The organism is Rhodoferax sp. ZS1R25, assembly GCF_056521335.1.
Genome location: NZ_JBWMAZ010000001.1, coordinates 1517918 through 1574802, shown reverse-complemented (window position 1 = coordinate 1574802; position 56885 = coordinate 1517918). Strand labels below are relative to the sequence as shown.

At 63.7% G+C, this 56885-nt stretch carries 52 protein-coding genes, 1 tRNA gene and 1 pseudogene (2 of these 54 running past the window's edge); 21 read left to right on the top strand and 33 right to left on the bottom strand.

The window, feature by feature from the left end; translation table 11 throughout:
* Together AC097R_RS07540 and AC097R_RS07535 are read left to right on the top strand one after the other, a co-directional pair.
* Positions 1–1268, top strand: the 3' portion of a protein-coding gene (locus AC097R_RS07540; protein WP_479597263.1) for a methyl-accepting chemotaxis protein. The gene continues 271 nt to the left of window position 1, outside the view; only the last 1268 of its 1539 coding nucleotides appear in the window; the start codon falls outside the window, past its left edge; its stop codon occupies positions 1266–1268.
* Between the two features lie 20 nt (positions 1269–1288).
* Positions 1289–1918 (top strand): FABP family protein, encoded by a 630-nt coding sequence (locus AC097R_RS07535; RefSeq protein ID WP_479597261.1) that lies wholly within the window; start codon positions 1289–1291, stop codon positions 1916–1918.
* A gap of 12 nt (positions 1919–1930) precedes the next feature.
* On the opposite strand, the gene AC097R_RS07530 is transcribed toward AC097R_RS07535, so the two are convergent.
* Complete coding sequence (locus AC097R_RS07530) at positions 1931–2521, bottom strand: hypothetical protein (RefSeq protein ID WP_479597259.1); 591 nt, start codon at positions 2519–2521, stop codon at positions 1931–1933.
* Positions 2522–2611: 90 nt separating this feature from the next.
* Here AC097R_RS07530 and AC097R_RS07525 point away from each other — a divergent pair, with 90 nt between their 5' ends.
* From AC097R_RS07525 to AC097R_RS07495, 7 genes are all read left to right on the top strand, one after another.
* A complete protein-coding gene (locus tag AC097R_RS07525; RefSeq protein ID WP_479597257.1) occupies positions 2612–2779 on the top strand; it encodes a hypothetical protein in 168 nt (55 codons plus the stop codon).
* A 166-nt stretch (positions 2780–2945) separates the two neighbouring features.
* On the top strand, positions 2946–4721 hold the full coding sequence (locus AC097R_RS07520; protein ID WP_479597255.1) for a hypothetical protein: 1776 nt from the start codon (positions 2946–2948) through the stop codon (positions 4719–4721).
* A gap of 118 nt (positions 4722–4839) precedes the next feature.
* The gene (locus AC097R_RS07515) at positions 4840–5154 is read left to right on the top strand and encodes a hypothetical protein (protein WP_479597253.1); all 315 of its coding nucleotides are present in this window, start codon (positions 4840–4842) and stop codon (positions 5152–5154) included.
* A gap of 142 nt (positions 5155–5296) precedes the next feature.
* On the top strand, positions 5297–5728 hold the full coding sequence (locus AC097R_RS07510) for a DUF3429 domain-containing protein (RefSeq protein ID WP_479597251.1): 432 nt from the start codon (positions 5297–5299) through the stop codon (positions 5726–5728).
* A 72-nt stretch (positions 5729–5800) separates the two neighbouring features.
* Positions 5801–6184, top strand: a complete 384-nt coding sequence (locus AC097R_RS07505; protein ID WP_479597249.1) for a MerR family transcriptional regulator — start codon at positions 5801–5803, stop codon at positions 6182–6184.
* Positions 6185–6216: 32 nt separating this feature from the next.
* A complete protein-coding gene (locus AC097R_RS07500) occupies positions 6217–7212 on the top strand; it encodes an aldo/keto reductase (RefSeq protein ID WP_479597247.1) in 996 nt (331 codons plus the stop codon).
* A gap of 55 nt (positions 7213–7267) precedes the next feature.
* On the top strand, positions 7268–8410 hold the full coding sequence (locus AC097R_RS07495) for a GGDEF domain-containing protein (RefSeq protein WP_479597245.1): 1143 nt from the start codon (positions 7268–7270) through the stop codon (positions 8408–8410).
* A 47-nt stretch (positions 8411–8457) separates the two neighbouring features.
* On the opposite strand, the gene AC097R_RS07490 is transcribed toward AC097R_RS07495, so the two are convergent.
* The 4 genes from AC097R_RS07490 to AC097R_RS07475 all read right to left on the bottom strand — a co-directional run bounded on the left by AC097R_RS07490 (position 8458) and on the right by AC097R_RS07475 (position 11403).
* Positions 8458–8545: transfer RNA gene (locus tag AC097R_RS07490), tRNA-Ser, on the bottom strand.
* A gap of 36 nt (positions 8546–8581) precedes the next feature.
* Positions 8582–9898, bottom strand: coding sequence for a serine--tRNA ligase (serS, locus tag AC097R_RS07485; RefSeq protein WP_479597242.1), 1317 nt, complete (start codon positions 9896–9898; stop codon positions 8582–8584).
* A gap of 93 nt (positions 9899–9991) precedes the next feature.
* Positions 9992–10933 carry a 4-hydroxy-3-methylbut-2-enyl diphosphate reductase gene (gene ispH / locus AC097R_RS07480; protein ID WP_479598107.1) on the bottom strand — a complete coding sequence of 314 codons (942 nt, stop codon included), beginning with the start codon at positions 10931–10933 and terminating at the stop codon, positions 9992–9994.
* A gap of 14 nt (positions 10934–10947) precedes the next feature.
* Positions 10948–11403 carry an FKBP-type peptidyl-prolyl cis-trans isomerase gene (locus tag AC097R_RS07475; RefSeq protein ID WP_479597240.1) on the bottom strand — a complete coding sequence of 152 codons (456 nt, stop codon included), beginning with the start codon at positions 11401–11403 and terminating at the stop codon, positions 10948–10950.
* 45 nt (positions 11404–11448) lie between these two features.
* On the opposite strand from AC097R_RS07475, the gene AC097R_RS07470 reads away from it, so the two are divergent.
* Genes AC097R_RS07470 through AC097R_RS07460 form a run of 3 tightly spaced genes read left to right on the top strand, consistent with a single transcriptional unit; the run spans position 11449 to position 14572 of the window.
* Positions 11449–13182 carry an ankyrin repeat domain-containing protein gene (locus tag AC097R_RS07470; protein WP_479597238.1) on the top strand — a complete coding sequence of 578 codons (1734 nt, stop codon included), beginning with the start codon at positions 11449–11451 and terminating at the stop codon, positions 13180–13182.
* Positions 13183–13198: 16 nt separating this feature from the next.
* Positions 13199–13918 carry a RadC family protein gene (gene radC, locus AC097R_RS07465; RefSeq protein ID WP_479597237.1) on the top strand — a complete coding sequence of 240 codons (720 nt, stop codon included), beginning with the start codon at positions 13199–13201 and terminating at the stop codon, positions 13916–13918.
* 9 nt (positions 13919–13927) lie between these two features.
* Positions 13928–14572, top strand: coding sequence for a Smr/MutS family protein (locus AC097R_RS07460; protein WP_479597235.1), 645 nt, complete (start codon positions 13928–13930; stop codon positions 14570–14572).
* A 6-nt stretch (positions 14573–14578) separates the two neighbouring features.
* Here the strand turns inward: AC097R_RS07460 and AC097R_RS07455 are convergent, their stop codons facing one another.
* The 15 genes from AC097R_RS07455 to AC097R_RS07385 all read right to left on the bottom strand — a co-directional run bounded on the left by AC097R_RS07455 (position 14579) and on the right by AC097R_RS07385 (position 31845).
* The gene (locus tag AC097R_RS07455; RefSeq protein ID WP_479597232.1) at positions 14579–14980 is read right to left on the bottom strand and encodes a group II truncated hemoglobin; all 402 of its coding nucleotides are present in this window, start codon (positions 14978–14980) and stop codon (positions 14579–14581) included.
* 74 nt (positions 14981–15054) lie between these two features.
* The gene (locus AC097R_RS07450; protein WP_479597230.1) at positions 15055–15477 is read right to left on the bottom strand and encodes a hypothetical protein; all 423 of its coding nucleotides are present in this window, start codon (positions 15475–15477) and stop codon (positions 15055–15057) included.
* Positions 15468–16034, bottom strand: a complete 567-nt coding sequence (locus tag AC097R_RS07445; RefSeq protein WP_479597229.1) for a type II toxin-antitoxin system MqsA family antitoxin — start codon at positions 16032–16034, stop codon at positions 15468–15470. The genes AC097R_RS07450 and AC097R_RS07445 overlap by 10 nt, the downstream gene beginning before the upstream one ends.
* A 14-nt stretch (positions 16035–16048) precedes the next feature.
* Positions 16049–16456, bottom strand: a complete 408-nt coding sequence (locus AC097R_RS07440; RefSeq protein ID WP_479597226.1) for a hypothetical protein — start codon at positions 16454–16456, stop codon at positions 16049–16051.
* A gap of 241 nt (positions 16457–16697) precedes the next feature.
* Entirely contained in the window at positions 16698–19217 is a 2520-nt protein-coding gene (locus tag AC097R_RS07435) for an ABC transporter permease (RefSeq protein WP_479597224.1), read from the bottom strand.
* Positions 19218–19279: 62 nt separating this feature from the next.
* On the bottom strand, positions 19280–20542 hold the full coding sequence (gene moeA / locus AC097R_RS07430) for a molybdopterin molybdotransferase MoeA (RefSeq protein WP_479597222.1): 1263 nt from the start codon (positions 20540–20542) through the stop codon (positions 19280–19282).
* Positions 20539–21228, bottom strand: coding sequence for a molybdenum cofactor guanylyltransferase MobA (gene mobA, locus AC097R_RS07425; RefSeq protein ID WP_479597219.1), 690 nt, complete (start codon positions 21226–21228; stop codon positions 20539–20541). Before mobA ends, moeA begins: the two co-directional genes overlap by 4 nt.
* Positions 21215–22042: an ABC transporter substrate-binding protein gene (locus tag AC097R_RS07420; RefSeq protein WP_479597216.1), complete on the bottom strand. Its 828-nt coding sequence runs from the start codon at positions 22040–22042 to the stop codon at positions 21215–21217. The genes mobA and AC097R_RS07420 overlap by 14 nt, the downstream gene beginning before the upstream one ends.
* Positions 22039–22746 (bottom strand): ATP-binding cassette domain-containing protein, encoded by a 708-nt coding sequence (locus AC097R_RS07415; protein ID WP_479597214.1) that lies wholly within the window; start codon positions 22744–22746, stop codon positions 22039–22041. Before AC097R_RS07415 ends, AC097R_RS07420 begins: the two co-directional genes overlap by 4 nt.
* A gap of 1 nt (position 22747) precedes the next feature.
* The gene (locus AC097R_RS07410) at positions 22748–23485 is read right to left on the bottom strand and encodes an ABC transporter permease (protein ID WP_479597212.1); all 738 of its coding nucleotides are present in this window, start codon (positions 23483–23485) and stop codon (positions 22748–22750) included.
* Positions 23482–24354 (bottom strand): formate dehydrogenase accessory sulfurtransferase FdhD, encoded by an 873-nt coding sequence (locus tag AC097R_RS07405; RefSeq protein WP_479597209.1) that lies wholly within the window; start codon positions 24352–24354, stop codon positions 23482–23484. The genes AC097R_RS07410 and AC097R_RS07405 overlap by 4 nt, the downstream gene beginning before the upstream one ends.
* Before the next feature lie 12 nt (positions 24355–24366).
* Positions 24367–27255, bottom strand: coding sequence for a formate dehydrogenase subunit alpha (gene fdhF, locus AC097R_RS07400; protein ID WP_479597207.1), 2889 nt, complete (start codon positions 27253–27255; stop codon positions 24367–24369).
* Positions 27256–29058: an NAD(P)H-dependent oxidoreductase subunit E gene (locus AC097R_RS07395; RefSeq protein ID WP_479597205.1), complete on the bottom strand. Its 1803-nt coding sequence runs from the start codon at positions 29056–29058 to the stop codon at positions 27256–27258.
* A gap of 24 nt (positions 29059–29082) precedes the next feature.
* On the bottom strand, positions 29083–30711 hold the full coding sequence (locus AC097R_RS07390; RefSeq protein WP_479597202.1) for an OFA family MFS transporter: 1629 nt from the start codon (positions 30709–30711) through the stop codon (positions 29083–29085).
* A 189-nt stretch (positions 30712–30900) separates the two neighbouring features.
* Positions 30901–31845 (bottom strand): LysR family transcriptional regulator, encoded by a 945-nt coding sequence (locus AC097R_RS07385; RefSeq protein ID WP_479597200.1) that lies wholly within the window; start codon positions 31843–31845, stop codon positions 30901–30903.
* 64 nt (positions 31846–31909) lie between these two features.
* Between AC097R_RS07385 and AC097R_RS07380 the strand changes: the two genes are divergently transcribed.
* On the top strand, positions 31910–32473 hold the full coding sequence (locus AC097R_RS07380; RefSeq protein WP_479597198.1) for a nitroreductase family protein: 564 nt from the start codon (positions 31910–31912) through the stop codon (positions 32471–32473).
* Between the two features lie 48 nt (positions 32474–32521).
* On the opposite strand, the gene apbC is transcribed toward AC097R_RS07380, so the two are convergent.
* The gene (gene apbC, locus AC097R_RS07375; RefSeq protein WP_479597196.1) at positions 32522–33613 is read right to left on the bottom strand and encodes an iron-sulfur cluster carrier protein ApbC; all 1092 of its coding nucleotides are present in this window, start codon (positions 33611–33613) and stop codon (positions 32522–32524) included.
* Between the two features lie 95 nt (positions 33614–33708).
* On the opposite strand from apbC, the gene AC097R_RS07370 reads away from it, so the two are divergent.
* On the top strand, positions 33709–35001 hold the full coding sequence (locus AC097R_RS07370) for a patatin-like phospholipase family protein (RefSeq protein WP_479597194.1): 1293 nt from the start codon (positions 33709–33711) through the stop codon (positions 34999–35001).
* Between the two features lie 4 nt (positions 35002–35005).
* Here the strand turns inward: AC097R_RS07370 and AC097R_RS07365 are convergent, their stop codons facing one another.
* The gene (locus AC097R_RS07365) at positions 35006–35941 is read right to left on the bottom strand and encodes a LysR family transcriptional regulator (protein ID WP_479597192.1); all 936 of its coding nucleotides are present in this window, start codon (positions 35939–35941) and stop codon (positions 35006–35008) included.
* Positions 35942–36058: 117 nt separating this feature from the next.
* Between AC097R_RS07365 and AC097R_RS07360 the strand changes: the two genes are divergently transcribed.
* Positions 36059–36670 (top strand): FMN-dependent NADH-azoreductase, encoded by a 612-nt coding sequence (locus tag AC097R_RS07360; protein WP_479597189.1) that lies wholly within the window; start codon positions 36059–36061, stop codon positions 36668–36670.
* A gap of 102 nt (positions 36671–36772) precedes the next feature.
* Here AC097R_RS07360 and AC097R_RS07355 read toward each other — a convergent pair whose 3' ends face one another.
* From AC097R_RS07355 to AC097R_RS07340, 4 genes are all read right to left on the bottom strand, one after another.
* The gene (locus tag AC097R_RS07355; protein WP_479597187.1) at positions 36773–37435 is read right to left on the bottom strand and encodes a response regulator; all 663 of its coding nucleotides are present in this window, start codon (positions 37433–37435) and stop codon (positions 36773–36775) included.
* An 8-nt stretch (positions 37436–37443) separates the two neighbouring features.
* Positions 37444–39654, bottom strand: a complete 2211-nt coding sequence (locus tag AC097R_RS07350; RefSeq protein WP_479597185.1) for a CHASE domain-containing protein — start codon at positions 39652–39654, stop codon at positions 37444–37446.
* 13 nt (positions 39655–39667) lie between these two features.
* On the bottom strand, positions 39668–40951 hold the full coding sequence (locus AC097R_RS07345; RefSeq protein WP_479597183.1) for an ABC transporter substrate-binding protein: 1284 nt from the start codon (positions 40949–40951) through the stop codon (positions 39668–39670).
* 142 nt (positions 40952–41093) lie between these two features.
* Positions 41094–41630 carry a PadR family transcriptional regulator gene (locus AC097R_RS07340; protein WP_479597180.1) on the bottom strand — a complete coding sequence of 179 codons (537 nt, stop codon included), beginning with the start codon at positions 41628–41630 and terminating at the stop codon, positions 41094–41096.
* A gap of 126 nt (positions 41631–41756) precedes the next feature.
* Between AC097R_RS07340 and AC097R_RS07335 the strand changes: the two are divergent.
* Both AC097R_RS07335 and AC097R_RS07330 read left to right on the top strand, forming a co-directional pair.
* Positions 41757–43775, top strand: a pseudogene (locus AC097R_RS07335) (oxidoreductase); the annotation flags it as partial.
* 582 nt (positions 43776–44357) lie between these two features.
* Positions 44358–45170: a crotonase/enoyl-CoA hydratase family protein gene (locus AC097R_RS07330; protein ID WP_479597178.1), complete on the top strand. Its 813-nt coding sequence runs from the start codon at positions 44358–44360 to the stop codon at positions 45168–45170.
* A gap of 231 nt (positions 45171–45401) precedes the next feature.
* Here AC097R_RS07330 and AC097R_RS07325 read toward each other — a convergent pair whose 3' ends face one another.
* Complete coding sequence (locus AC097R_RS07325) at positions 45402–45914, bottom strand: DUF3617 family protein (RefSeq protein ID WP_479597175.1); 513 nt, start codon at positions 45912–45914, stop codon at positions 45402–45404.
* A gap of 296 nt (positions 45915–46210) precedes the next feature.
* On the opposite strand from AC097R_RS07325, the gene metG reads away from it, so the two are divergent.
* Genes metG through nadB form a run of 3 tightly spaced genes read left to right on the top strand, consistent with a single transcriptional unit; the run spans position 46211 to position 50749 of the window.
* Positions 46211–48319: a methionine--tRNA ligase gene (metG, locus tag AC097R_RS07320; RefSeq protein ID WP_479597173.1), complete on the top strand. Its 2109-nt coding sequence runs from the start codon at positions 46211–46213 to the stop codon at positions 48317–48319.
* 30 nt (positions 48320–48349) lie between these two features.
* Complete coding sequence (locus tag AC097R_RS07315; RefSeq protein WP_479597170.1) at positions 48350–49108, top strand: YoaK family protein; 759 nt, start codon at positions 48350–48352, stop codon at positions 49106–49108.
* 30 nt (positions 49109–49138) lie between these two features.
* The gene (gene nadB / locus AC097R_RS07310; RefSeq protein ID WP_479597168.1) at positions 49139–50749 is read left to right on the top strand and encodes an L-aspartate oxidase; all 1611 of its coding nucleotides are present in this window, start codon (positions 49139–49141) and stop codon (positions 50747–50749) included.
* 4 nt (positions 50750–50753) lie between these two features.
* Here nadB and AC097R_RS07305 read toward each other — a convergent pair whose 3' ends face one another.
* The 6 genes from AC097R_RS07305 to nadC all read right to left on the bottom strand — a co-directional run bounded on the left by AC097R_RS07305 (position 50754) and on the right by nadC (position 56534).
* Positions 50754–51977: an FAD-dependent monooxygenase gene (locus AC097R_RS07305; protein ID WP_479597166.1), complete on the bottom strand. Its 1224-nt coding sequence runs from the start codon at positions 51975–51977 to the stop codon at positions 50754–50756.
* Between the two features lie 5 nt (positions 51978–51982).
* Positions 51983–53221 carry an EAL and HDOD domain-containing protein gene (locus AC097R_RS07300; protein WP_479597164.1) on the bottom strand — a complete coding sequence of 413 codons (1239 nt, stop codon included), beginning with the start codon at positions 53219–53221 and terminating at the stop codon, positions 51983–51985.
* A 67-nt stretch (positions 53222–53288) separates the two neighbouring features.
* On the bottom strand, positions 53289–53987 hold the full coding sequence (locus AC097R_RS07295) for a glutathione S-transferase N-terminal domain-containing protein (RefSeq protein WP_479597162.1): 699 nt from the start codon (positions 53985–53987) through the stop codon (positions 53289–53291).
* 119 nt (positions 53988–54106) lie between these two features.
* On the bottom strand, positions 54107–54547 hold the full coding sequence (locus AC097R_RS07290; protein ID WP_479597160.1) for a hypothetical protein: 441 nt from the start codon (positions 54545–54547) through the stop codon (positions 54107–54109).
* Positions 54548–54561: 14 nt separating this feature from the next.
* Positions 54562–55665 (bottom strand): quinolinate synthase NadA, encoded by a 1104-nt coding sequence (gene nadA, locus AC097R_RS07285; RefSeq protein ID WP_479597158.1) that lies wholly within the window; start codon positions 55663–55665, stop codon positions 54562–54564.
* The gene (gene nadC / locus AC097R_RS07280; protein WP_479597156.1) at positions 55665–56534 is read right to left on the bottom strand and encodes a carboxylating nicotinate-nucleotide diphosphorylase; all 870 of its coding nucleotides are present in this window, start codon (positions 56532–56534) and stop codon (positions 55665–55667) included. The genes nadA and nadC overlap by 1 nt, the downstream gene beginning before the upstream one ends.
* A gap of 119 nt (positions 56535–56653) precedes the next feature.
* Between nadC and AC097R_RS07275 the strand changes: the two genes are divergently transcribed.
* A protein-coding gene (locus AC097R_RS07275; protein ID WP_479597154.1) for a DUF2167 domain-containing protein crosses the window boundary here: on the top strand, positions 56654–56885 show its beginning. The gene runs 713 nt beyond the window's last position; 232 of the gene's 945 nt are visible here — the first part of the coding sequence; the start codon lies at positions 56654–56656; its stop codon lies beyond the right edge, outside the window.

The window sequence follows — 56885 nt, the reverse complement described above, 5'->3', positions numbered from 1 at the left end:
ACGGCGTCAAACGCGTGGTGCAAACCGTGGCGGGCACCGATGCCGAGCCTGCGCTGCGCACCAATGTGGATGCCGTGCTCAAGCTGGTGGAGACCTACGCCAAGCAGGCCGACGCGGCCCTCAACTTCGCCGCCATTGACCCCAACACCGGAATCGCCGCCATGGGTCGTGCCGACGCCACGTTCAAGGAACTGGTGAAAGCCTCAGGCGCGGTGACGGCCCAAATCGAAACCACATCGGACGCCACCATCGCGCAGTCGCAAAGCCAGGGGCGCACCATCAGCCTGGTACTGGCGGGCCTGGCCCTGCTGTCCGCCGGGCTGGCGGTATGGGTGTCGTGGCTCATGCAGAAAAAAATCGTCAGCGAGTTGGCCCGCGCAGCCTCAGTGGCGAATGAAGTGGCGCAAGGCAATCTGTCGGTGGACGCCAGCACCCAGCGCAGCGACGAAGTAGGCGACCTGATGCACGCGCTGGAGGCCATGACCCAGCAACTCAACCGCTCGATTGCCACGGTGCTGCAGTCGTCCGAGTCCATCCGCCTGTCCAGCGCCGAGATCGCCACCGGCAACCAGGACCTGAGCACCCGCACCGAGCAAACCGCCAGCAACCTGCAGCGCGCCTCCGCCTCCACCGGGCAGCTCACGGGCACCGTGCGCCAATCGGCCGAATCGGCCCAGCAGGCCAACCAGTTCGCCACCAGCGCGGCCGAGGTCGCGGCACGCGGCGGCGTGGTGGTGTCCCAGGTGGTCTCCACCATGGAAGAGATCAACATCAGCTCGCGCAAGATCGCGGACATCATCAGCGTCATCGACGGCATTGCCTTCCAGACCAACATCCTGGCGCTGAACGCCGCGGTGGAAGCCGCTCGTGCGGGTGAGCAAGGCCGTGGCTTTGCGGTGGTAGCGTCTGAGGTGCGCAGCCTGGCGGGCCGATCCGCTGCAGCTGCCAAGGAAATCAAGGGCCTGATCGACGCGTCAGTGGCCAAGGTCGAATCTGGCTCGGTGCTGGTCGCCAATGCGGGGCAGACCATGACGGAAATTGTGGGTTCGGTGCAGCGCGTGTCGGACATCATCAGCGCGATCTCTGCGGCCTCCAACCAACAAAGCAGCGACATTGGCGAGGTGAACACCGCGGTCTCTGAGCTGGACCAAATGACACAGCAAAATGCGGCCTTGGTGGAGCAATCCGCCGCCGCCGCGGAAAGCCTGCGTGAACAAGCCTTGCGCCTGGCCCAAGTCGTATCCACCTTCAAACTGGCGCAAGCCTGATTTCCCTTTTTTCATCCCACATGAGCGAATACTCCGCCGACATCTATACCGAACCTTTTCCTCAGGACGTCAACACCCTAGCCAACCTGGGCCCGCTGCGCGGCATGGCAGGCATCTGGGAAGGCATGCGCGGACTGGACGTGAAACCCAAGGCCGACGGCCCCCGCAAACAGGCGTTTTACGAACGCATTGAGCTGCAACCCATAGACCCTCAAACCAATGGCCCCCAGCTGCTGTATGGCCTGCGCTACCACACGCACATCACCAAGCCGGACCAGGTGAAGACCTACCACGACCAGGTGGGCTACTGGCTGTGGGAGCCGGCCACGGGCACCATCATCCACACGCTGACCATCCCGCGCGGCCAGATCGCCATGGCATCGGGCCAGGCTGCAGCGGACGCGACCGAATTTGAATTGGTGGCCACGCAGGGGCAGGAAACGTTTGGCATCTGCTCGGCACCGTTTTTGCAACACGCCTTCAAGACCACGGAGTTCCGCATCAAGGTGAGCATCCACGCCGATGGCACCTGGAGCTACGACGAAGACACGGTGCTGCAGATCCTGGGCCGTGACGAGCCCTTCCACCACACCGACCGCAACACCCTGCACAAGGTGGCCGAGCCTACGCCCAACCCACTGGCGCGATAGCGCTCGGGGGTCTTAGGGCGCCAACACGCGAATCTGCAGCAGGCGGCGCACGTCGGTGCTGCCTTCGCTGCTGTAGCTGCCCTGCTTGGGCGCGGCGTTGCCACTGGCGGCAATCGTGACCCATTGGCCCAACGGGGCCGTTACCGTGGTGCTGATTTGCTTGCGTGACTGGCGCGGCATGTCGGCATTGTTCTCAATGACCGCATCGGTTTGCACCATTTCCAGTTCTACCGTCGCATCCTTCTTGCCGCCCGGCCAGCGCGGTGTCACGGTCAGGGTCTGGCCCACGTCCAGCCAATGCAGAGACTGCGTCACCCCGGCGCCGGCGTTTTTGGAGGCCGCCTGTACCGACGACACCCACTGCATGGGCACCAGCTGGTTGGTGCGCAGCGTTCCCTTCTCGCCATTGCGCACCTGGATCTTTTGCGGCAACACTGGGGCGCTGGCCCCGGGCCCGGCGCGATAGCTCGTGCCTTCGTCCAGCCCCTCTTCCATCTGGCGCAGCTCTACGGTCAGGTCGCGCTTGGGAAGTTGGGCGAAGCTGACGCCGCACACCACAGCGGCCAGCACAAAGCCAATGAACCGGGGAAAGAAGCGTTCCATGCGGGCACCATCAAGACTGAACTAAACACCCACTATAGTGGGATGGGAGATCAACCGCCATGATTTCAAAACTCTACTGGTAATACCCCAATGAATGACCAACGCCAAGAAGTCCCCAAAGAGATCACGCCGCGCTTTGGCCGGCTCCTGGTGGCATGCGCGCTGTCCGTACTGTTCTGTGGCGTGCTGGTGTACTTCATGAGCGACGTGTTCGCAAACTGTTGTGACCTCTCCTGGCTGGACCGGCTCAATCACTAGCTTTGGGGCTGACAGCCCTCACGTCCGCATGCCCAATGTTGTTCTGCGCCACCTCCGGAGAGGCCCAAGCGCCTGCGTTCTGCTAGCCCTTTGCATGGCCAGTGCTTGGGCCCATGCAGGCCTGGCTGAGATGTCCGCAGGCAGGGTGTCCGAGCTGGCAACCCACATGTCGGACCAACCCCGAGGTTTGGGGCCCGTGTGTGCGAACCGCACCGCGTGGACGTCGCCCACCATCGCGGATCGAACCAACGATGTCAGACGGACTGCCGAGAAACTGCTGACCCAAGACTTTCCTGCATGGGACAACACGCTCTACCTGGAGTACAGCCGCACAGGCACACGGCCCAATGGCGAAAAGATGATGAACGCCCGCAAGGCTTGGCTGTACCCGCTGACACTGGCGGAGTGCGTCGAAGGCCAGGGCCGCTTCCTGCCAGCGATTGAACGCACCATCTCCGAGCTGGTCGACCAGCCAACCTGGACCTGGCCCGCCCACGACAGGACGCTGCGCAACCAGCGCGATCACAACTACGAGGTCGATTTGCTGGCGGCCGATACCGCCCATGATCTGGCGCAAGCGCTCTACATGCTGGGTGATTGGCTGACCCCAAGGTTGCGCCAACGCACCATGTCAGCACTGGAAGAGCGTGTCTTCACGCCACTACGCAAGAGCTTCGCAGGCGGTGGCAAAGACAACTATTGGCTTCATGCCGACCACAACTGGAACGCGGTGTGTCTGAAAGGAACGGTTGCCGCCGCGCTCACGGTGTTGGCGGACACGAAAGACCGGGCCCTGTTTGCGGCGGCGGGCGAATACTACATACGGCACTACGTGTCGGGCTTCAGCCCCGACGGTTACACCAGCGAAGGGCCAGGCTATTGGAACTACGGCTTCTCCCATTTCGCAGTCTTGCGCGACATGCTGGTGCAGGCCACTGACGCAAAGCTGGATCTGTTTGCCGACACCAAGGTTCGCAGCATGGCAATGTACGGGTACCAGATCGAAATGCTGCCCAACAACATCGCTGCGTTCGGCGACGCGTCCCCCAAAACCCGCATGGATGATTTCACCCGCGCCTACGCCAACGACGCCCTGCAATTGGGCCAGGTTCAACACCTCTCCACCGCAGGTGTCGCAAGTGGGCAGGCGGGCAATGACGCCCCGCTTGCCAAAGCCGCACTGCTGCTGTTTGGCAACCCTCACCTGGCCAACGGACTTGCCGGAACTGCCACAACAGGCATCGGCATGTACAGCTACTTTGATTCAGTGGGGGTGTTGGTGTCGCGCCCCGCATCAGGTGGCACGCTGGCGGTCTCCATCAAAGCGGGAGGGAATGGCAACCACAGCCACAACGACGTCGGCGCCTACACCATAGCGCTGGGCGCGGAACAACCGACGGGCGACGTGGGCAGCACACAGTATTCGGCCAAGACGTTCAGCAAAGACCGGTACACAATACCTGGCATCAACTCCTGGGGCCACCCGGTTCCCGTGGTGGCCGGCACCCTGCAACGTGAAGCGGACAAGATCAGGCCCAAGGTGATCTCCACGCGGTTTTCTGACGAGGCAGACGAGATCGTGATCAACATGGCCGACGCCTACGCCGTGCCCACCCTGCGCCTGCTGACACGAACCTTGGTTCATGACCGCACCGCGTCCGGCTCCGTCACGGTCACCGACCGTTTCGACCTTAGCACCCCCTCTACTTTCGAGGTCGCGCTCACAACCCTGGGGAATTGGAAACCCAACGCGGATGGATCGCTGGACCTGTGGCAGAAGAACGAGCATGTGATTGCCCGCATTGAAGCGTCCAGCCCGTGGACCGTGAAGGCCGAGGCCTCCAACGAAGAAGGCCTGAGCTTCACGCGCATTGGCATCTCCCTGGTGGGCCCGGCGAAGACGGGGTACATCAAGGTCCGCTTTGCGCAGGCCAAGCCCTAGCCAGCATGCATGCATGGGCATGGGCGCTTTACAAAGGTTTACCTGGGCTGGGTAAACCGCAGCGACGCGGGCGGGGTTAAGGACACATGGCAACTTCGCCATGCATCGAAAAGTGTCTATGTTGAAACAATCTCTCATCGCTACTGCCTTGGTCATCTCTGCATTGGGTGCATCCGCCCAAGCGCCCGCTGCAAAACCAGCAGCACCCGCAGCAACCGCCACGGCTGCTGCCCCCGCGGCCACCAAGACACCAGAAGCGACGAAAGAAACACCAGTAGCCGCTCCCAAGGTAACTGCAGAAACCAAGAGCGCCAAGCTGGAAGAAGCCAAAGCCAAGCGTGAAGCGAAAAAGGCAGAACGCGCAGCCAAGAAGGCCAAGCGTGCCGAAGCCCAGGCCGCCAAGGCCGCGGCACCCGCACCTGCCAAGCAGTAATCAAGTATTCCGGCGCTCACGCAGCGCTGAGTCCAAAGGCCATCCACGGGATGGCCTTTTTTATGAGGGATCGCAACTGCTACATTCCCCTCAGAAGCGCTCCACCCAGGTACACCCATTGGCATCCCCCATTCCACCTCCCGTGATTCGAACCATTGCCTGGCTGGGCTACGGTGGTTTGTTGCCCTTTGTGTTTTTGACCATCGCCACGGCGATCGACAAAAACAATGTGATTTTCTGGAGCCAGGGCCTGTTCTCCTATGGCTCGGTCATCCTCACCTTTGTGGGTGCTTTGCACTGGGGCTTCGCGCTGGCGATTCCCGGCATTCCCGACAAACAACGTGACGCGGTGTTGATCTGGAGCGTGGTCCCAGCCCTAGTGGCGTGGGTGGCGCTGATGTTTGACGGGGTTGCCACTGGCTATGTGCTGATCGCTGGGTTCGCCACCCATTACTGGCAGGACACGCGGCTGCACAACGACGGATTCTTACCCCCCTGGTATTTGCCACTGCGATTCCAAATCACGGTGGTGGCCTGCCTGTGCATGGGATTAGGGACCTACTGGGGGCGCTGATTCTCCGCGCCGAACTGCAAACTGCGAACCAGCACTTGACTTCGAGTGCACTCGAAGTTTTACAGTGGCGGCATGAACACATTTCTGAGCATTGCCGCAGCCTCCAAGGCCACCGGCCTATCCGCGCATACGCTGCGCTACTACGAACAGATTGGGTTGATTGCGCCTGTGGCCCGTAGCAGCGGCGCGCGGCGCTACAACGACGACGATATGCGCTGGCTGGAGTTTCTGGTGCGCCTGCGCTCCACCGGCATGCCCATGCGCGACATGCAGCGCTATGCCCAGCTGCTGCGCGAAGGCCAGGCGCCTGACAACGTGGCCGAGCGCCAAGCCATGCTGGAACAACACGCACTGCGCCTGGAAGAAGACCAGCGCGTGCTGGGCGAAACGCTCCAGTTCATCCGAAAAAAGATTCGCGGCTACCAAGCGATGCAGGCCTCTGCCCAACGGGCCTGAAACCCCATTTCCCAAACACACAGGAGGACCCTATGAAAACACGCGTACTCGGCCACAACGGCCCCACCCTCTCTGCCATCGGCCTGGGCTGCATGGGCATGAGCGAGTTCTACAGCAACCGCGACGACGCCGAATCCATCGCCACCCTGCACCACGCCCTGGACCAAGGCCTGAACTTTCTGGACACCGCGGACGTGTATGGCCCGCACACCAACGAACTGCTGATTGGCAAAGCCATTGCCGGCCGACGTGCGGACGTGTTCATCGCCACCAAATTTGGCATCCTGCGCGACCCGGCCAATGAGGCGCTGCGCGGTGTGAGCGGCCGGCCCGACTACGTGAAGGCCAGCTGCGATGCCAGCCTGAAGCGCCTGGGCGTGGAGCAAATCGATCTGTACTACCAACACCGTGTAGACAAAACGGTGCCGATTGAAGAAACCGTAGGGGCCATGGCGGATTTGGTTCAGGCCGGCAAGGTTCGCTACCTGGGCCTCTCTGAGGCATCGGCCGCCACCATCGACCGCGCGTGCCAGGTGCACCCCATTGCGGCACTGCAAAGCGAATACTCGCTGTGGACACGCGACCCGGAGGTGACCGGCACGCTGGCCGCCTGCCGCCGCAATGGCGTGAGTCTGGTGGCCTATTCGCCACTGGGGCGGGGCTTTTTGACGGGCGCGTTTGCCAAGCCGGAAGACATTCCTGCAGACGACTACCGCAGCCGTTTTTCTCCGCGCTTCCAAGGCGAGAACTTCAACCGCAACCTGGAACTGGTCGAAAAAATCAAACAGATGGCGCAAGCCAAAAGCACGTCGGCCGCCCAGCTGGCCCTGGCCTGGGTGCTGGCCCAGGGCGATGACATCATCCCCATCCCGGGTACCAAACGCCGGACCTACCTGGACGTGAACATCGCGGCCCTGGACTTGGTGCTCAGCGCGGCGGAACTGGCGGAGTTGAACGCGGTCTTCACCCCCGATGCCGCCGCCGGGCAGCGCTACCCGGAGTCGTTTATCGCGTCGGTGAACGTGTGAGCCAAAAGAGGACATAGGGGAACGCCACCTGAGATCTACAATGGTTCGCATACCCATGGACTCCATTGACCCACGCACAACCATTGTGCTCATCAGCACCATGAGCGGCCTGATGGCCTTGGTGTTGTATGCACTCAAGCGGAGCTACCCGCCATCCATTCGGGGCTTGGGTCAATGGTCCAAGGCGCTGCTCTTCATCGTTGTGGGCGGCGCGTTTGCGGCTTCCCGTGGCAAATTGCCCGAGCTCTTCACCACTGCGGTACCCAACTTCTTGCTGTGCTGGGGTGTTTACCGCCTCTACTCCGGGTCTCAAAGTTTTTTTGGCGTACGCCCCCGCCCGCTTCCGTGGCTGGCATTCATCGGTGGTGTGGTTCTTGTCACCATGTGGTTTACCTGGGGGAGCCCCAACTACCCTATGCGTCTGCGCATGGTTACCGTGGTCTTCGGCACTTTGTTTGGCCTGCATGCTTGGCTCATCTACCGGCAAGGCACGCTTACGTTTGCCCGGATCCTGGCCATTGGCACACTGGCCTTCATCACATTGATTCAAGTGGCCCGCCTGATCACCACCTTTGTGTTCCCCATGGGCAACGACGTTTTGGATCCCACCCCCCAACACGTCATTTTTATTGTCAGTTTCTCCTTCTCCATCTTGCTGTTGTCCATCAGCACTGTGCTGATGGCCGGAGACAGCCTCCGCGTGGAATTGGAGTACCTGGCCACCCGTGACTCCCTGACCAACGCACTGACTCGCCGCTACATCGACGAGGCTTGTTCCCACGAATTGGCGCGCAGCATTCGCAACGACAAGCCACTGGCCTTGTTGTTGATGGACTTGGACCATTTCAAACGCGTCAACGACACGCACGGGCACCAAGCCGGAGACGCGGTGCTCGTGGACTTTGTCCAAACTGTCCGCACGCTTTTGCGCAGTAAAGACTTACTGGGCCGTTTTGGGGGAGAAGAGTTTGTCGTGCTGCTGCCAGAGACGCCGTTGAGTGACGCATTGGTCGTGGCAGAGCGAATTCGTGCCGCCTGCGCCAATCCACCAGAGTCCACCAAAATCGCGTGCACGGTCAGCATCGGCGTCACCACCAACACGGACAGCGGCGATACCGTGGACTCCCTGATGGCCCGTGCAGATACGGCCCTGTACAGAGCCAAATCCAAAGGCCGCAATCAAGTGGTTATTGGCTGACCCAGAAAAAAACCCCGCACTGCAAAACAGTGCGGGGTTTTCCATTCTGGAGGAGAAGGAGGGATTCGAACCCTCGGTGCCTTACGACACGCCTGATTTCGAGTCAGGTACATTCGACCACTCTGCCACTTCTCCTGAATTCGCGTCGGTCAAAACGAAGGCGTGATTCTATCAGGCCCTCAGCACCTCTTTGCCGCCCAGGTAAGTGCGCAGCACTTCCGGCACGGTAATGCTGCCGTCGGCGTTCTGGTAGTTCTCCAGCACAGCCACCAGTGCACGGCCCACGGCCAGGCCGGAGCCGTTCAGGGTGTGGACCAGTTCGTTCTTGCCCTGGGCGTTCTTGAAGCGGGCCTGCAGGCGGCGTGCCTGGAAGGCCTCGCAGTTGGACACCGAGCTGATTTCACGGAAAGTGTTCTGCGCGGGCAGCCACACCTCCAGGTCATAGGTCTTGGTGGCGCCAAAGCCCATGTCGCCCGTGCACAGGCTCATCACACGGTAGGGCAGGCCCAGCTTCTGCAGGATGGCTTCGGCGTGGCCGGTCATGGCCTCCAGCGCTTCGTAGCTCTTTTCGGGGTGCACGATCTGCACCATTTCCACCTTGTCGAACTGGTGCTGGCGGATCAGGCCGCGCGTATCGCGCCCGGCGCTGCCGGCTTCAGAGCGGAAGCATGGGGTGTGCGCGGTGAGCTTGATCGGTAAATCGCTCTCGGCGGACACCACGTCACGCACAAAGTTGGTCAGCGGTACTTCGCTGGTGGGGATGAGGTACAGCGCGGTGTGGTCGGGCTGGGCTTCACCGTCCTGGCCGCCCTTTTTGGCAGCGAACAGGTCTTCCTCGAACTTGGGCAACTGGCCCGTGCCGCGCAGGCTGTCGCCGTTGACGATGTAGGGCGTATAGCACTCGGTGTAGCCGTGCTCTTCGGTCTGCACATCCAGCATGAGCTGGGCGAGCGCGCGGTGCAGGCGGGCGATGGGGCCCTTCATCACGGTGAAGCGCGAGCCCGTGAGCTTGACACCCATCTCAAAGTCCAGGCCCAGGGGAGCGCCCAGGTCCACGTGGTCTTTGATCTCGAAGTCGTAGGTCTTGGGCGTGCCCCAAGTGCGCACCACCACGTTGCCATGCTCGTCCTCGCCCACAGGCACGCTCTCGTGCGGCAGGTTGGGCACGGCCAGCAGCATTTTCTCCATCTCGGCCTGGATGGCATCCAGGCGCGTGGCGGAGGCTTCCAGCTCGGCCTTCAGGCCGGCCACCTCGGCCATGGCGGCATCAGCCTCGGCGTGCTGGCCCTTGCCCTTGAGCATGCCTATTTGCTTGCTGACCGTGTTGCGCTTGGCCTGCAGTTCTTCGGTGCGCATCTGGATGGTCTTGCGCTCGGCTTCCAGCGCCTTAAAGGCGTCCACGTTCAGGAAGGCTTGCGGGTTCTTGCGGGTTTGCAGGCGGGCAACGACCGAGTCCAGGTCTTTGCGCAGCAGGGTGATGTCTAACATGGCGTTCTCGTGTTTCTCTAAGTCAAATCGGGCGCTAGCCCTCTATTTTATTGCGCAAGCAGCTACTAAAACCATAGCGCGCCACCTGCCGTTTCATTCTTCCAACCGCAGCCCCTTGGGCAGCGGAAACTTCACGGTTTCCTCGATGCCGTCCATCTTGCGCACCGACACGGCGCCCAGCGCCTTGATGCGGTCGATGACGGCCTTCACCAGAATCTCGGGGGCGCTGGCGCCGGCGGTCAGGCCCACGCGGGATCGGCCTTCAAACCATTCGGCCTGCAGCTCTTCGGCGTTGTCCACCATGTAGCTTTCGGTGCCCAGCTTCTTGGCCACTTCGCGCAGGCGGTTGCTGTTGGAACTGGTGGGGCTGCCCACCACGATCACGATGTCCACCTGCGGGCTCATGACCTTGACCGCGTCCTGGCGGTTTTGCGTGGCGTAGCAAATGTCTTGCTGCTTGGGCTCGCGCACATTCGGAAAGCGCGCTTTCACGGCGGCCGAAATCTCGGAGGCATCGTCCACGCTCAGCGTGGTCTGCGTCACCACCGCCAGCTTGGCGGTCTGGCCGGGCTGTACCTTGGCCACGTCGGCCACGTCCTCCACCAGGTGGATGCCGCTGTCGAGCTGGCCCATGGTGCCTTCCACCTCGGGGTGGCCCTTGTGGCCAATCATGATGAATTCGTAGCCCTCTTTGTGCAGCTTGGCCACCTCCACGTGCACCTTGGTCACCAGCGGGCAGGTGGCGTCAAAAATCTGAAAGCCGCGGCGTTCCGCTTCTCTCTGGATGGCCTGGCTCACGCCGTGGGCCGAGAACACCAGCGTGGCACCCGGGGGCACATCGTCCAGCTCTTCGATGAAGATGGCGCCACGGGATTTCAGGTCGTTCACCACATAGGTGTTGTGCACGATCTCGTGGCGCACATAAATGGGCCGGCCAAACTTGGTCAGCGCCTTTTCCACAATCTCGATCGCACGGTCCACTCCGGCGCAAAAGCCGCGCGGCTCCGCCAACAAGATCTCTTGCGGCAAGGTGATGTTCACGGCGCTGCTCATAGCACGCCGATCAGCTGCACTTCAAACGTCACCGGCTGGCCTGCCAGCGGGTGGTTGAAGTCGAACAGCACGGATTCGTTGTCCCGCAGCTGCAGCACCACCCCCGCAAACTGGCCCTGACCGTCCGGCGTGGGGAACTGCACTACATCGCCCACGTGGTAGGTCTCGTGCGGGTCGCCCATGTCACGCAGCACCTTGCGCGCCAGCCATTGCTGCATGTCGGGGTTGCGTTCACCAAAGGCGGCACCTGCGGGCAGCTCAAATGTGGCCCGTGCGCCCTCTTCCATGTCCATCAGGCAGGCTTCCACCGCGGGGGACAGTTCCCCTGTGCCCAGGCTCAGCGTGGCGGGCTTGCCGGTGAAGGTGTTGATGATGTCCCCAGCCGGGCCGCCCAGGCGGTAGTGCAAGGTGAGGAAAGAGCCCGCTTGGACGCGGGGGGTCGTGGTGGTCATAAAAGTCCCGATAAACTGCCCTCTATTGTAGAAAGCTTGACCACCATGACCTTTGTCCGCCCCCTGGTGGGGACGCTGGCGCTCGTATCGGCCCTGTTTGCGGGCCTGGCCCACGCCCAAACCGGCGCCGCGGCGAATCCCCCAGCCACCCTGCCTCCTCCCCCTCCTACTGCTGCGGTACCCGCCCCGGCGTGGAGCGAAGCCCAGTGGCAGGCCCTGTGGGATGCAGCCCAGCACACGGCGGGGCTCAATAGTTACGAGTTCAAGTGGTTGTTCTACACCGACATCAGCCGCGCGCGCATGGCTCGCGTCAGCGGGGTGCGCAGCACCAGCATTACCGCGGCCAACCTGATCGCCGTGCCCAAGGTGATTCGCCTAGCCCTGGTCAACCTGTATGTGCCGGGCGAGAAAAGCCAGCTCATCCCCTTCACCAACCGCGGCACGCCCGGCTGGCTGGTGGTGGAGTTGGTGCGTGTGAGCCGCGCCGCGCCGCTGCGCACGGGTGCCGACTTTGAAAAAGACGCCCGCGACTGGGTCGCCAAGGGCCTGCTGCCTGCGCCCGACGCGCTACTCTCCGATCCCATCGAACGTGCCCGCGCCGCTTACTGGCGCGCGCTCACGCCCCAGGCCGTGGCCGCCATCGCCCCCGATGTGTCCCCCAATGTGGAATACGGCAACTTCTTCACCCCGCTGACGCGCGCCATCCTCACCGAACGCCGTGAGCTGGTGGCCGCCCTGCTGGACCACGGTGCCGACATCAACCAGTGCAGCCTGCTGGGCTGCGCGCTGCACCTGGCACAGGGCATGCCGGATGAGAAAAAAGCGCAGGAATGGACCCAGTGGCTGCTGGACCGTGGCGCCAAGCCCGACACGGTGGACAGCCGCCACATGGCCGCCAACGACACGGCCCTGGCCGCCGCCGTGGGCCAGGGCCGGCTGGGCAGTGCCGAAGCGCTGGTGAAGGCCGGTGCATCGCCCGACGGCGTGCCCCAGGTGCCCCACACCCCGATCTACCAGGCCGCGGTGAACCACCGCAAAGACATGGTGAACTGGCTCATCGCCCGCGGCGCCAGCGTGCTGCCCTTTGCCGACCGCGGCAATGCCACGCTCGGCGTTTCGGCCCACCTGTACGCTGGCGCCCAAGCCACCGAGGACAAAGACTTCATCACCTGGGCCGAACAAACCATGGTGAGCGCAGCCCAGGCGTCGCCCGAATACCGCTACAACGCCTTTCTGGAACAGGGCAAACAGCGCTTCCCGCTGAAAGACGGGGCGGCCCTGACGATCAAGGCCGCGCCCTTCAAGCTGGTGCTGGAGCTCAAACCTGGCGAGTCCACCGCCGTCAACGTGGGGGCCTCGTTTGAGAAGGCCTGGTTGGACGAGGTGCGCAGAGGCGACCGGCGCAACCCGCTGTTCCACCCGTTTTCATCAGGGGCGCTGGCCGAGCCGACGTCCGAAGATTCGTACGACCTGCTGGTCGGCCAGCCCTGCCCCGCTACGGCCAAGGCCGACGACCTGTGCCCCGGCGTGCTGTTCACCCTGCAAACCGACAGCGCCACGCGCAAGGATTTTCATGAGCTGCGCACCGCCAGCCACGAATATGTGCGCGAGTCACGCCGCGTGTTCGATGTGTCGGTGGACAAGGGCACCGCGCTGCCACTGGAGCAGTTCCAGGGCAAGACGCTGTACCTGGTGCTCAGCGCCGGGCTGAACCTGGGCGGCATCGACGGCCTGCGCCCGGTGGGGCCGCGTTTTGTCAGCGTAAAGCTGCAGAAGTAAAAGAACTGAGAAAGCCATGCCGCTCAAAGACCTGCCCCTGGAGGCCCAGCCCCGCGAAAAGCTGCTGGCGCGTGGTCCCGGCGCGCTCAGCGATGCCGAGTTGCTGGCGATCTTGCTGCGCACCGGCATCGCGGGCAAGGGCGTGCTGCAGATGGCCGACGAGCTGCTGCAACTCAAAAACCATAGCACCCCGCGCAATGCGGACGGGGGCCAGGGCGGGTTTGGAGGCATAGCCGGACTGTTGAATGCCACGGCGGACGACCTCAAGCGCGTCAAGGGCTTGGGCCCCGCCAAGCGCGCAGAAATTGTGGCCGTGCTGGAGCTGGCCCGCCGTGCCATGGCGCAGCGCCTGCAGGAGCGCGAGGTGTTTGCCGACCCACAGGCCGTCAAGCACTACCTGCAGTTGCATTTGGCGGCCAAGGGCCATGAAGTCTTCGCCGTATTGTTTTTAGACACGCAAAACAAGCTGCTGGCCATGGACGAGCTGTTCCGCGGCACGCTGACGCAAACCTCGGTCTACCCGCGCGAGGTGGTCATTCGCGCGCTGCACCACAGCGCGGCCGCCGTGGTATTGGCCCACAACCACCCCAGCGGCACTGTGCAGCCCAGCCGCGCGGACGAGGCGCTCACCCAGACGCTGAAGGCCGCGCTGGCGCTGGTGGATGTGCGCGTGCTGGACCACATCATTGTTGGGCCGGGCCAGGCACTGTCCATGGCCGAGGCCGGTTTACTCTAAGGGGCTGCCATGAAGATCAACGCCCTCTCCGACCTCAAGCTGGTTAAAAAGGAAATCGAGGCCCAGGCTGCGCGCGAGGCTGCCTTGGCTGCGCAAAAAGCGCTGGATGCCAAGCGCAAAGCAGCAGCCAGCAATCTGTTCCAGGCCGCCATTGGCAAGGTGCAGCCCATGGCCCCACCGCAGCGTGCCGCGCTGGCGCCGGCGCCGCCCAAACCCATCCCCAAACAGCAGCAGCTGGACGAAGCCGCCGCGCTGCAAGAGGCCATCAGCGACGAAGTGGACGTGACCACGCTGCTGGACACCGACGACAACCTGAGCTTTCGCCGCCCCGGCGTGGGCACCGACGTGACGCAGAAGCTGCGCAAGGGCAAGTGGAGCATCCAGAAGCAGATTGACCTGCACGGCTACCGCAGCGACGAGGCGCGCGAGGCGCTAGGCGCGTTTATCCGCGAATCGCACAAGCTGGGCATACGCTGCGTGCGTGTGGTGCACGGCAAGGGCCTGGGCTCGCCGGGCAAGTCGCCGGTGCTCAAGGACAAGGTGCACAAGTGGCTGGTGCAAAAAAGCGAGGTGGTGGCTTTTGTGCAGGCCCAACCCGCGCAGGGTGGTGCGGGTGCGCTGGTGGTGCTGCTGCAGCCGCTGAACCGCGCCTGAGTGCGCTCAGGCGCCTACGTTGCGCATCCAGTCTGCGGTTTGAAAAAACGAGGTCTTGAGCCGCTCGCGCAGTTCGGGGGGTACGCCCGTATCTCCCATGGCCTGGTCCATGCAGGCCAGCCACTGGTCACGCTCCAGAATGCCGATCTTGAAAGGCATGTGCCGCGCGCGCAGCCGGGGGTGGCCAAAGCGCTCCACAAAATAATCCGGTCCGCCCAGCCAGCCGCACAAAAACCAGAACAGATGGTCCCGCGCCTTGTCCAGGCTGCTGCCATGCGCAGCGCGCAGCGCGGTGTAGCCGGGCTCCAGGTCCATCAAATCGTAAAAGCGGTCCACTAGGGCGCGGACCACGGGCTCACCGCCTATCCATTCAAAGGGGGCGATACCGTTGGGGGCTTCGTCAGTCATGAAGATTTATAAGAAATGGGCCTCTAGCCCCCGCAGAACCTGCGCAAGAAGCTATCAAAAGAGGAGTGAATTAATCAAAGACCTAACGGCAGAACGCGTGCATCAAACCCCATTGACTGCAACTCACGCCTGAAATGCGTCATGGCCAATGGAAAAGCCTGCGCCACCAACACGTATTGGTACTGCTCATGCTCAAACTTGGGCACAACAACTTCGTCCGTTACGCCTGCGGGGTAGTCAAACTTAGCTTCGTACTCAGCCTGAAACGATGCTTGATGCGCTGCATCGGTTTCGCTATTTGCGACAGTGCTCAGATCAATCTTCACTACAGCCTGCAAAATTCCACCTGGAAGGGTAGGTACGGCTAGGCCCACCTCAATGTTCTGTGTCAGCTGAAAATTCCACCCGCCTTTGCCCGTCGCTGGCGCTCTGTTTTCACCATGAAAAGCGAGTGCGCGAAACGACACCAATTTAGGCCGTTGCTCGATTACTTCCACTGCTTGTCCCCTTCTTGCCCGTAGGGCCGGAAAGTCACGGTCGATGGGCTGCGTTGCTGATCTGCTCGATAGTTTTCCATCAAAACAACATTCGAACTAATGCTAGCGGTTGCAATGACTTTCTCTTTCGAGAACTCACTTGCCATTCCGCACTCTTCAACCAGCTCCCAAAACGCGCTCTCACTGCGACGAACCAAACGGAGCAGCTTGTCCATGGACTCGGATTGCGCAACATCATCGTTCTCGTACTTGCTAAACGCCACGGGCCCGCCACCAAACAGCTTTGCCGCCTGACTTTGTGTCAGCTTGTATTTATCACGCAGTGCGCAAATTTCGGTGCCCGTCAGCAAGCCATCTACAGACTTGCGAAAAGCCATCACGCCCCGCTTATTCAGTTTGCTTTCTTTCGCACCAGCAAAATCCGAATGGCAGACGTCGCACAGCCGATAGTGCAAGGGCAACGATTTTCTTTGCCCTTTGTATTCGCTCTCGACTTGGTCCACGTGGTCTGTCACGTGACCCTCACCACAAATTGGGCAGAGCTCTTGCTTATCCATGTTTTTTCCTAATTTCAAGTGTGACAAGAAATCGTCAACACCATCGTGCCAAGTTTGTTAATTGCAAACTTCACGAAATACCCGATCAACATCTCTTTATTGGCCGTTTCGACCCACTCTTTGACTCTTAGCGAATAAGCATCGCAGGCGGCATAGGCGCCCCTACCGTTTTCGCACCACTCAGAATCAATGTAGTCACCATCGCGCAATTGCAAAACCAAATCAATGACATCGGAGTTCTCCCATCCAAGCTCTCTGACGTTGCTTACACAATCTTTGGTCCACAGCGTTAAGCCCTTGCCATCGTGAATGATCGACTTGACGCGGTTCAGGTCATATATTGGCCCGCCCGCAATCTTCTCGCCCCCTCCATACGTGGGCGAAGTCAAACTGTACTCGGAAACGATGACAAAAGTTACCATTATGGTAATTTTACGATTAAAAGTACGGGTATTGCTGTATGTTCATCCATTGCTTTCGACGCTTTTGCCCCACATCACAACGCAGGAAGCTACAAGATCGCATCTGTGTAGCCATTTTTACTTCGATTGAAGCTGTTTCGGCTACATCAATTGGCGTCGACCATTTTCAAGGCAAATTGGCCTCTAGCCCCCGCAGAATATGCGCGAGCAGCTATCAAAAGTATAGTACCTGTCCAGGACTTCAGGTCGCCGCGCGGCGCAGCGTCTCCACCACGGGCCGGCGTAGCACATCGCGCAGGCCCCACCAGCCAGCGGCCAACGCCAGCACCGCACCGGCCAGCGCGCCCAGCAGCGGCACCCAGAGCGACACGGTCCAGTCAAACTCGAACACATAGCGCGCCAGGGCCCAACCTACGATGGCCGCGACGATGGACGCCAGAAAGCCCGCCAGCAGGCCCACGCCCGCCAGTTCGGTGCGCTGCACCTGGCGCAAGAGACTGCTGCCGGCGCCCACGGCGCGCATGATGGCGAACTCGCGCGCACGGTCCTCGCGCGTGGCGGTCACCGCGGCAAACAGCACCACCAGGCCGGCCGCCAGCGTGAAGCCAAACAAAAACTCCACCGCGCGTATCACCTGGTCCAGCACGCGCTGCACCTGGTTGATGGTGCTGGTCATGTCCACATTGGTGACGTTGGGAAACTGGTGCACCAGCGCGTTGTCAAACCCCTTGGTCTCGGGCGCCTTGAACGCGCCCATGAAAGTGCTGGGCACATCCTTGAGCACGGCCACCGGGTACATCACAAAGAAGTTGGCGCGCATGGAGCCCCAGTCCACCTTGCGCAGCGAGGTGATCTTCGATTCGGTCTGCATGCCGCCAATGTCAAAACGCATGCTGTCGCCCAGCTTGAGCTTCAGCGTCTTGGCAATGCCCTCTTCCACGCTCACCGCGCCCTCTTCGTCCTCGGTCCACTTTCCGCCCACCACCAGGTTGTGCGGCGGGTTCTTGCTGCTGTTGGAGAGGTTGAACTCGCGGTCCACCAGGCGCTTGGCGCGGTCTTCGGTGAAGTCATCGGGCGAGATGTCCTTGCCATTCACCGCCACCAGGCGGCCGCGGATCATGGGGTACCAGTCGAACTTGGTGACGCCCTGCTCGTTCAGCGCTTTCTGGAATGCGTCGGACTGCTCAGGCATCACGTTGATGACAAAGCGGTTGGGTGCATCGGGCGGCGTGGCACGGCGCCAGCTGCTGATGAGGTCGGTGCGCAGCAGCACCAGCAGCACCAGCGCCAGCAGGCCCACGGACAGCGCGCTCACCTGCACCACGGTGTAGGCAGGGCGGGCTGATACCTGGCGCGTGGCCAGCACCAGCCAGCGTGGGGCGGTGGCCTCGTTCACGCTCTTGCGCAGCAGCTTCACCGCCACCCAGCTCAGGCCCGCAAACACCAGCACGGCGGCCGCAAAGCCACCCACGGCGATCAGGCCCAGCATGAGGTCGCTACTCACCGTCAACAGCAGCGCGGCAAAGCCGGCCACGCCAATGGCCAGCACGCCAATGGATGCGGGGCGCAGGTTGCCCACGTCGCGGCGGATCACGCGCAGCGCAGGCACCTGGGCCAGCTGCAACACAGGCGGCAGGCCAAAGGCCATGAGCAGCGTCAGGCCCATGCCCAGCCCCAGCGCCACGGGCCACAGCGATGCCGCGGGCAGCGCCGCATCCACCAGCCCTGCCAGCAGGGCCACAAACAGGTAGTGCACGCCAAACCCGACTAACACGCCCAGCGCGCTGGCGAACAGCCCCACCAGCGCAAACTCAAACGCATAGCTGCTGGCAATGGTGCGCTGGGACAGGCCCAACACGCGCAGCATGGCGCAGTCGTCCAGGTGGTTGGTGGCAAAGGCACGCGCGGCCAGCGCCACGGCCACCGCACTCAGCAACGCCGCCAGCAGTGCCACCAGGCTCAGGAATTTGTTGGCGCGGTCCAGCGTCTGGCTCATCTCGGGGCGGCCACTTTGCAGCGACTCCACCCGCACACCGCGTACGCCACCGGTCTTCACCTGCGCATCGGCCCAGGCGACAAACTTGCGCACCGCGGGCTCGTCACCGGCCACGGCCATGCGGTAGTTCAGCCGGCTGGCGGGCTGCACCAGGCCCGTGGCCTGCAAGTCGCCCCGCGTGATCATCACGCGTGGCGCAAAGTTCATGAAACCGCCCCCACGGTCGGGCTCGATCACGATGATCTTGTTCACCGTGAACTGGCTGTCGCCCAACAGCAGTGCATCACCCACCTTGAGGCCAATGGCCTCCAGCAGGGCCGCGTCCACCCAGGCTTGGCCTTTGGCGGGCGTGTCCTTGGTGGGGGCGTCAGGCGCGTCCGGCGCGTTGCTCAGGCGCAGGGCGCCGCGTAGGGGGTAACCAGGCTCCACCACCTTGAGCGCCACCAGCTTGGCCGCGCCGCCTTGCGCGTCATTGGCGCGCGCCATAGTGGGAAAGCCCAGCGTGTGCACGACGGAGAGTTTGAGCGAGCGGGCCATGGCCTCAAAGGCCTCGGGCGGCGGGTTGTCGCTGGAGATGACCGCGTCACCACCCAGCAGCTGGCGCGCATCGCGCTGCAGGCCGCCCTGCAGACGGTCCGCAAAAAAGCCCACCGCGGTGAGGGCCGCCACGGCCAGCGTGACCGCAACGATGACCAGGCGCAAATCGCCAGAGCGCACATCGCGCCACAGGGTGCGCCAGCCCAGGCGCCAGAAAGAAAGGTTCATTCCAACACCTTAGCAGCTTGGCAAAAGCCACAAACCGCGCGGGCCTGTAGGGGGGGAGCTAGTTATACGACGCCCTGGAACATCATCACGTCCACCAGGTCGCCCGCGGCTACGTGGCCCTGGGCGTGGTGCAGCACGATCAGGCCGCTGGCCTGCACCATGGAGCTGAGCACGCCCGAACCCTGGTTGCCGGTGGTGCGCACCTGCAATCGGCCGTCGGGCCCGGTGCTGACGATGCCGCGCTGGTATTCGGTGCGGCCGGCCTTCTTCCGCAACGGCTGCTCGCTATGCGCCTGCAAGAGCGGCAGGGGTTGAGGCCGCGCGCCCATCATCTGCAACAGCGCCGGGCGTATCAGCGTCAAGAACGTGACCATCACCGCCACCGGGTTGCCGGGCATGCCAAACAGCACCGTATCGCCAATGCGACCCACGGCAAACGGGCGGCCGGGGCGCATGGCGATGCGCCAGAAGGCCACATCGCCCAACTCGGCCATCATGCCCTTGGTGAAGTCGGCCTCACCCACGCTGACACCACCGCTGCTCAAAATCACATCGGCCTGCGCGGCGGCACTGCGAAACGCGGCCTCCAGCGCGGCGGGCTCGTCGCGGACTACGCCCAGCTCGATGACTTCGCAGCCCAGTCGGTCCAGCAGGCTGGTGACGGTGTAGCGGTTGCTGTCGTACACGGCGCCTTCGCGCAGCGGCTCGCCCACCGACAGCACCTCGTCGCCAGTGGAGAGATAGGCCACGCGCAGGCGACGCACCACGGGCAGGGTTTGCAGGCCCAAACTGGCCACCAGCCCAAGCGCAGCGGGCGCAAGCAGCTCCCCTTTTGGTAGCGCCACGCCGCCCTGCAGCAGATCTTCACCCCGCAGGCGGCGGTTGTCACCGGCTTTCAGAATGTCGGCGGGGATGTGCACCACATCGCCATCCTGGCGAGTGAACTCTTGCGGCACGACGGTGTCCAGGCCACTCGGCAAGATGGCACCGGTCATCACCTTCAGGCATTCGCCCGCGGCCACCGTGCCCACCCAGGCCTTGCCGGCCAAAGCGGTGCCGACCGTGCGCAGAGCAAGAGGCTGACCAGGCTGCAGCAGGGTGCCGTTGAACGCAAAACCGTCCATCGCCGAGTTATCGTGGGCGGGCACCGAGATCGGCGACACCACATCCTCTGCCAGCACCCGGCCTGTGCATTGGCGTAGCGGCAGGGTCTCCACGCCCTGTACCGGCACCACCAGGCGGGCGATGAAGGCATTGGCGTCCTCCATCTTCAGGGCCTGCGGGTCGTAGCCTTGCAGGGATCGGGCAATGTCATCCAAAGTCATGTGTTTTCCAGCAGACGCAGCTCGTCCAAGGTGTTGGCGTTGGCAAACGCGTGGGGGTCGTCGCCTGCCAGGTTGAACGGCACCTGCACCACGCGGTGCTGTGCGGTCCACGCATCGACCTTGCGGCCACCGCCTTCCAGAAATTCGGCCAGGCTGCCGAGCAGGTTGGCGCGCATCAGGCAAAACACGGGCTGGCTGCGCAAGCTGAGTTGGCCGTCGCGCCCGGCCTCGGGTGCCTGCACCACGGCGATGTCAGCCTGGGCCGCGTTCAGCGCGTCCAGCAGGCGTGAGGCCAAGTTCAAAGGGAACAGCGGGCTGTCGCAGGGCACGGTCAGCAGCAGCGGGCTGGCACACAGGTCGAGCCCGGCCTGAAAGCCCGCCAACGGGCCGGAGAAATCCTGCACGCGGTCGGCAAGCACGCGCACCCGGCCGGTACCCCACGCGGCTTCGCCCAGCGCCAGATAGTCATCGGGATTGCGGTTGGCATTGATCAGCACACTGTGCAGTGGCCCGCCCTGCTGGGCGGCCAGGCGTTGCAGCGCGTGCTGGGCCATGGGTCGGCCGTGAAAAGGCTGAAGGCCCTTGTCCACACCACCCATGCGCAGGCCACGCCCGCCCGCCAGCACCAGGGCGGTTGTGTCACTCAGCGTAAAGGCAGAGGTTGTCGAAGCTTCAGGGGTTGGCATTGGGGAAGAATAACTGCTCGCCGCCAATTTTGTAGCTGGCGATCACACCCTGCCCTGCGCTGGAGGTGACCCACTCGACAAACCTGGCCGCACCCGCCGCGTTTACATGGGGGTGTTTGGCGGGGTTGACTGGCAACACGCCGTACTGGTTGAACAGCTGCTTGTCGCCTTCCACCAGCACGGCCAGATCGGCGCGGTTGCGGAAGTTGAGCCAGGTGCCGCGGTCGGTCAGCACATAGGCACCCAGCGAGGCGGCCATGTTGAGCGCCGGGCCCATGCCGCAGCCGCATTCTTTGTAGTTGGCGAATTTGGGCGCGTCCATGCCCGCGAGCTTCCAGTAACGCAGCTCGGCCGCGTGCGTGCCGCTACGGTCACCTCGCGAAATAAAGCCTGCGGGCCCTGCTGCTGCTTTTTGGAAGGCCGACACGATGTCCTTGCCGCGCACACGGGCCGGGTCGTTGGAGGGACCCACCAGCACAAAGTCGTTGTACATGACGGGCAAGCGCTTGGTCGCAAAGCCGTCCTGCACCAGCTTTTCTTCGGCGGCCTGATCGTGCACAAACAGCACGTCCGCATCGCCGCGGCGGCCCATGTCGATGGCCTGGCCCGTGCCTACCGCCACCACTTTCACATCCAGTCCGGTGGCGGCCTTGAAGGCGGGCAGCAGGTGGGCGAACAGGCCCGACTGCTCGGTGGATGTGGTGGACGCCATGACCAGCGACTGCGCCGACACCATGCCAGACGCTGCAAAAACAATAGCAGCCAGCGCAATGCGCACGGGGGCTAGCGGCTTATTTTTCTTAAAATTTCTCATGAAATAGCTTCTCCCTTCACAAAATGGGCCGCCGCGGCTGATTGGGCCTGCAAGCGCTCTTGGTCAAAAAATTCTGCCACCGGCAGGTCGGCCAGCACGCGGCCCTGCTCTAGGTACAAGACCCGTGTGGCCAGGCGCTTGACCTGGCCGAGGTTGTGGCTGGCAAACACGGTCGTGCCGCCGTAGGCTTGCACGGTGGCCTCCACCAGGCGTTTGGAATGCGGGTCCAGGCTGGCGGTGGGCTCGTCCAGCAGCAGCACCTCGGGCTCCAGCGCCAGCGCGCGTGCCAAAGCCACACGCTGGGTTTGCCCGACCGACAGCTGGCGGCCGCTGCGCCGGGCCACGCTCTGCAGGCCCGCGTGGGCCAAGGCCTGCAGCGCCACTTGGCGGGCCGCACGCCAGCCCCTGCCCTGCAACCACAAGACCAGCGCCAGGTTGTTCTGTACCGACAGGCGCAGCAACACCGGGCGCTGGAACAGCATGGCCTGTTTCAAATCTGCCGGGCGCTGCGCCGTGCCCGCGCTCGGCGCCAGTAAGCCATGCAACACGCGCAATAAGGTGGACTTGCCACTGCCATTGGCGCCGACCAGGGCCACGCGTTCACCCGCCGCAATGCGCAGCGACACACCGTCCAACGCCGCGGGTGCGCCCCGCGTGGAGGCCAGCACCACTTGCACGCCGTCAAGTTGGTAGAGCAACGCCATGTCAGAGCGCTCCTGGCGAACGCGTCGCCACTGGCGCGGCATGGGCGGCACCCATCCACACCCGCAAGCCGGCAATCAGCATTTGCAACACCAGCACCACGGCCAGCAGCACCAGCCCCAGGCCCATGGCCAATGGCAGATCGCCCTTGCTGGTTTCCAGTGCAATGGCGGTGGTCATGACGCGGGTAAAACCGTCGATATTGCCGCCCACCAGCATCACCGCGCCCACCTCGGCGATGGCGCGGCCAAACGCGGCCAGCGCCACGGTGAGCAAGGCGCTGCGCTCATCCCAGGCCAGCAGCAGGCCGGTCAGGCGTGGCCCGGCGCCCAGCGAGCGCAGTTGCTCGCCATGCGCCGTGTGGGCGTCTTCCACCACCTGGCGCACCAGGGCCACCACAATGGGCAGCACCAGCACGGTCTGCGCCAGCAGCATGGCCTTGAACGAATACAACCAGCCCAGGTAACCCAGCGGCCCGGAGCGCGACAGCAGCAGGTAGACCACCAGCCCCACCACCACGGACGGCAACGACAACAGGGTGTTGAGCACCGCCAGCAGCACCGTGCGCCCGGCAAAGCGGCCCACCGCCAACCACGCGCCCAGCACACACCCGATGACGAACGCAATGGCCGTGGCGCTGGCGCTGAGCGTGAGCGAGCGCAACACAATGGACAGCAGCATGGGGTCTGCCGAGACCACCAGCTGCCACGCAGCGTGCGCGCTATCCCCCAGAGAACTCAAATGGATGCCTCAACGGCTTCGGGTGCGGCCACGGTGTCGAGCTGCAAACGCTGCGGTGCGCTGAAGCACAAAAAGCGTTTGTTCAACGCCCGGCCAATGGCACACAGGCCCAGGCTCTGCGCCACGGCGTGGCCCATCTGCGTCATGCCGCTGCGCGAGATGACCACCGCAATGCCCATCTGCGCGGCCTTCATGACCATCTCGCTGGTCAGGCGGCCGGTGGTGTAGAACACCAGCCCTTCGGTGACCAATGGCGTGGGGCCAATGGCCTGCAGCGCCATCCAGCCCGCAATGGCGTCGATGGCGTTGTGCCGCCCCACATCTTCGACAAACAAAAGCCGCTCTTCGCCGCGGAACAGTGCGCAGCCGTGCACCGAACCCGCCGACTTGTAGGTACTGTCCTGCAAACGGATGGTGTTGACGATGGCGTGGATCTGCGAGCGGGTCACCGTGGTGGCAGGTAACTGCACGCCTTCGATATGCTCCATGACCTCACCAAACAGGCTGCCCTGGCCGCAGCCTGTGGTGACCACGCGCTTGGCGGTCTTCTGGGCGATATCGACAATGCCGGTACGGGTCTTCACCGCGGCGGCGCCCACCTCCCAGTCCACCGTGATCGATTCCACCGCGCTAGCATCGGGCACCAGGCGCTGGTTCAGCAGATAGCCCAGCACCAGCCACTCGGGCCGCTCGCCCAGCGTCATCAGCGTGACCAGCTCGCGCTTGTCCACATAGACGGTCAAGGGCCGCTCGGCCGGAATGTCCAACGCCTGTTGCTCGCCATGCTCGTTGGTCACCGCGATGCGGTGCGTCAGCGGCGCACGGGCTTGGGTGAGCAAGGGCATGGAGTGGGGCAAGGCGCGGGACATGGTGGTCACAGCTTACTGCGTTGGTGCCGGTGCTGGTGCCGGATTGGCACCATAGCCACTGACTGCGGCAGGCACGCCGCCGCGGCGTATGGCCACAGCGCAATACTTGAACTCGGGGATCTTGCCAAACGGGTCCAGCGCGGCATTGGTCATCAGGTTGGCGGCTGCCTCGTAATAGGCGAACGGAATGAACACCGCCCCCTTGGGCGTGCCGTCGTCCCGCCGCACGTGGATGGCGACCCGCCCGCGGCGCGACTCCACCGTGATCACATCGCCCGGTTGCAGACCCAGGGATTGCAGATCGTCACCACACATCGAAGCGGTCGCCATGGGTTCAATGGCGTCCAGCACGGTGGCGCGGCGCGTCATGCTGCCGGTGTGCCAATGCTCCAGCTGGCGGCCCGTGATCAGCACAAACGGAAACTCCGCATCGGGCCGCTCATTGGCGGGGATGATGTCGGCAGGCACCAGGTGCACACGACCGTCGTCGGTGGCAAAGCTGTCGATGAACACGGTGGGCGATCCAGGATCGTCCGCACTCAGGCAAGGGTAGGTCACGCTGGACTCGCGCTGCAGCCGCTCCCAGGTGATGCCGGAGATGGCGGCGTGCATCGCCTGGCGCATCTCTTCATAGACTTCGGCCACGCCATCGCTTTCACCGGCGTAATTCCAATTCAATCCCATGCGTTTGGCTATTTGTTGAATGATCCACAGGTCGGGCTTGGCCTGGCCGGGTGGGTCAATCGCCTTCTTGCCCAGCTGCACCATGCGGTCGGTGTTGCTGACCGTGCCATCCTTCTCGGGCCAGGCGGTGGCGGGCAGCACCACATCGGCCAACCAGGCGGTCTCGGTCATGAAGATGTCTTGCACCACCAAGTGCTTCATCGACGCCAGCGCGTGGCGTGCATGGTTCAGGTCGGGGTCGCTCATCGCAGGGTTCTCACCCATGATGTACATGCCGTGCACCTTGTGCGGGTCACTGTCGTCCACCAGCGCCTTGTGCATGATTTCGACCACGGTGTAGCCGGGCTGGTTGTCCAGCTTCATGCCCCAGAAGTCTTCAAACCAGTCGTGCGCAGCCTTGTTGGTCACGCGCTGGTAGTTGGGGTACATCATGGGTATCAGACCCGCATCGGATGCACCCTGCACATTGTTCTGGCCGCGCAACGGGTGCAGGCCGGAGCCGGGCTTGCCGATCTGGCCGGTCACGGTCACCAGTGCGATCAGGCAGCGCGCGTTGTCGGTGCCGTGCACATGCTGGCTCACGCCCATGCCCCACAGAATCATCGCGCCCTTGGCCTTGGCGAACTCCCGCGCCACTTCGCGAATCGTTTGCGCGGGGATACCACAGATGGGCTCCATGGCCTCCGGGCTGTAGCCCTTGACGTTTTCCTTCAACGCCTCGTAGTTGCTGGCACGTTTGGCAATGAAATCCTGGTCGGCCAGGCCCTCTTCGATCACAACATGGATCAGGGCGTTGAGCATGGCCACATCGGTGTCGGCCTTGAACTGCAGCGTGCGCCAGGCGTGTTTGCCAATGTCGGTGATGCGCGGGTCGGCCAGTACGATCTTGGCGCCCTTTTTGGCTGCGTTCTTCATCCAGGTGGCGGCCACCGGGTGGTTGGACGTGGGGTTGGAGCCGATCACAAAGATCAGGTCCGAATGCTCCACGTCGTTGACCTGGTTGCTGACCGCGCCCGAGCCCACGCCTTCGAGCAAGGCCGCCACGCTGGAAGCGTGGCACAGGCGGGTGCAGTGGTCCACGTTGTTGGAGCCAAAGCCGGTGCGCACCAGCTTCTGGAACAGGTAGGCCTCTTCGTTGCTGCCCTTGGCCGAGCCAAAGCCGGCCAGGGCCTTCTTGCCATAGGTGTCGCGCAGGTTTTGCAGGCCGCCTGCCGAGAAGGCCAAGGCTTCCTCCCACGTCGCTTCGCGGAACACATCGGACCAGTCAGCCGTGTCACGGTTCATGTGGTTCAGTGCCTCAGGGTTTTTGGGCACGCCGGCCTTGCGGATCAGCGGCACGGTCAGGCGCTGGGGGCTGTGCGCATAGTCAAAACCAAAGCGTCCTTTCACACAGAGGCGGCTGTGGTTGGCCGGGCCATCGCGCCCGTCCACGCTGACGATGACGTTGTCCTTGACGTTGTAGGTCAGCAGGCAGCCCACGCCACAGAACGGGCAGACCGAGTCCACCTTTTTGTCGACGATTTGTGAGCCCACTTGGGTCTTCGGGCTAAGCGCGCCGGTGGGGCAGGCTTGCACACATTCGCCGCAGGCCACACAGGTGCTGTCGCCCATGGGGTCGTTCAGGTCAAACACGATTTCGCTGTGGCTGCCGCGCAGCGCGTAACCAATCACGTCGTTGACCTGCTCTTCGCGGCAGGCACGCACGCAGCGGTTGCACTGGATGCAAGCATCCAGATTCACGGCCATGGCCGGGTGCGAAATGTCAGCTTTCGGTTGCGCGCGGCGTAGCGTCTTCAATTCGGGGCGCACTTGCACCTCCATGCGCGCGGCCCAGTCGCTCAGCTCACCGTGCTGCTGCGATTCGTCTTTCTCATTCCACTTGTAGCCGGTGTCGGGCATGTCGGAGAGCAGCATCTCCAGCACCATCTTTTGGCTCTTGATGGCGCGCTCGCTGGTGGCCTGGACTTCCATGCCGGCGGTGACATTGCGGCAGCAGCTGGGGGCCAATGTGCGTTCGCCCTTGATCTCGACCACGCAGGCGCGGCAGTTGCCGTCGGCGCGCAGGCCGTCTTTGTAGCAAAGGTGGGGAATGCAGACGCCGCTGCGTTCGGCGGCTTTCAGAATGGATTCGCCGTCGAAGGCTTCGACCGGCTTTCCATCGAGCAGAAACGTGATCACTGCTGGCGTCACTTCAACATGTTTGGCAGGTGCGTTCATTTATGCAATCTCCTGCGGAAAGTATTTCTGCACGCAGCGCACCGGGTTGGGCGCTGCCTGGCCCAGGCCACAGATGGAGGCGTCAGTCATCACGATGTTCAAGTCTTCCAGCGTCGTGTTGTCCCACACCGGGGCTTCCATCAGCTTGGCGGCCTTGGCCGTGCCGACGCGGCAGGGCGTGCACTGGCCGCAGCTTTCATGGGCAAAAAACCGCATCATGTTCAGCGCGGCATCGCGGGCCTTGTCATGCTGGCCCAGCACGATGACGGCGGCTGAGCCGATGAAGCCACCGTGCGGCTGCAACGTGTCAAAGTCCAGCGGCACATTCGCATGGCTGGCCGGAAAGATACCGCCCGATGCACCACCGGGCAGGTAGGCGTACAGCGTGTGGCCATCTTGCATGCCACCACAGTATTCGTCCACCAATTCGGTCAGCGTGATGCCCGCGGGTGCGAGCTTGACGCCAGGGAACTTGACGCGGCCACTGACGCTGAAGCTGCGCAGGCCCTTGCGCCCGTTGCGCCCAAAGCCGCTGAACCAGTCCGGGCCTTTTTCCACAATATCGCGGACCCAGTAGAGGGTCTCAAAGTTGTGCTCCAGCGTGGGCCGGCCAAACAAACCGACCTGGGCGATATAGGGTGGGCGCATGCGTGGCTCGCCGCGCTTGCCTTCAATGCTCTCGATCATCGCGGACTCTTCGCCGCAGATGTAGGCACCGGCACCGCGGCGCAGCTCAATGGTCGGCAGCGGGCATGGCGGGTTGGCCTGCAGCTTAGCCAGTTCGGCCTCCAGAATGGCACGGCAGCCGTGGTATTCATCGCGCAGGTAGATGTAGCAGGTCTCAATGCCCACCACCTGGGCGGCGATCAGCAGGCCCTCCAGGAAGCGGTGCGGGTCGCGCTCCAGGTAGGTCCGGTCTTTGAAGGTGCCAGGTTCGCCCTCGTCGATGTTCACCGCCATCAGTTTGGGGGCCGGCTGGTCGCGCACGATGCGCCACTTGCGCCCTGCCGGAAAACCGGCACCGCCCAGGCCACGCAGGCCCGAGTTTTCCATGGCATGGATGACGCTCTCGACATCGTGCTCGCCATTGACCAGGGCCGCTGCCAAGGCGTAGCCCCCATGCGCGCGGTAGGTGTCGTACCCCGCGTAGTCGGGCGCCACCTGCACGGCGTGCGCAGGGGGCGACACCGGTTTTTCCGAAAATTCGTGCGCTATAAATTTTGTAGCTGCTTGCGCAGCGGGGTGTTGGGCTGCAGCCGCATTGACCAATGCAACAACCGCCTCTGCCGTAGCCATGGGCACCGGGTTTTGGTGCACCACGGCCACCGGGGCCTGCTCGCAGCGGCCCAGGCAGGGCGCGGGAATCACACGCACATCGGCAGAACCCAGCAACTTAGGCAGGCGCGCCAGCAAATCCTGGGCGCCTGCCATTTCGCAACTCAGTCCATCACAGACCCGCACGGTCAGCTGCGGCACGGTCGCATCGCCCCGCACCACCTCGAAGTGGTGGTAGAAGGTGGCGACCTCGTAGACCTCGGCCATGGGGATGTTCATCTCCTTGGCCAGGGCCACCAGGTGCCGGTCGTGCAGGCAGCGGTAGGAGTCGTTGAGCTTGTGCAGGTGTTCGATCAACAGGTCACGCCGATGCGGCCCCTTCCCCACCAGTGCCCGCACCTCGGCCAACGCGTCATCGTCGGCCTGCCGACCTTTGAGTTTGCTTTTGCGGCGGATGCGGTCGCGCATATCGTCCACCGTGGCGAGTGCCACGACGGGAACATGCGGTGCGAGTACGGGTGCAGTCATGGCGATCCTGTGGAATCTAACAATTTAAGCAAAGAACTTGGCGACGCTTTGCAGGGTGCGGTACACGCCCCAGGCCAGTGGCAAGCCCACAGCCAGCCAGGCAAAGACCACCACGCCCAGGGGAATGGAATCGTTGCGCCCGCTGCTGGTGCCCACGGCCGACGCGGCGGCGCGCTCATGCGCCAGGCGCTTTTCCTCGGCCAACTCGGCGTCGGTCATGAACCACTTATTGTCCAACGGACGTACCAGCAGGTTGCAGACCAGGCCAATCACCAGCATGCCGACGAGGATGTACATGGTCTGGTTGTAAACCTGCTCGCGCGGAATGCCCAGGCCCAGCTGGTATTCGCGCATGTAGTTCACCACCACCGGACCCAATACACCGGCCGTGGCCCAGGCGGTCAACAGGCGGCCGTGGATCGCGCCCACCATCTGCGTGCCAAAGATGTCGGCCAGGTAGGCCGGCACCGTGGCAAAGCCGCCGCCGTACATGCTCAGGATCACGCAGAAGGCACCCACAAACAGCACGATGCTGCCGGCTGCGGCGCTACCGGGCACGCTGAAGTACATCAGGCCACCGAGCACAAAGAACACGAGGTAGGTGATCTTGCGGCCCAGCTTGTCCGACAGGCTGGCCCAGAAGAAGCGCCCACCGATGTTGAACAGCGACAGCAGCGCGGTAAAGCCCGCGGCCACCGTGGCAATGGCGGCCAGCTGGGTTTTGTCCAGCTCGCCGAACTTGGCGGGCACGCCAATCAGGCTGCCACCAAACACCTCTTGCAGCATGGGCGAGGCCATGCCGATCACGCCAATGCCGGCACTCACGTTCATGCACAGCACCATCCAGATCAGCCAGAACTGGGGAATGCCCCAGACCTTTTTCACATGCACATGCTTCTGCGTGATCATGGCGTTGTTCACCTGCGCGGGCGGAGGCGTCCAACCCGCGGGCTTCCAGCCAGTTTCAGGCACACGATAGCCAAAGGCACCGGCCATCATGAACACAAAGTACACCAGCGCCATCACCACAAAGGTCTGCATCACACCCACGCTGGTGGGGCTGGCAAAGTACTTCATCAGGTCAGCCGCCAGCGGCGAACCGATCATCGCGCCGCCGCCAAAGCCCATGATGGCCATGCCGGTGGCCATGCCGCGGCGGTCGGGGAACCACTTGATCAGCGTGGACACGGGCGAGATGTAGCCCAGCCCCAGGCCAATGCCCCCGATGACGCCCGAGCCCAGAATCATCATCCAAAACTGGTGCAGGTAAATGCCCAGCGCCGAGATCAGCATGCCGCCACACCAGCAGATGGCCGCCACCACACCGGCTTTGCGCGGGCCCACGCGCTCCAGCCAGCCGCCCCAGATGGCGGCGCTGGATCCGAGGATCACGAAGAACATGGTGTACATCCAGCCCAGCGTGGAGATTTGCCAGTCGCAGCTGGTGGTGAAGAGTTGCAGGAAGAAGCCAACGTCAGGGCCGCACTTGATGGCCTCCTTCAGGCCCAGGGCCTTGGACAGCGGCAACCAGAACACCGAAAAGCCATAGGCCATGCCGATGCACAGGTGAATGGCCAGAGCGGCCGGTGGTACCAACCAACGATTGAACCCAGGTCCGGCAATGATCCGTTCCTTGTCGAGTAGTCCTGACATGTGTGTCTCCGTTCTTATGGGTGAGTTTTTAGGGCATGCTCGCAACGCCATGCCGGGGCGCAGTGTCGCCGCTCCCCCCAAACGAATCCAATTGATTCGCCACATGAGCGCATTCAAAAACTAAATGCGGCGGCGCAATATGGCAAATGACCTGCGGCACTCGCCGCACAGCCCCCCGTCACGCCTTCGTCACGCCACCATCAAACCGCTGTGGGTGGCCGCGTGGCGCAGCCAGTAGCCGTCCTGGGTCAAGGCCAGCGCAGCCTCCATGGCGCGGGAGGCACGCGCCTGCGCATGGCGCATGAATCCGATGGGCGTGCGCACCTGCGGACTCACCAGCGGCAGGGCTTCCAGCTCGCGGTAGCCACGCACGGCAGCCACCAATGCACCGGGCATCACGCTGCACACCTGGCCCGCCACCACGCTGAGCGCCATGGTGAGGATGGAGTTCGTCTCGATGATCGCAGTCACCGCGCAGCCCACGCTGGCAAAGGCGGTGTTGACGATGGTGCGGTTGTGCATCTCAGGCGTCAGCAGGCACAGGGGTTGCTGCGCTGCGCTTTGCCAGGTAATGGGCTCGCCTATTTGCAGCTCGTGCGGGTGGGGTTGGGCCGCACGGCGCAGCAAGAAATAGTGCTCGATGTACTGCGGCAGCGCCAGCAGCTTGGCCCCGCCCAGGCCCATGCGGTCGGTGTAGCCCAGCCCCAGGTCGATCGACAGGTTGTCCAGCCGGGTCTCCAGCTCTGAGGAACTGAGCGACAGCACCACCGGCATGATCGCCGGGTGCCGCGCCTGTAGCATGGCCGCAAAGCGCGCCGCAATTGGCACCGCCGTGGGCACCGCCCCGATGACGAGGCCACCGGCCGGGCTGTCTACCGTGCTCTTGAGGGACTGCTGCAGCACCTGCTGCTCATGCAGCATGCGTTGCCCTGCGGCCAAGACCTGCTCGCCCTCAGGCGTGAGCCCGGCAAAGGTGCGCCCCCGGCGCACGATGACCACGTTGAATTCTTCCTCCAGCGCGCGCAGGGCGTTCGACAGCGCGGGCTGTGTGATGTGGCAGGCCTCGGCCGCACGCGCGAAATGGCGATGCTCGTTGAGCGCCACCAGGTATTTCATGGAAGCCAGCAAATTCATGTCACTACGTCCAACGGTTGACTGTGCAACGATTATGCGGGGCGCCCTGCTATTCTTGCCGACCATGACGCACGCCGCTGCCCTGACCACCCTGCTCCAGCGCTATTCGCTGGGCGTACGGCACTTGGCCGAGCCCGGCCCCGACGCCGCACAGCTACAGCAGATGGTGGCCGCCGCCCTACGCGCACCCGACCATGCGGAGCTGGTGCCGTTCCGGCTGGTGGTGGTGCAAGGGGACGCGCGGCAGCGCCTGGCCGAGCTGTTTGCCACCCATGCCCAGAACAAAGGCAAGGATGCCGAGGGCGTGGCGATTGAGCGTGAACGCGCGCTGCGGGCGCCGGTCACCGTGGCGGTGCTGGCGCGCATTGACTTGGGCCACCCCGTGGTGCCCGCGCACGAGCAGTGGATGTGTGTGGGCGGCGCGGTCACCAACTTTTTGAACGCGGCGCACGCCATGGGCTACGCCGGCAAGATGCTCAGCGGCGACAAGGCCCGCGCGCCACACCTGATCCAGGCCTTCTGCGAACCCGGCGAAACCCTGGTGGGCTGGGTGGTGCTGGGCACCCCCACCCGCGAACCCCGCAGCGACGGCCGCAAGGACAGCACCCAGGCGCTACGCTTTTGGTAGCTGCCTGCGCAATGAATACGCGGGCTAGCGGCCTGTTTCTCTTAAAAATCAGCTGTTCTTGCTGATCGTGATGGTAGGGAATTTGCTGGAGAAGTCCTTGGCCTGGGCCGCGATCTTCACCGCCACCTGCCGCGCCATGGATTTGTAGAGGGTAGACACATCGCCATCGGGGTCGGCCACCACGGTGGGGCGGCCGCTGTCGGCCTGTTCTCGGATGTGCAGGGCCAGGGGCAAGGCGCCCAGGTAGTCCATGCCATAGCCCTCGGCCATCTTCTTGCCGCCATCCACACCAAAGATGTGTTCCACGTGGCCGCAGTTGGTGCACACGTGCACCGCCATGTTTTCCACAATGCCCAAAATCGGCACGCCCACCTTCTCGAACATCTTGATGCCCTTCTTGGCGTCCAGCAGCGCAATGTCCTGCGGTGTGGTCACCACCACGGCGCCCGTCATGGGCACACGTTGGCTCAGCGTCAGCTGGATGTCACCGGTGCCCGGCGGCATGTCGACGATGAGGTAATCCAGGTCTTTCCAGTTGGTCTGGCGCAGCAGCTGCTCCAGCGCCTGGGTGGCCATGGGGCCGCGCCAGATCATGGCCTCGTCCTGCGCCACCAGAAAGCCGATGGACATGACCTGCACGCCGTGGTTGCGCATGGGCTCCATGGTCTTGCCGTCGTCGGACTCGGGGCGGCCTTCGATGCCCATCATCATGGGCTGGCTGGGGCCGTAGATATCAGCGTCCAGCAGGCCCACGGTGGCGCCCTCGGCGGCCAGGGCCAGGGCCAGGTTGGCCGCGGTGGTGCTCTTGCCCACGCCGCCCTTGCCCGAGGCCACGGCCACAATGTTCTTCACACCGGGCAGCAACTGCACGCCGCGCTGCACGGCATGGGGAATCACCTTGGTGCTGGGCGTGATCTGCACGCTGGTGACGCCGGGCACGGTCTTGGCGGCGGCGCTCAGCGCCTCCACCATGGCGGGCCACTGGCTCTTGGCGGGGTAGGCCAGTTCCAGATCCAAACGCACATCGCCGCCCTGCACGGTGAGGTTCTTGAGGGCGCGGGCGCTGGCAAAGGTTTGCTGGGTGTTGGGGTCGATGACGCCCTGCAGGGCGTCGTTGATAGCGGGTACGGTCACGGACATGAAAACTCCTGAATCCCCGGAGTCTATCGAACTGCTAGGGTTTACCCCGCGCATTTAACTGTTTACAAGCGCATGGGGCTTTTCATAATGGCCCTATGGACCAAGCATCGCCCCCCTTGCCTGCCAACGGCCTTTTGCTGACCGGGGGCGGCGCGCGCGCGGCTTACCAGGTGGGCGTGCTGGAAGCCATTGCCGACATCCGCCTGGCCTGTGGCGCGGGTGACCAACCCAACCCCTTCCCCATCATTGCGGGCACCTCGGCCGGGGCCATCAACGCCGCAGCCCTGGCCTGTGGGTCAGATAACTTTGATGCCACGGTGCGCATGATTGCCAACACCTGGCGCAACTTCCACGCCGACCAGGTGTACCGCGCCGACCACCTGAGCATGCTGCGCTCGGGCGCCACCTGGCTCACGCTGCTGTCGGTGGGCTGGCTGATTGCCAAGTGGCGGCGCATCAAGCCCCGCTCGTTGCTGGACAACGCGCCGCTGGGCGAGCTGCTGCAAAAGCTGGTGCCGCTGGAGCGCCTGCCGCACCTGATTCGCCGCGGCCACCTGCAGGCCTTTGCGGTCACCGCGTCCAGCTACAGCTCGGGCGACCACATCACGTTTTTTGAGGGTGACAAGCGCCTCATGCCCTGGGTGCGCAGCCAGCGCCTAGCCGTGCGCAGCAAGATCACCCATGCCCACCTGCTGGCATCTTCGGCCATTCCGTTTGTGTTCCCGGCCACCGAGCTGCACATCCAGGGCCACACCGAATACTTTGGCGACGGATCGATGCGGCAAAGCGCACCCGTGTCGCCCGCTATCCATTTAGGAGCAGAACGCATCCTGGTGGTGGGGGCTGGCCGCATGCACGAGCCCAAGAACGAGGCCCACCTGCACACCACCAACAGCTACCCCACGATTGCGCAGATTGCCGGCCACGCGCTGTCCAACATCTTTCTGGACGCGCTGGCGGTAGACGTGGAACGGGTGCGCCGCATCAACCAGACCATCAACCTGGTGCCCGCCGAGGCCCGCAAGGCCAGCGCGCTGCGCCCGGTGGAGCTGCTGGTGATTGCACCCAGCCAGCGGCTGGACGCGGTGGCCGCCCGCCATGTGGGCGACCTGCCGCGCGCGGTGCGCACCATGCTGGGCGGCGTGGGCGTGTCATCGGCCAAGGCCGATGTGAAGGGCGCCGCGCTGGCCAGCTACCTGCTGTTTGAGAGCGCCTACACGACCGAGCTGATGTCGTTGGGCTATGCCGATGCCCAAGCCCAGCGCGCCGAGGTCTGCAAGTTCTTTGGCTGGGTAGACCCCGAAGCCGTGACCCACCCCGGGAGCCTGACAGCGGCCGAGCCCCCCAAACGGCACGAGCGCCGCGTGGACCCGCTGCGCCTGCGCTAGCCGATCACACAGCGGGCGGGCAACCTGGGGGCAGCATGGGCATGCCTTCGCCGTTGGTGTAGTCCCCCAAAAAGTCCAGAAACCGCCGCACTGCCGGCACCATGCCGCGGCGCGAGGGATACACCGCGTGGAAGATACCGCGCGCCGGCGCCCAGCCTGGCAGCACATGCACCAGGCGGCCCTCTTCCACCTCGCGGCGGCACATGTAGTCGGGCAAAAAGCACATGCCCGTACCCTGCAGCGCTGCGTATTTCAGGGTCAGCAGGTCGTCGGCCACGTAGCGGGGGCGGTGTACCAGCGGGTGGATGGCGCCGTCGGGCCCATGCAGCACCAGGGTGGCGCGGCCGTCCACGGCGGACATGGAGATCGTGTCCATGCGCGCGAGGTCATCAATGGACGCGGGCCGCCCCTGGCGCTCCAGCTGCAGCGGGCTGGCCACCAGCACGGTGGCCGATTCGCCCAGTTTTTTCACCACCAGGCTGCCGCTGTCGTCCAGCGTGCCGCGCACGCGCAGCGCCACGTCGATGCCCTCTTCCACCAGGTCCACCACGCGGTTGCTGACCTTCATGTCCACCTTCACATGGGGGTAGCGCGCCAGAAACAGCGCCATGATGGGCCCCACGGTGCTCTGCGCCAGCGTCACCGGGCAGGCAATGCGCAGGGTCCCGCGCGGCTCCGTCTGGGCCTGCTCTACCGCCTCGGCCGCGGCTTCGGCCGCATCGCGCATGGCGATGCAGTGGCGCAGGTAGACCTCGCCCACCTCCGTCAGGGACAGCTTGCGCGTGGTGCGCTGTAGCAGGCGCACGCCCAAGCGGGCTTCCAGCTCGGCCACACGGCGCGATAGCTTGGACTTGGGCACCTCCAGGTAGCGGCCGGCGGCGGCAAAACCCCCCCGCTCCACCACTTCGGCGAAATAGAGCATGTCGTTGGTGTCGTGCATAGCGGCCCTTCATCGTTCCAAATTTAGGACAATCTAACGCAAATATGCTGACTTATCAAACATTGGTCTTTCAAAGACACTAGTCCCATCGAACCACTCCCTCTTTAAGGACCTGTCATGAAACTCTTGCACATCGACTCCAGCATCCTCAGCGGCGGCTCTATCTCCCGCCAACTGACCAAAGACACCGTGGCCCAGTGGGTCACCAACCACCCCGGCACCACCGTGGACTATCTGGACCTGGCCGTGGACACCCCCAGCCACCTGTCCTCTGAATCCCTGGGCTTTCGCGCACCCGCTGGCGCTGAGCAAAGCGACGTGCAAAAGCGTGAAAACGCCATCTCCGAAGCGCTGGTGAGCCAATTCCTGGCTGCCGACGTGATCGTGGTGGGTGCTCCGCTGTACAACTTCAGCATCCCCAGCCAGCTCAAGGCCTGGATTGACCGCATCGCCCAACCCGGCCGCACCTTCGCCTACACCGAGACTGGCCCCAAGGGTCTGGCCGTCGGCAAGACCGTGATCGTGGCCTCCACCCGTGGCGGCGTGTACTCCACCAACGACTGGGGCCGTGCCGCTGAACACCAAGAGAGCTACCTGCAAACCGTGTTCGGTTTCCTGGGCATCACCGACGTGCGCTTTGTGCGCGCCGAAGGTGTGGCCATGGGCGACGCCAAGAAAGCAGAGGCCCTGGGCGAAGCCGCCAATAGCATCGCCAAGCTGGCCGCCTGATTGGCAGATTGAGCGGCGCTGGTCCATATCAACCAGCGCTGCAAAAACAACAAAGCCCGGTTCGCCGGGCTTTGTTGTTTCTGTCATCCATCAGCTCCTCGTTCAGGACAACGTGTAGTAACCGCGCTGCACGGCGTAGGCTGTAATCTCTGCCGCGTTGCGCAGCGAGAATTTCTCCATCAGGTTCTTGCGGTGCGTGCGCACCGTCTCCACGCCGATGAACAGCCGCTCCGCGATTTCAACGTTGCTCAGCCCGCTCGCCACCAGCGACATGGTTTCGCGTTCGCGCGGAGTGGCCACCGGCTCGGGGCCCGTGGCGTCAGAACGCAGGGGACGCGGCAGAAACACTGCTGCGATGTTGCGGCTGACGTATTGACGGCCGGCCAGCACCGCGTGTACCGCCTGCAGCAGCTCTGTGCTGTCCTCGCTCTTATGCACGTACCCGTCGGCGCCCGCCGCCAACGCCTGCCCCACGGAGTGCGGCTGCAAATCACCGGTCAACACCAGCACCTTGACGGATTCCGCGAACTCGGCCTTGATGGCGGCGGCAACGTCCACACCGTGCAGGCCCGGCAGGCCCAGGTCCAGCAACAACAACTGGGGGCTGAACTGCCGCACCAGCGCCTCGACGGCCCGGCCGTCGCCGGTTTCCGCGACGACTTCGAAGCCGGGCTGGGTAGACAGCAGCATCTTCAGACCCTCACGCATCAGCATGTGGTCTTCCGCAAGAATGATGTGGGTGGTTGCGCCGGTTGTGAAAGTCATGAAGTTGCTCATTGGATGCTGCTCATCAGGGCGGCCAGCACTTGCGGCTCCACGGGTTTATAGACCAACCGAAGGCCGTGCTGCGCGGCCTGCGCAATCGGCTGCGCCGAGGTGTCACCGGTGATGATCACAGCAGGCACCGTGCGTCCGAGGCGGCGCGTCACCGCTTCGATGGCTTGGATGCCGGTGACGTCGCTTGCCAGGCGATAGTCCGAAAGGATGAGTCGGATGTCATTCGGGTGGCTGCCGGCAAGGGCCAGCGCGTCTTCGAGCGAGGCGGCCACCCGCACGGAATACTTCCATTCCACCAACAGGCGTTGCATGGATTCGCGCAGCTCGGGGTCGTCGTCGATCACCAGCACACTGCCCTCAAATGGGCCCTGCGAGTCTGCGGGGCGTGACACCGGAAGCTCGGGCGCAGGCGCACGCGGCAGCGTGACGGAAAACACCGAGCCCTTGCCGGGCGTGGACCGCACGTGGATCTTCCCGCCCAGCAATTGCACCGCGCGCGAGACGATGGCCAGCCCCAGGCCCAGCCCGTGCTCGCGATCGCGCGCCACATTGGGCACCTGGTAGAACTCGCCGAAGATCCGGTCGCATTCTTCCTGCGCAATGCCGATACCGGTGTCCAGCACCTGTAACTCCACATGCTGCGCATGCCGTCGGCAACCCACCAAAATGCGGCCTTGTTCGGTATAGCGCACGGCATTGGCCACCAGATTGGATATCACGCGCGCCAGCACCAACGGGTCGGTCTCGACCCACACACCGTGCGGCATCACCACCCGGAAATCCAGTCCCTTGGCCTGCGCGGGGCCTGTAAAGGCGTTGCCGACTTCGGTGAGCAGGTCAGCCATGTCCACCGGCCGCCGGGTGACGGTCACGGTGCCACTGTCCAGGCGCGACAGATCAAACAGGCCATTGAGCAAGCGCCCCAGACCGTTGAGCGCCATTTGCAGGCGGGCGGCGATGTGCCCCACCTCGGCACCTGTCAGTTCGGCGCGCTTAGACATGGCCTGCAGCGTGGCAACAAAAAGGCTCAGCGCCTGGATGGGCTGGCGCAGGTCGTGGCTGGCCACCGCCAGGAACTGCGACTTGGCATGGCTGGCCGCTTCGGCCTGCTCCTTGGCAATGCGCAGGTCGGCGGCGGCGCGCAGCCCCCGCAGGCGGCGCATCAGCACAAACCAGGTCAGCAGCGCCGCCATCACACTGGCCACCACGCCCAGCCGCGCGACCCATTGCAGCCGGCTGATGGCAATCTCGGTGGTGAAGTTGGGCAGCGAGTGGGCCGTCAGTGTCCAACCATAGCCACCCACTTCGACCTGCTGGGTCGTATAGAACAGCGTGAGCGTCGACTCGCCGCCCACCCGGTCACTGTAGGTGTCGATCAGTTGGTCGTCGTCCTGTCCGGCGCCGTCATAGACCTCGACGGTGATGTTGGCGCGCTCGCCCAGGATGTTGTCCATCAAGCCGTCCATGCTGAAGGCGGCGTAGATCCAGCCTTTGATATGGGCACGTCGCTCGGACAAGGTGCTATGGGGTTTGCCGTTCTGGTAGACCGGCAGGTACATGCGGTAGCCGGCCTGTACCTGGGCTGCATCCTCTTCCGGCAGCTTCGCCTTGTTGGAAATCGCGATGCCGTCGCTGTCGCGCGCGGCCTCCATCGCGGGCCGGCGCGAGGGTTCCAGGAAAAAATCCGTTCCCAGCGTACTGAGGAACGAGGAGCCGCTGGGCTCGAAATACAGCGCCGACGTGCTGGCGCCGGCATCGCTGGGCGGCAGCACCGTGTACGCCGGAAAGCCCTGGCTGCGCACGGCGGCGATGTGCCGCTCGCGTTCGGCCGACGGCACAATGAGCGCAAAGCCCATGCCCTGCAGCCCCGGATGGTTCTGGATGCGCAGGTTGGCGACAAAGGACTGGAAGTCGCCGCGCTGCACGTTGTCGGACGTGGCGAACAGGCCGTGGGTGGCGCGCAGCGCCTGCTCATAGGCCAGCATGCGCTCCCGGAACAGGCTGGTGGTCTCACGCACGCGCGCGTCGAACTCGCTCTGCAGAACCTGCCCGATCTCCCGGCGCTCACGCTCCCAGAACACCCAGGTGGCGGTCAGCGCCAGGCACAGCACCACAGCCGGCAGCAGATAGCTCAAGAAGCGCAGGCGCCCGAGTGCTGCCGGGGCTTTGCGGGGTGCGCTGGATGGCGCGGGGGCGGTGTTTTGCATGGGTGAACGGGCCCTAGCGCTGGTAAGGCAGCAGGATGTGCTCGGCCTGCGTCTGCGCATCCTTCAAGGCCTCTTGCGGCGTCTTGGCGCCGGTGAGCGCCGAGACCAGCCCCGCGTTCAGGGCCCGCGTCACTCGCTGGTTCTCGTGCGTGGACAGTTCCGCCACGGCGTGTGACAACTGGTTGCGTGCGACAGCCGCCTGCGGAAAAGCCATCAGGTAGTCCTTCATGGTGTGTGTGTCCCACGCGGCCGGGCTCACGCCGATGTAGCCGGAATCAATGCTCCAGCGCGCCGTGCGCTCGGGGGCGACCATCCACTGGACGAATCGGAATGCGGCTTTTTGCCGCGCCGGTGTGGTTTTGCGGAACACGTAAAAATTGCCACCGCCCGTGGGCGAACCGGCCTGCTTATTGCCGGGCAGCGGGCCGACGCCGAAGGCAAACCCTGCCTTGGCCTTCAGATTGGCCAGGTTGCCGCTGGTGGTCCAGATCATGGCGGCCTTGCCGCTGAGGAAATCGCTGGGCGTGTTACCCCATTCAATGACACCGGGCGGGTGGACCTTGCGCGTGCGGGACAGGTCTACCCAGTACTGCAGGGCCTCAACCACGGCGGGGCGGTCAAACCAGGTCTTGGTGCCGGCCTCATTCATAAGTTGGGCGCCGTTGCCGGTGACCAGCCCCTGGAACAGCCAGTACGGAAAGCCAGAAGAGGGAATCTGTAGCCCCCACTGTGTCGTGACGCCAGCGTCGTCGCGCCGCGTGAGCTTTTGCGCAAAGTCGGCCATCTGGGTCCAGTTGGCCGGCGGGAGGTCGGGGTCCAGCCCTGCTTGCCGGAAGAGCTCTTTGTTCCAATACAACAGGATGGTGGAGCGCTGGAAGGGAATGCCCCAGGTCTGGCCGGCGGCGCGGCTGTTGGCCATCAGCGCAGGGTAGAAGCCGCGCATCCAGGCAACGTCGTCGGCATTGCTTACCAGATCGTCGAATGGCACGATGGCGCCAGCATCGATCAGCGTGAACATATCCACCGCAAACAGCACGGCAACATCTGGCGGTGTACCGCTTCTATGGGCCGTCAGCGCTTTGACGATGGAGTCCTTGTAAGTGCCGGTGTAGGTCGGCTTGACGCGGATGTCGGGGTTCTCTTTCTCAAAATCGGCCACCAGCGCCGAGAGGCTTTTGGCGACCGGCCCGCCCACGGCGATGGGAAAGTAAAAGGAAATCTCGGTGGGCTGCGCATGGCTGACGCCGCACAGGGCCCACGCCATCACCAGCAGCAAGGCTTTCAGAATGTTCAACATAGCGCGGGCACTTGTGTTTGACCTCTTTGGAACGGCCGCAAATGGGCCCATTGGAGTGCAATCGTAACGAATCGTTACGAACGGACGAGCAAGCCACGTGCCATAGGACTGTCCGAACGAGGTGACTGGCGCAAGCCCTTCGCTAACTGCCCGCCAACACCCCTAACGCCTCGCGCGCCCAGGCAATGCTGCCCTCCTCGTACATGATCCCTTTTTTGAGGATCAGGTGCTGCAGACGCGCAGCCCGCGGCATCGCATCGCCCCGCGCGAAATCCCGCGCCTCAATCGCGCGGTAATGCGCCAGCTTCTCGGTGTGCTGGGCAATGCGGGTGCGCAGTTCGTCACTGAGATCCACCTCGCCCAGTGCCGCGTCGGCGCGCAGTTTCACAATAAATTCATCGCGCAGATCGATGGGCGCCGCGGGCTCCTGCGTCCAGCGCACCAGCTCGGCGCGGCCGGCGGGCAGCACTTTGTATTCGCGCTTGCGGGTGGCGCCTGCGTCGGGGGCGGTGTCAGAGACGATCCAGCCTTTGTCTTCCATGCGGGCCAGTTCGCGGTAGATCTGCTGGTGGGTGGCGTGCCAGAAGTAGCCGATGGACTTGTCAAAGCGGCGCGCCAGCTCGTAGCCGGAGGACGGTTTTTCGATGAGGGAGGTGAGCACGGCGTGGGCAAGCGACATGCGGGCGAGTCTAAAGGCAGCCCTCTAACTATGCAACCAGTTGCATAAACTTCGCTAGACTTCTACACTCCTGCAACTGGTTGCATAGTTGCGCCACAGCCACCCAACAACAACGGAGACCGCCCCATGACCACTGCCCCCACCTACCCGCACATGCTCCAGCCCCTGGACCTAGGCTTTACCACCCTGAAAAACCGCGTGCTCATGGGTTCCATGCACGTGGGCCTGGAAGAAGCGCGCGACGGCTTTGCGCGCATGGCCGCCTTCTATGCCGAGCGCGCCAGGGGCGGCGTGGGCCTGATCGTGACCGGCGGCATTGCCCCCAACGACCGCGCCCGCCCCATGCCCGGCGGTGCGGCCATGACGACGCAGAAGGAAGCCGACAAGCACAAGGTGGTGACCGAGGCCGTGCACGCCGCGGGCGGCAAGATCTGTATGCAGATCCTGCACTTTGGCCGCTACGCCTACCACCCCGAGCTGGTGGCGCCCAGCGCGCTCAAAGCCCCGATCAGCCCCTTCCGCCCGCACGCGCTGACGACCGAGGAGGTGGAACAAACCATTGAGGACTACGCCAATGCCGCAGCGCTGGCGCAAAGCGCGGGCTATGACGGCGTGGAGATCATGGGGTCCGAGGGCTACCTGATCAACGAATTCATCGCCAAGCAGACCAACCACCGCGACGACGCCTGGGGCGGCAGCTACGAGAACCGCATCCGCTTTCCGCTGGAAATCGTGCGCCGGACACGGGCGCGAGTCGGCGCTAACTTCATCATCATCTTCCGCCTGTCCATGCTGGATCTGGTGGAAGGCGGCTCTACGAAAGAGGAAGTGGTGCAACTGGCGCAGGCGCTGGAAGCAGCGGGCGTGACGATCCTGAACACCGGCATCGGCTGGCACGAGGCGCGCATTCCCACCATCGCCACCAAGGTGCCGCGCGCGGCCTTTGCCTGGGTGACCGAGCAGCTCAAGGGCAAGGTGAAAATTCCGCTGGTCGCCACCAACCGCATCAACACGCCCGAAGTAGCAGAGCAAATTCTGGCGGACGGCCAGGCCGACATGGTCAGCATGGCGCGCCCCTTCCTGGCCGACCCCGACTTTGTGGCCAAGGCCGCGGCCGGCAAGGCGGACACCATCAACACCTGCATTGGCTGCAACCAGGCCTGCCTGGACCACACCTTTGGCGGCAAGATCACCAGCTGCCTGGTGAACCCGCGCGCCTGCCACGAGACGCTGATGGTGGCCACACCCGCACCGCGCAAGGAACGCATTGCCGTGGTGGGCGCTGGCCCGGCCGGGCTGGCGTTTTCTACCGAAGCGGCGAAGCGTGGCTATGACGTCACGCTGTTTGACGCGGCCAGCGAGATTGGCGGCCAGTTCAACGTGGCCAAGCAGGTGCCAGGCAAGGAAGAGTTTTACGAGACGCTGCGCTACTTCGGCACGCAGATCAAAGCCACGGGCGTGACGCTGCAACTGGGCAAGCGCGTGAGCGCGCAAGACCTGACCACCGGCGGCTTCCAGCAGGTAGTGCTGGCCACGGGCGTGAGCCCGCGCACGCCCGAGATCGAGGGCATCAACCACCCCAAGGTGCTGGGCTATCTGGACGTGCTGCGCGACAAAAAGCCCGTGGGCCAGACCGTGGCGCTGATCGGCGCGGGCGGCATTGGTTTTGACACGGCCGAGTACCTGCTGCACGAGGGCACCAGCCCCAGCCTGGACCAGGCCAAGTTCTTTGCCGAATGGGGCGTGGACACCACGTTTGCCCACGCCGGCGGCCTGAAGCCCGCACACATCGAGAAGACGCCGCGCAAGGTCTACCTGCTGCAGCGCAAGACCAGCAAGGTGGGCGACGGCCTGGGCAAGACCACGGGCTGGATCCATCGCACCTCCCTAAAGAATCGCCAGGTAGAGATGGTCAATGGCGTGACCTACCGCAAGGTGGACGACGCGGGCCTGCACATCACCGTGGGCGACAAGGACATGGTGCTGCCGGTGGACAACGTGGTGATCTGCGCAGGGCAAGACCCGCAGCGTGAACTGCAGGCCGCGCTGCAGGCCGCGGGCGTGACCGTACACCTGATTGGCGGCGCCGATGTGGCCGCCGAGCTGGACGCCAAGCGCGCCATCAAGCAGGGCACGGAGCTGGCGCTGGCCTTTGGTGCCGAGAAGGCCGAGGCTCCCAAGGCAGGTGCCACGCCCACGCTGGAGCAAACCCTGCCCGCACCGGTGGCCGCCAGCCTGAAGCTCTGGCACCAAATGATCGAGGAGAAGAACCTGGGCGAGCTGGCAACCATCTTGCATCCCAAGGCCGTGTTCCGCTCGCCCATGGCGCACACGCCCTACCCCAGTGCGCAGGCGGTGCAGCTCATTCTGGGCACGGTGATTCAGGTGTTTGAGAATTTCAAGTACCACCGCGAACTGGCCAGCGCCGACGGGCTGAGCCTGGTGCTGGAGTTCAGCGCGCAGGTGAATGGCAAAGACCTGAAGGGCATCGACATGGTGCAGTTCGACGCCGAGGGCAAGATCGTGGACTTTGAGGTGATGGTGCGGCCCATGAGCGGCCTGCAGGCCCTGGGGGACGAGATGGGCAAGCGCCTGGCGCCCTACCTGGCGATGATGAAGCCTGCCAAGGTCTGACCGCGCTCACCTCATACGCTATCGTTTTGCTAGCTGCTCGCGCATATTGCACGGGGGCTAGCGGCCTAAAACACTTATAAACAGGAGACAACCATGCAACTGGAAACCCTCAGCGTTACGCTGGATGCGCACATCGCCACCGTGCGCCTGAACCGGCCCGACAAGGCCAACGCCATGAACGCCACCATGTGGCAGGAAATCCGCCAGGCGTTTGAGTGGGTGGACCGCACGCCCGAGGCACGCGTGGCCGTGTTGCAGGGCGAAGGCAAGCTGTTCTGCGCGGGCATCGACCTGCAGATGATGATGGGCATGAACGCCCAGATTGCCAACGACTGCGATGGCCGCTCCCGCGAGGCCATGCGCCGCGTGATTCTGGACATGCAGGACACGCTGACCAGCCTGGAACGCTGCCGCAAGCCCGTGCTGGCCGCCATCCACGGCGGCTGCATTGGCGGCGGCATCGACCTCGTCACCTGCGCCGACATGCGCTACGCCAGCGCCGACGCCTATTTCAGCATCAAGGAAATCGACATCGGCATGACCGCCGACGTGGGCACCCTGCAGCGCCTGCCCAAGCTGGTGGGCGACGGCATCACGCGCGAACTGGCCTACACGGGCCGCAAGCTGGAAGCCGAAGAGGCGCGCCAGATCGGCCTGGTGAACCGCGTGTTCGAGAGCCGTGAGGCGCTCTACGCCGGGGTGCAGGAGATTGCGGCCACCATCGCCGCCAAGTCCCCCCTGTCCATCCGCGGCACCAAGGAAATGATCACCTACGCCCGTGACCACAGCGTGGCCGACAGCCTGAACTACATCGCCACCTGGAACGCCGCCATGCTAATGAGCCAGGATTTGACGGAGGCGATGACGGCGAACATGCAGAAGCGGGTGCCGGTGTTCAAGGACTGAGCGTCCTTTCTCTCGCTGTTTTGTGCTGAGCCCGCAGCAGGCTTGGGGTACGTACCTCCGCTCGTGTCCCCCGGCCTACGGCCTCCTCCTTGACCTCGCTGCGGCACGCACCCCAAACCTGCCGCTGCGAAGAGGGATATACGCAAACGCAACTCGTGCCGTGTGACCAGCTCATACAACAGGTCTATCGTCCAAAAGTCCAACGAGTACTAAAGGTCAGTTTTGATAGGACTATCTTTTGAGCGCTGGAGTGGATCCGCAAGCACTGGAAACAAACTGTGTTTCTGAAACTGTAGTCACGGTTTCAGGTTTGCCTTCGAAAACAACGGGAACGTAAAAGGTTTTGATGTTCCGCAGCAAGTAATCACCCCGTGCAGACAACTCCACAACACGTTCACCGTGAATCTCATCTTCTGTGCAGAAGAACGACGCTTGGATGGTGTTTCCCGTGCGTATGACATTTGCAGTGGTACACCCTTTTTCGTCTTTTCCTCCCTCTACGGGCAATGGCTCCGTGTGTTGCGATGCTTGTCGAGAGACGCAAAACTTGAGTGCAACAGTGCTGCCGGCGGCTTGTAGGCCTGGCATTTTTGCCTCAAGTGCTTTTCGCTCATGCTTGGGTAGTTTTTTCAGTGACTCAAAAGACCGGGCCATCGCTCGCTCCATTTCGCCGCTCGTCGTGTGGAATTCCGTGGAGGACTTCCACAGCCCCGGCTGCATCGGCTGGCCGTTGGCATCCAACATAAGCACTAGTGTGAGCGCGCTGGCCATTAAGCGAAAAATTGATCGAACTTTCCTCATTGCTGTCAAAGTGAGTTCTCCCGTTTGATTTTCTTTGGTGATTCTGCACGCAGACCGAAGCTTTGCTTTGGATCAGGCGGGCTGGGTGTTTTGCGCGGGTAAAGGAGGAGCCCGTGCAGCGGGCGGGGGACACGGAGCAAAACGCCCGGCCCGCCTGATCCCGCCAACCCAAGCGTCGGGTGGGGCATGCCAGTCGGCCCCGACTAAAATCTCCAGTTCCTCCGTGAAAGTCGATTCCCATGCCCCGCCAACTCTTTGTCACCACTGCCCTCCCCTACGCCAACGGCAACTTCCATATCGGCCACATCATGGAATACATCCAGGCCGACATCTGGGTGCGGTTCCAGCGCATGCAGGGCAATGCGGTGAACTTTGTGGGTGCGGACGATACGCACGGCGCGCCCATCATGATTGCGGCTGAAAAGGCCGGCAAAACGCCCGAGCAGTTTGTGGCCGACATCGCAGCCGGCCGCAAGCAGTACCTCGACGGCTTTCACATCAGCTTTGACAACTGGCACAGCACCCACTCGCTCGAAAACACCGAGCTGGCACGTCAGATCTACCGCGACCTGCGCGACCGCGCCGATGGCTCGCTGATCGAAGTGCGCACGATTGAACAGTTCTTCGACCCCGCGAAGAACATGTTCCTGCCCGACCGCTATATCAAGGGCGAGTGCCCCAAGTGCCACGCCAAAGACCAGTACGGCGACAACTGCGAAGTCTGCGGCTCGGTCTACGCGCCGACCGACCTGATTAACCCGTTCTCCGCCCTGTCCGGTGCCAAGCCCGAACTGAAGAACTCCGAGCACTTCTTCTTCAAACTATCCGACCCGCGCTGCGTGGAGTTCCTCGAGAACTGGACGCAGGACGGCAAGCTGCAGCCCGAGGTGGCGAACAAGATCAAAGAATGGTTCACCGTGCGCACCAACCCGGACGGCACGACCAGCGAAGGCCTGGGCGACTGGGACATCAGCCGCGACGCACCCTACTTCGGCATCGAGATTCCCGATGCGCCGGGCAAGTACTTCTATGTGTGGCTGGACGCGCCCGTGGGCTACTTGGCCTCGCTGAAAAACTGGTTCGACAAGGGCGGCCCCAAGGCCAAGCATGGCGACACGCGCAGCTTTGAGGAATACATGGCCGCTGCCGACACCGAGCAGTACCACTTCATCGGCAAGGACATCGTTACCTTCCACACCCTGTTCTGGCCTGCGATGCTGAAGTTCAGCGGCCGCAAGACGCCCAACAACGTCTTCGTGCACGGCTTTTTGACCGTCAACAACGGCGAGAAGATGAGCAAGAGCCGCGGCACCGGCCTGGACCCGCTCAAGTACCTGAGCCTGGGCATGAACGCCGAGTGGCTGCGCTACTACCTGGCCGCCAAGCTGTCGGCACGCAATGAAGACATCGACTTCAACGCCGATGACTTCATGGCGCGCGTGAACTCGGATTTGATTGGCAAATACGTGAACATCGCCAGCCGTGCGGCGGGCTTCTTGACCAAGCGCTTTGACGGCAAGCTGACCAGCGACTTCGGCGCCACGGGCGCGGCCCTGCTGGCCGAAGTGCGCGGCGCCAGTGATGCGCTGGCCCAGATGTACGAGGCGCGCGAATACGGCAAGGCCACGCGCGAAATCATGCTGCTGGCCGACAAGGTCAACGCCTATGTGGACCAGAACAAGCCCTGGGACCTGGCCAAGGACGTGGCCAACAACCAGGCGCTGCACCAGGTCTGCTCCGTGCTGATCAACACCTTTGCCACGCTGACGCGTTACCTCTCACCCGTGCTGCCCGGCCTGGCCAGGGCCGTGCAAGGCTTTGTGGGTGTGGACATGCAGCAGTGGAATGTGGCGGGCGACGTGCAGGCTATTGCGCCCTACCAGCACCTGATGCAACGCGTCACCCCCGAGCAGTTGGATGCATTGTTTGAGCCCCCAGCCCCCGTGGAATCTGCGCAAGCAGCTCCTGAAACTATAGCAACCGTACCCGGCGGCGAAGAGATCGCCCCGCTCATCACCATCGACGACTTCGCCAAAATCGACCTGCGCATTGCGAAGATCGTGAACTGCGAGGCGGTGGAAGGCTCGACCAAGCTGCTGCGCCTGACGCTGGACGCGGGCGAAGGCCGCCACCGCAATGTGTTCAGCGGCATTGCCAGCATGTACAAGCCCGAAGAGCTGGTAGGCCAGCTCACCGTGCTGGTAGCCAACCTGGCGCCGCGCAAGATGAAGTTTGGCGTGTCCGAAGGCATGGTCATGGCGGCCAGCCATGGCGATGAAAAGGCCAACCCCGGCATCTACATCCTCAACCCCTGGCCCGGCGCTACGCCCGGCATGCGCATCCACTAAACCTGCCCCACCCGACCGGACCACAGACGCATGTTCCCCTGGATCCACGGTTGGGTTGATACGGAGCGCACGCCCCAGGCCAACACGCGGCTGGGCATGACCCTGGCCTTTGTAGCCGGAGCCACCAACGCGGGCGGTTTCTTGGCGGTGCACGAGTACACCTCGCACGTCACCGGCGTGGTGTCCACCGTGGTGGATTCCCTGGTGCTGGGCCACACCGATGTGATGCTGACCGGGCTGGCCATGCTGATCGCGTTTGTGCTGGGCGCCATGGCCACGGCCATCCTCGTCAACTGGGGGCTGCGCCGCCGGCTCCACACCGCTTATGGCCTGCCGCTGGTGCTGGAGGCCGCACTCTTGCTGGTGTTTGGTGTGTTCGGCGGCGCCATGAACTACGCCATCTATTTCTTCACGCCGCTCACCGTCACGCTGCTGTGCTTCATCATGGGCCTGCAAAACGCGGTGATCACCAAAATATCCCGCGCCGAAATCCGCACTACGCACCTGACCGGCCTGGTCACCGACGTGGGCATTGAGCTGGGCAAGATGGCCTATATCAACGCCGACTCACAGGGCCACCGCGTGCAGGCCAACACCCAGAAACTGCGTCTGCACAGCCTGCTGATCGGCAGCTTTGTGGGCGGGGCCTTCTCTGGCGCCATGGGCTTCAAAACCCTGGGCTTTATCACCACCGTGCCGCTGGCGCTAACGCTTCTGTTGCTGGTGGCTCGGCCCCTGTGGCAAGACACCACCCGCTGGTACCAACGCACCCACCCAGGCAGCCTCTAGGCTGCCCACCCCTCTTTTTCTTCCTATTGCATGACCACTCCCTCTTCTCCTTCCCTGCAAACCTTTGATGTGCTCATCGTCGGCAGCGGCCTGGCCGGCCTGAGTGCTGCGCTGCTGCTGTCGCCCGACCACAAAGTTGCCATCCTCACCAAGCGCGCTGTGCGCGAAGGTTCCAGCGGCTGGGCCCAGGGCGGCATTGCTGCGGTGTGGGACAAGGACGACAGCTTTGCCGCCCACGTGGACGACACGCTGGTGGCTGGCGCAGGTCTGTGTGACCTGGCCGCCACGCAGTTTGTGGTGGAGCAGGCGCCGCAGGCCATTGCCTGGCTGCAGAAGCTGGGCGTGCCCTTCTCGGAAGAGGCCGGCCATGCCGGACAGTTGCACCTCACGCGCGAAGGCGGCCACAGCGCGCGGCGCATCGTGCACGTGACCGACGCCACCGGCGCGGCCGTGCAGCAAACGCTGATCGAGAAGGTGAAGCAAAGCCCCAACATCACGCTGTTTGAGCACCACACGCTGGTGGACCTGATCACGACCGCGAAACTAGGCCAAGCGGGGCCGAACCGCTGCGTGGGTCTGTACGCGCTGGATGACGACACCGACGAGGTGCTCACCTTCCAGGCGCCCCACACCATCCTGGCCACGGGCGGCGCGGGCAAGGTCTACCTGTACACCACCAACCCCGACACTGCCACGGGCGACGGCATTGCCGCGGCCTGGCGCGCGGGCTGCGCGGTGCAGAACATGGAGTTCATCCAGTTCCACCCCACCTGCCTGTACCACCCGCATGCCAAGAGCTTTCTCATCAGCGAAGCCGTGCGCGGCGAAGGCGGCCGCCTGCTGCTGCCCGACGGCACACGCTTCATGCCCGCGCACGACCCACGTGCCGAGCTGGCACCACGCGACGTGGTGGCCCGCGCCATCGACTTCGAGATGAAAAAAGGCGGCTTTGATTGCGTGTACCTGGACATCTCGCACCAGCCACTGGCCTTCATCCAGGAGCACTTTCCCAACATCTACGCGCGTTGCCTGGAACTGGGCATCGACATGTCCAAGCACCCCATTCCCGTGGTGCCCGCCGCGCACTACACCTGTGGCGGTGTGCAGACCGATCTGTCGGCCCGCACCCAGGTGCCAGGCCTGTACGCCGTGGGCGAATCGGCTTGCACGGGCCTGCATGGCGCCAATCGCCTGGCGTCCAACTCGCTGGTGGAGTGCATGGTGTTTGCGCGCTCGGCCACACACTGGATTGCCGAAGATCTGGCCAAGACCGCCGCCACCCCGGCGCAGGCCCTGCCTGTGTGGGACGACAGCCGCGTGACCGACTCGGACGAGTCCGTGGTCATCTCCCACAACTGGGACGAGTTGCGCCGCTTCATGTGGGACTACGTGGGCATCGTGCGCACCAACAAACGGCTGGAGCGCGCCGCCCACCGCATTGCGCTGCTGCAGGGCGAGATTCAGGAGTTCTATGCGCACTTCCATGTGACGCGTGACCTGCTGGAGCTGCGCAACCTGGTGCAGGTGGCCGACCTGATTGTCAAGAGCGCCCAGGCCCGCCACGAGAGCCGCGGCCTGCACTTCAGCCGCGATTACCCCGAGCTGCTGGACCAGGCCATCCCCACCACACTGACACCCTAACTTTTTAGGTTGCTACTGATTCAGGAGCGCCTGGCGCAATGTCCACGGGGGCTAGCGGCAAATTTTGGCCCCAACCCTGCGCCATGCCGGCGGCCATGGCCGCATAGTCGGTCTCCCGTGCCCCACGGTTGCGCTGCGCAACGCCGGCGGCTGGCGTGTGGAAAATGCTGCGCGCCAGGTGGCGGCCGGCCATGGTGATACCCGCCGTCTTGGGCTGGCGCAGCGCCACAAACTGCTGCCAGGCCAGCGGCACATCATCCCCCTGCGCCTGCACGCATTGCGTCAGGTGCCAAGCGTCTTCCAGTGCCTGGCAGGCGCCCTGGCCCGAGGTGGGCAGCGGCGCATGTGCCGCATCGCCCAGCAACAGCACATTGGCGCGCTGCCACTGCGGCGTGGGGTCGTGGTCGTGCAGAAATATCTGGTGGATGCCGCTGTCGGGTGTGCCCGCCAAAGCGTGTTGCACCGGCGCGGGCCAGTGGGCAAAGCGCCGGGTCAGTTCCGCACGGTAGTGCTGCGGCTGCGCTTGGCCCAAAGGCACCGCAGCACCACCCGCCCAGTAGGCCCGCTGCGGCGACAAGGCCACCACGCCAAAACGTTCGCCCGTGCCCCAGTAGTCCAGCGCGGCCCCGGCCTCGAACACCGGCTCCGCGGTTTCGCAAATACCGATCCAGTTCACAAAGCCCTGGTACACGGGGCGCGCCGCGTCTTCCGACCCCAGCACAAACGCGCGGCAGCGCGAACGCATGCGCCCTTCGGCACCCAGCACCCATTCAGGCTCCACCACCACACCGTTCTCAAAAATCAGTTGTGTGGCGCCAGGGCCCGCATCGTGCAGCGCCACCACATCGCGCAGGCGGTGGCCGTAGTGCAGCACCACGCCCAGCTCCAGCGCACGCGCCAGCAGCGCGCTCATCAGGTCGTGGCGCAGGATGGCCATGCTGGCGTGGCCCATGGCGTCGTCCATGGCGCGCACATCGATGCTGCCCAGTGCTTCGCCGCCGGCGGTGAGCCGGTGCATGGCATGCACCCGCGTGCCGTGCGGCCGCAGCAGTTCCCACAGGCCCAAGGTATCGAGCACCCAGCTGGCATTGGGCCAGCTGACGATGCCCGCGCCCAGGCTGCGGATGGCGGGGGCCTGCTCGTACACGGCGACGGTGTGGCCGGCCTGGCGCAAGGCAATGGCAGAGGCCAAGCCTGCAACCCCGGCACCGATGGCGGCGAAATGCATACGCGCTACTGGTAGACCGCGTCGGCCCAGACGATGGCTTCCATCTGCGCCACATTGATCTCGCGGTACGACAGGTCCAGGCGCTGTGCCGCCTCCGAAAACACGGTGGCATCTTCCAGCTCGCAGGCAATGGCCATGGCCAGCAGGTCCATGTATTTGCCGGTGCCGGTCAGCAACGCCTCGGTGATGGCACCGTCCAGCCCCAGCATGGACACGGCCTCGGCCAGCGGGCAGCCCAGCATGCGGTCCAGCAGCGAGAACAGGCCGATGAGGAAGGCCTCTTCCTGCTCTTCGGGCGACAGGGTTTTGGCACCCAGTAGCTCCATCATCTTGGCCCGTACTACGGCCATGTTGCCGGCCAGCGTGGGCTTGCCGTCTACGCCCGCCGTCATCAGCATGGCAGCCCAGCGCTGCAGGCGTTCGTTGCCCAGCAGCATCACGGCCTGGCGGATGGAGGTGATCTTGGTACGCAGGCCCAGGCCCGCGGAGTTGATCAGGCGCAGCAGGTTGTAGCCGAGCGCGGCATCTTTTTTGATGGCCAGCTCGATCTCGTCCACATCGGCCTCGCTGCGCAGCTTGCTGAACAGGTTGGCCGCGCTGGCCTGGCTGGGGCTGACCACCTGGGTCTTGACCAGCTCGGGCCGCGAGAACCAGTAGCCCTGGAAGAAATGGAAACCCATGTCTTTGTAAATCTCAAACTGCGCGGCGCTCTCCACCTTCTCGGCCACAGCGATGGCGCCGGTGCGGGTCTGGATGGCATCGACCAGCGGTTTCAGTTTGGCGGGGTCAATGGCCCGCACGTCTACCTTCACAAAATCGGCAATGCCCTGCCAGGACTTGTAGACCGGCGCCACCACCGTGTGGCTGAAGGCCAACCGAAAACCGCGCTTGCGCAGCGTCATCAGCTTGAGGCGGGACTCTTCAATGGTGGCCGGGTCGTGCTGCGCCACCGGCGGCACTTCGATGATGGTGCGCTGGGGCACCAAAAAGTCCCAGTGCGAGCCGGTCAGGCTCTCGTGCGTGGCGTTGAGGAACAGGTCGGCCTGGGCATTGACCAGCTTGGTGCCGCTTTGCGCCATGACGTTGAGCACCAGGGACACATCGCTGGCCAGCGAATGCGCGCGCTCACCCTGCGTGCGGTTGAACAGCTCATAGCCCACGATGGACTTGTCGGCGTCCACGATGTGCTGTCGGGCAATGGAAAAACTCGATACGTCAGATGTCTCTGCTTCTGAAGAACTCACAGCAACCTTTCTGCAGCCGGTGGATGGGCCCACCGCCTCCCTGCACGCGAATGATGCCTGAGCTTTGTTAAGCGGGAATCACTAGGCCCTTGGCCACCGCGGGTCGCGCCACGAAAGCCGCGAGCACCCGCGCCACCTCGGGAAAGTTGGAAAACCCGACCAAGTCGCCGGCGCCGTAAAAGCCAATCAGGTTGCGCACCCAGGGGAAGGTGGCGATGTCGGCAATGCTGTAGTCCGCGCCCATGATCCAGTCGCGACCCTGCAGGTGCTTGTCCAGCACGCCCAGCAGGCGGGTGCTCTCGGCCACATAGCGGTCGCGCGGACGCTTGTCTTCAAAGTCCTTGCCGGCGAACTTGTGGAAGAAGCCGAGCTGCCCAAACATGGGGCCAATGCCGCCCATCTGGAACATCACCCACTGGATGGTCTCGTAGCGCTTGGCTGGGTCTTTGGACATGAGCTGGCCGGTTTTCTCGGCCAGGTAGATCAGGATGGCGCCCGACTCGAACAGCGCCAGCGGTTGGCCACCGGGACCATTGGGGTCAATGATGGCGGGGATCTTGTTGTTGGGGTTCAGCGAGACGAATTCGGGCGTGAGCTGGTCGTTGGTCTGGAAGCTCACCAGGTGCGGCTCGTAGGCCAGGCCAATCTCTTCCAGCGCAATGCTCACCTTCACACCATTGGGCGTGGGCAGCGAGTACAGCTGCAGGCGATCGGGGTGTTGGGCGGGCCATTTGGCGGTGATGGGGAACTTCGACAGATCAGTCATGGGATGTCCTTTTTGCTCTGATTTTGATAGCTACTCGCGCATATTCCGCGGGGGCCAGGGGCACGAAAAACTTAGAGTACCCGACTGTGAATGTCCAAGCACCGGCTGGGGGTACCGGGCTACTTCTTCTTGTCGGCATCCACGCGGTTCAGGGGGCCGAAGCAGTCGTCCTTCGATTCGCTGTAGCACGCCCAGTACTGGCGCCCCGACGGCGCGAAGAGCAGGTAGTTGGTAAACCGGAGCCCCGTATCGTCGCTGCTGGACTGGGCGCAGTCCTGGCCACCGTAGTCTTTGACGACCTCGGCGTCGAGCCTGTAGAAACCCTGGGCGGTGGGCTTGGCGGCGATGGTGTAACGGCTGTCGGTCTTTTCTGCACCGCTGAGCGCGCTGTAGCTGCCGTCGGCGCGGTAGTCATACACCTCGGTGCAGGCCACGTCTGCGCGCGTCCAAGTCCAGCGCCCCACCAGCAGCCGGCTGCCATCGCTCTCTTGGGGCAGCGCCGCGCTGGCCGCGGTTGCAGTCACCAGCCATACCGCCAGCGTGATGAAGGGGATGCGCATGAGGGCCTCAGGTATTACGCAGCACCCATATTCGGAATCAGCCCACCCACGGGCTGCCCATTCTTCAGCGCCGCGGTGAAGGCCAGCATGCGGTCGATGGGCAGGCGCGCACGCTCAATGAGGGCCGGGTTCACCTGAATTTCGTGGATGCCATGCTCCAGCACCATGGCCACACCGGCCAGCCCGTTCATGGCCATCCAGGGGCAGTGGGCGCAGCTCTTGCAGGTGGCGCTGTTGCCAGCGGTGGGGGCTTCGATGAAGGTCTTGCCGGGGTTCAGCGTGCGCAGCTTGTGCAACATGCCGTTGTCGGTGGCGACGATGAAGGTGTCGGCGTCCAGCGTTTGCGCGGCCTTGAGAATGCCACTGGTGGAACCCACCGCGTGGGCCAGGGCCACGATGTCTTTGGGCGACTCGGGGTGCACCAGCACTTTGGCCGTGGGGTGCTCTTTCATCAGCGCTTCGAGCTCAAAGGCCTTGAACTCGTCGTGCACGATGCAGGCGCCTTCCCAGAACACCATGTCGGCGCCGGTTTCGCGCTGGATGTAGCCACCCAGGTGCTTGTCGGGCGCCCACAGAATTTTCTGGCCCTTGTCCTTGAGCGCACGCACGATGTCCAGCGCGCAGCTGCTGGTTACCAGCCAGTCTGCGCGGGCTTTCACCTCAGCGCTGGTGTTGGCGTACACCACCACGGTGCGGTCGGGGTGCGCATCGCAAAAGGCGTTGAACTCGGTGATGGGACAGCCCAGGTCCAGCGAGCAGGTGGCGTCCAGGTCTGGCATCAGCACCGTCTTGTGCGGGGACAAGATCTTGCTGGTCTCGCCCATGAACTTCACCCCCGACACCACCAGCGTCTGCGCGCTGTGGTCGCGGCCAAAGCGCGCCATCTCCAGCGAATCGCTCACCAGGCCACCGGTTTCCTCGGCCAGGTCTTGCAGGTCCGGGTGCACGTAGTAGTGCGACACCATGACCGCGTTCTTTTCTTTCAGCAGGCGCTTGATCTTGTCTTTCAGCGCCACGCGCTGCGTGGGCGTAGGCTCCACGGGCACGCGCGCCCAGGCATGCTGGGTGCTGCAGGCGGGCTGCTCGTATTCGACGTCGATCACATCGGTTGCAGACATCACAGCTCCTCAAAGCGCATGGAGAAATCGGTGGCCTTCACGTCTTTGGTCAGGCCACCGATGGAGATGCGGTCCACACCCGTGGCGGCAATGGCGCGCACGGTGTCCAGGCCCACACCGCCCGACACTTCCAGAATCGCGCGCCCGGCATTCAGCGCCACGGCCTGCACCAGGTGCGCCAGCGTCATGTTGTCCAGCAGCACCATCTGGGCGCCGCAGTCCAGCGCCTCGCGCAGCTGCTCCAGCGTTTCCACTTCTACCTCGATGAACTTGGCGTTCTGCGCCAGTTGGGTAGCGCGCTGCAACGCGGCAGTGACGCCACCGGCCGCAGCAATGTGGTTTTCCTTGATCAGCACGGCGTCAAACAGGCCGATGCGGTGGTTGGTGCCACCGCCGACACGCACCGCGTACTTCTGCGCCAGGCGCAGGCCGGGGAGGGTCTTGCGCGTGTCCACGATGGCGGCGCGGTTGCCGGGCACCGAGTCGACCGCGCTGACAAACGTGGCAGTCTTGGTGGCCACGGCGCTCAGCAGCTGCAAAAAGTTCAGCGCGGTGCGCTCGGCCGTCAGCAGCGCCTGGGCGTTGCCCTCAATCTCCATCACCACCTGGTCGGCATAACAGCGCTGGCCTTCGCGCACATGCCAGACGATGGCCGCGCTCGGGTCCAGCGCACGCACCGCCGCGGTGGCCCAGGCTTCGCCGCAAATCACAGCGGATTCGCGCGCCAGCACGCGGGCACGGGCGCGGCGCGTGGGGTCAATCAGGGCCGCAGTCAGATCGCCGGCCCCCACGTCCTCCAGCAGGGCGCGGGCCACATCGGCTTGGGCCAGGGTGGCAATCTCGGTGGGGGTAAATTCAAAATACGTCATGGGCGCCAAGGATAACGGCAAGGCCAACCAAGCGCTAACCGTCAGGGCTCTCATCGGTTAAACGGCTTCGCTGTGTCAGAATCTTCGCCAGTTTTTATAAAGAAACAAGGGAGTTTGAGATGAACACATGGATCGCACGGGCGATGTTGGCACTGGCGTGCCTGGGTATGTCCGCGGCTGGGGCGCAGGCCCTGAGCAAAGAGGAAACTGACAAGATCTGGGCTGACGCCAAAGCGGCTTCCACCGCGGGGCCGGCCAGCGTGCCTCTCACCGACCAGGCCAAACTGGCACTGGGCGAGGGCCAGATTTTCATCCCGCAGCCGCAAGCCGGCAAGTTGCTGAATGCCATGG

What these genes read in the sequence shown, in the direction of transcription:
- AC097R_RS07535 (WP_479597261.1), top strand. Translation starts at nt 1,289, where the DNA reads ATGAGCGAATACTCCGCCGACATCTATACCGAACCTTTTCCTCAGGAC.
- AC097R_RS07435 (WP_479597224.1), bottom strand. Translation starts at nt 19,217, where the DNA reads ATGAACCTTTCTTTCTGGCGCCTGGGCTGGCGCACCCTGTGGCGCGAT.
- AC097R_RS07345 (WP_479597183.1), bottom strand. Translation starts at nt 40,951, where the DNA reads ATGTTGAACATTCTGAAAGCCTTGCTGCTGGTGATGGCGTGGGCCCTG.
- apbC (WP_479597196.1), bottom strand. Translation starts at nt 33,613, where the DNA reads ATGTCCGTGACCGTACCCGCTATCAACGACGCCCTGCAGGGCGTCATC.
- AC097R_RS07360 (WP_479597189.1), top strand. Translation starts at nt 36,059, where the DNA reads ATGAAACTCTTGCACATCGACTCCAGCATCCTCAGCGGCGGCTCTATC.
- AC097R_RS07445 (WP_479597229.1), bottom strand. Translation starts at nt 16,034, where the DNA reads ATGGATAAGCAAGAGCTCTGCCCAATTTGTGGTGAGGGTCACGTGACA.
- AC097R_RS07405 (WP_479597209.1), bottom strand. Translation starts at nt 24,354, where the DNA reads ATGTCCCGCGCCTTGCCCCACTCCATGCCCTTGCTCACCCAAGCCCGT.
- AC097R_RS07290 (WP_479597160.1), bottom strand. Translation starts at nt 54,547, where the DNA reads ATGCGCATCCCCTTCATCACGCTGGCGGTATGGCTGGTGACTGCAACC.
- nadC (WP_479597156.1), bottom strand. Translation starts at nt 56,534, where the DNA reads ATGACGTATTTTGAATTTACCCCCACCGAGATTGCCACCCTGGCCCAA.
- fdhF (WP_479597207.1), bottom strand. Translation starts at nt 27,255, where the DNA reads ATGAACGCACCTGCCAAACATGTTGAAGTGACGCCAGCAGTGATCACG.
- AC097R_RS07415 (WP_479597214.1), bottom strand. Translation starts at nt 22,746, where the DNA reads ATGGCGTTGCTCTACCAACTTGACGGCGTGCAAGTGGTGCTGGCCTCC.
- mobA (WP_479597219.1), bottom strand. Translation starts at nt 21,228, where the DNA reads ATGCCAACCCCTGAAGCTTCGACAACCTCTGCCTTTACGCTGAGTGAC.
- nadA (WP_479597158.1), bottom strand. Translation starts at nt 55,665, where the DNA reads ATGTCTGCAACCGATGTGATCGACGTCGAATACGAGCAGCCCGCCTGC.
- moeA (WP_479597222.1), bottom strand. Translation starts at nt 20,542, where the DNA reads ATGACTTTGGATGACATTGCCCGATCCCTGCAAGGCTACGACCCGCAG.
- AC097R_RS07460 (WP_479597235.1), top strand. Translation starts at nt 13,928, where the DNA reads ATGAAGATCAACGCCCTCTCCGACCTCAAGCTGGTTAAAAAGGAAATC.
- AC097R_RS07355 (WP_479597187.1), bottom strand. Translation starts at nt 37,435, where the DNA reads ATGACTTTCACAACCGGCGCAACCACCCACATCATTCTTGCGGAAGAC.
- serS (WP_479597242.1), bottom strand. Translation starts at nt 9,898, where the DNA reads ATGTTAGACATCACCCTGCTGCGCAAAGACCTGGACTCGGTCGTTGCC.
- AC097R_RS07440 (WP_479597226.1), bottom strand. Translation starts at nt 16,456, where the DNA reads ATGGTAACTTTTGTCATCGTTTCCGAGTACAGTTTGACTTCGCCCACG.
- AC097R_RS07330 (WP_479597178.1), top strand. Translation starts at nt 44,358, where the DNA reads ATGCAACTGGAAACCCTCAGCGTTACGCTGGATGCGCACATCGCCACC.
- AC097R_RS07295 (WP_479597162.1), bottom strand. Translation starts at nt 53,987, where the DNA reads ATGACTGATCTGTCGAAGTTCCCCATCACCGCCAAATGGCCCGCCCAA.
- AC097R_RS07475 (WP_479597240.1), bottom strand. Translation starts at nt 11,403, where the DNA reads ATGACCACCACGACCCCCCGCGTCCAAGCGGGCTCTTTCCTCACCTTG.
- nadB (WP_479597168.1), top strand. Translation starts at nt 49,139, where the DNA reads ATGACCACTCCCTCTTCTCCTTCCCTGCAAACCTTTGATGTGCTCATC.
- AC097R_RS07390 (WP_479597202.1), bottom strand. Translation starts at nt 30,711, where the DNA reads ATGTCAGGACTACTCGACAAGGAACGGATCATTGCCGGACCTGGGTTC.
- AC097R_RS07350 (WP_479597185.1), bottom strand. Translation starts at nt 39,654, where the DNA reads ATGCAAAACACCGCCCCCGCGCCATCCAGCGCACCCCGCAAAGCCCCG.
- AC097R_RS07530 (WP_479597259.1), bottom strand. Translation starts at nt 2,521, where the DNA reads ATGGAACGCTTCTTTCCCCGGTTCATTGGCTTTGTGCTGGCCGCTGTG.
- radC (WP_479597237.1), top strand. Translation starts at nt 13,199, where the DNA reads ATGCCGCTCAAAGACCTGCCCCTGGAGGCCCAGCCCCGCGAAAAGCTG.
- AC097R_RS07420 (WP_479597216.1), bottom strand. Translation starts at nt 22,042, where the DNA reads ATGAGAAATTTTAAGAAAAATAAGCCGCTAGCCCCCGTGCGCATTGCG.
- AC097R_RS07470 (WP_479597238.1), top strand. Translation starts at nt 11,449, where the DNA reads ATGACCTTTGTCCGCCCCCTGGTGGGGACGCTGGCGCTCGTATCGGCC.
- AC097R_RS07380 (WP_479597198.1), top strand. Translation starts at nt 31,910, where the DNA reads ATGACGCACGCCGCTGCCCTGACCACCCTGCTCCAGCGCTATTCGCTG.
- AC097R_RS07325 (WP_479597175.1), bottom strand. Translation starts at nt 45,914, where the DNA reads ATGTTGGATGCCAACGGCCAGCCGATGCAGCCGGGGCTGTGGAAGTCC.
- AC097R_RS07305 (WP_479597166.1), bottom strand. Translation starts at nt 51,977, where the DNA reads ATGCATTTCGCCGCCATCGGTGCCGGGGTTGCAGGCTTGGCCTCTGCC.
- AC097R_RS07520 (WP_479597255.1), top strand. Translation starts at nt 2,946, where the DNA reads ATGTCGGACCAACCCCGAGGTTTGGGGCCCGTGTGTGCGAACCGCACC.
- AC097R_RS07525 (WP_479597257.1), top strand. Translation starts at nt 2,612, where the DNA reads ATGAATGACCAACGCCAAGAAGTCCCCAAAGAGATCACGCCGCGCTTT.
- AC097R_RS07395 (WP_479597205.1), bottom strand. Translation starts at nt 29,058, where the DNA reads ATGACTGCACCCGTACTCGCACCGCATGTTCCCGTCGTGGCACTCGCC.
- AC097R_RS07515 (WP_479597253.1), top strand. Translation starts at nt 4,840, where the DNA reads ATGTTGAAACAATCTCTCATCGCTACTGCCTTGGTCATCTCTGCATTG.
- AC097R_RS07455 (WP_479597232.1), bottom strand. Translation starts at nt 14,980, where the DNA reads ATGACTGACGAAGCCCCCAACGGTATCGCCCCCTTTGAATGGATAGGC.
- AC097R_RS07495 (WP_479597245.1), top strand. Translation starts at nt 7,268, where the DNA reads ATGGACTCCATTGACCCACGCACAACCATTGTGCTCATCAGCACCATG.
- AC097R_RS07500 (WP_479597247.1), top strand. Translation starts at nt 6,217, where the DNA reads ATGAAAACACGCGTACTCGGCCACAACGGCCCCACCCTCTCTGCCATC.
- AC097R_RS07340 (WP_479597180.1), bottom strand. Translation starts at nt 41,630, where the DNA reads ATGTCGCTTGCCCACGCCGTGCTCACCTCCCTCATCGAAAAACCGTCC.
- AC097R_RS07315 (WP_479597170.1), top strand. Translation starts at nt 48,350, where the DNA reads ATGTTCCCCTGGATCCACGGTTGGGTTGATACGGAGCGCACGCCCCAG.
- metG (WP_479597173.1), top strand. Translation starts at nt 46,211, where the DNA reads ATGCCCCGCCAACTCTTTGTCACCACTGCCCTCCCCTACGCCAACGGC.
- AC097R_RS07385 (WP_479597200.1), bottom strand. Translation starts at nt 31,845, where the DNA reads ATGAATTTGCTGGCTTCCATGAAATACCTGGTGGCGCTCAACGAGCAT.
- AC097R_RS07505 (WP_479597249.1), top strand. Translation starts at nt 5,801, where the DNA reads ATGAACACATTTCTGAGCATTGCCGCAGCCTCCAAGGCCACCGGCCTA.
- AC097R_RS07370 (WP_479597194.1), top strand. Translation starts at nt 33,709, where the DNA reads ATGGACCAAGCATCGCCCCCCTTGCCTGCCAACGGCCTTTTGCTGACC.
- AC097R_RS07365 (WP_479597192.1), bottom strand. Translation starts at nt 35,941, where the DNA reads ATGCACGACACCAACGACATGCTCTATTTCGCCGAAGTGGTGGAGCGG.